Raw genomic sequence first — 56,851 nt, 5'->3', positions numbered from 1 at the left:
ACGGGGCCATCGGGTTCGGACAGGCTGTCGACGAACAGCACTCCGCCATATTGCGCCCCGGTTTCCGCCGCGATCTGCCTGGCCGGACGGTCCGACACGGTGCTTTCCGAAAACACCACCGGAATCCGATGTTCTCGGATGGCATCGACCACCCGGCGCACCTGCTGGGGCGTGCCTTGGGCATCGGCGTTGATCGGCCACAGATACATTTCCTGCAGGTGGAAATCCCGCGCCAGATAGGAAAACGCGCCTTCCGAGGTCACCAGCCAGCGCCGGGCCTCGGGCAGGGCGCGGGCCTGATCGCGCAGCGGCGAGACGGTTTGGGTGATCTGCTGGCGATAGGCATCGGCATTGGCGCGGTATTCGGCCTCTCCGGCCGGGTCCAGCCGGGTCAGCGCGGCGGCGATGTTGTCGACATAGATCATCGCCGAATCAAGTGCCATCCAGGCATGGGGGTTGGGCTTGCCCCGATAGCTGCCGCCCGAAATCGGCATCGGCTCAATCCCCTCGCTAAGCGTGGCCGAGGGAAGATCGCCCAGATTGCGCAGGAACTGTTCGAACCACAGCTCTAGATTCATGCCATTGCGCAGGATCAGGTCTGCATCGCGCGCGCCGACCAGATCGCTGGGGGTCGGTTCGTAATTGTGGATCTCGGCGCCCGGCTTGGTGATCGACACGATCTCGGCCCTGTCCCCGGCGACGTTGCGCGCCATGTCGGCCAGAATCGTGAAAGTGGTCGCGACCTTGGGGCGGCGGGTTTGGGCCAGTGCCGGTGCGGCCAGCCCTGACATCGTCACACTGGCCAATGCGGTGCCCAGAAAAGTCCTGCGGAACATTCTACCCCCATTTTTGTTCTTTATCTGCGAACGATTCTCAACTGTCAAGCCAGTTGTAATTCATTCTCAACTGGGTGAGAAAGGCGCATGGACGCAGAAACCCGAGCCCTTGGCTTTGAACATGCGCTGCGGCGCGCCGGTATTCGCATCACCCGCCAGCGGGCGGCGTTGTTGCGGGTGCTGGCCTCGGCCGAGGATCACCCCGACGCGACCCAGCTTTTCCAACGCGCGACCGAGGCCGGGGCGGGCGTGTCGCTGGCCACTGTCTATCGCACGCTGTCCGCGCTTGAAGCGCAGGGCGTGGTGCTGAAGGTCGAATTCGCCGGTGAACCCGCGCGGTTCGAGCCTGCGGATGGCAAGCATCACGACCATATGATCGATGTCGAGACCGGCGAGGTCACCGAATTCGTCAGCGATCGAATCGAGCGTTTGCAGGCCGAGATCGCCGCCGAACTGGGCTATGAAATCGTCCGCCACCGGCTGGAACTTTACGTGCGCCGCAAGACATGAGCCTGCGTGTTTTCGACAAGATCATTTCCGACCGCGGCTCGCGCTATGCCGTCTCGGGTGGGCCTGCGCGTAACCACGCCGAGGCCGAGGCGCTGCTGACCGAATTGAAGCGCAACAAAAGATTCGCCAAGGCCACGCACAACACCTGGGCCGCGATTCTGTCGGGCGAGGGCGTCAAGGATGACGACGGCGAAAGCGGCGCGGGCCAGATCATCCTGCAAATGCTGGAACGGGCCGAATTGACCGATCATGTCGTGGTGGTGACAAGGTGGTATGGCGGCAAGCATCTGGGCGGTGACCGTTTCCGTCACGTGGTCGATGCCGTCCGCCATTATCTGGCTCAGAGCTAGCCTTCGAAGGCGTGGGCCTGCAGCAGTTCCAGCGGCACGATGTCCAATGTGCGCGCATGGGTGGATTCCAGCACCACCTGCGGCGCGGCGAATTCCTGCGCCGCCTGCAGGAAGCGCGCGGCGCACAGGCACCAGCGATCGCCCGGCTTCAGCCCCGGAAAACGGAACTCGGGCCGCGCGGTGCTAAGATCGTTGCCCAGATATTTCGACACCGCCAGAAACTCGGCGGTGACAATTACGCAGACGGTGTGGCGGCCCGTATCCTCGGGACCGGTATTGCAGCAGCCGTCGCGATAGAACCCCGTCAGCGGATCGGCCGAGCAGGGGTCAAGCTTGCCGCCAAGGACGTTGATCTGACTGTCCATCGTCGCCTCCTTCGGGGTCAGCGGAAACGCTCGCTCAGCGCGCGCAACCGGTCGGTGAGGGTCTGAGGTTCAACGACTGCCGGGGCTTCGGGTTTCACTGCCACCGGTTTGGTAGTGGCTGGCTGTGTCACGGCGGCGGGCTGTGGTCGCGTGCCGCTGTTCCGGGGCGGGGCGACCCGCGCCGCCACGGCGTTCATGAAGCGTGCATCATCGCCCGCGGCCAGCGCCGCCGCCCCATCCGAAATCCCGCGCAATAGGTCGTCCAGTCCGGCTTCCTCGGCCTTGGCAAAGTCCGATAGCACATATCCCGCCACGCGGTCCTTGTGGCCCGGATGGCCGATACCGATGCGCAGCCTGCGATAATTGTCACCAATATGCTGATGGATCGAGCGCAACCCGTTATGCCCGGCATGGCCGCCACCCAGCTTCAGCCGCGCTTTGCCGGGGGGCAGGTCCAATTCGTCATGCAGGACGACCACATCCTCGGGGCCAAGCTTCAGATAGCGCATCGCCTCGCTGACCGATTGGCCGGACAGGTTCATGAAGGTCGTGGGCTTGAGCAGCGTCACCCGCATGTCGCCCAGCCGCCCCTCGGCGGTCTCGCCTTGAAAACGCGCCCGCCAAGGCCCAAATCCGTGGTCCGAAGCGATGCGGTCCAGCGCCATGAAGCCGACATTGTGGCGGTTCGCGTCATATTTCGGGCCCGGATTGCCCAGGCCGACGATCAGTTTCATCAGTTTCTCCGTCGATTGCGGGCAGAATACCGGGATGGGCAGGCGGGGGCAATTTCTAACGCTCTCTTGTCCTCGGTCGCGGGCGTTACTAAGACTCTCTCAATGTTTCGCGGTTAAGACAGGCCGGATGGGGGAAACCCAAGGGCGAATCGCGGAAACGGCAGGCTAGGCAGGGACAAAAGCAAGGAACGACATGCAAGATCCGGCAGAATTCTACATGAACACGCTCGTCCCCATGGTTGTCGAACAGACCAGCCGGGGCGAACGGGCCTATGACATCTTCTCGCGTCTGCTGAAGGAACGGATCATTTTCATGTCCGGGCCGGTGCATGACGGCATGGCCACGTTGATTTCGGCGCAGCTGCTGTTCCTTGAGGCGGAAAATCCGAACAAGGACATCAGCATGTATATCAACAGCCCCGGCGGTGTCGTCACCGCGGGCCTGTCGATCTATGACACGATGCAATACATCAAGCCGCGCGTCTCGACGCTGGTGGTGGGGCAGGCGGCCTCGATGGGCTCGCTGCTGCTATGCGCGGGTCAGCCGGGCCAGCGTTTCTCGCTGCCGAACAGTCGCGTGATGGTCCACCAGCCCTCGGGCGGGTTCCAGGGTCAGGCGACCGACATCCTGATCCACGCGCGCGAGACCGAAAAGCTCAAGCGCCGGCTGAACGAGATCTATGTCCAGCATACCGGCCGCACGCTGGAAGAGGTCGAACAGGCGCTGGAGCGTGACCGCTTCATGTCGCCAGAAGAGGCCAAGGAATGGGGTCTCATCGACGAGATCCTGACCGCGCGCGGCAAGGCCGATCCGACGGCCTGATCGCGGTCCCCGCATGACGGGACCGCACTTTTTGGGGATTGTGACGCGCCATAGCGGCTCGTAACATATCGCTGACGCAACACGCGGCCCGAGGCCCGTGAGACAAACAGGCGGACGTCCGGCGATAGGGCTGGTCGTCCGGGCATAACGAGGATCGAACTGATGGCCAATCCGACCGGCGGCGACAGCAAAAACACGCTCTACTGCAGCTTCTGCGGCAAGAGCCAGCATGAGGTGCGCAAGCTGATCGCCGGGCCGACCGTCTTCATCTGCGATGAATGCGTCGAACTTTGCATGGACATCATCCGGGAAGAGACCAAGACCTCGGCCCTGAAATCCGGCGATGGCGTGCCCAGCCCGCGCGAGATCTGCAATGTCCTCGACGATTACGTGATCGGGCAGGAACATGCCAAGCGCGTGCTCTCGGTCGCGGTGCACAACCACTACAAGCGTCTGAACCACAGCTCGAAGACTGATATCGAACTGGCGAAGTCGAACATCCTGCTGATCGGTCCGACCGGTTGCGGCAAGACGCTGCTCGCGCAGACGCTGGCGCGCATCCTTGATGTGCCCTTCACCATGGCCGACGCGACCACGCTGACCGAAGCCGGCTATGTCGGCGAGGATGTCGAGAACATCATTCTGAAGCTGCTTCAGGCGTCGGAATACAACGTCGAGCGCGCGCAGCGCGGCATCGTCTATATCGACGAGGTCGACAAGATCACCCGCAAGTCCGACAACCCCTCGATCACACGCGACGTTTCGGGCGAGGGCGTGCAGCAGGCCCTGCTGAAGATCATGGAAGGCACTGTCGCCAGCGTTCCGCCGCAAGGTGGCCGCAAGCATCCGCAGCAGGAATTCCTGCAAGTTGACACGACCAACATCCTGTTCATCTGTGGCGGCGCCTTTGCCGGTCTTGACCGGATCATCGCGCAGCGCAACAAGGGTACGGCGATGGGCTTTGGTGCCGCGGTCAAGGAAAATGACGACAAGGGCGTGGGCGAGCTGTTCAAGCAGCTCGAACCCGAAGATCTGCTGAAATTCGGCCTGATCCCGGAATTCGTCGGTCGTCTGCCGGTCATCGCCACGCTGGGCGATCTGGACGAGGACGCGCTGATCACCATCCTGACCCAGCCCAAGAACGCGCTGGTCAAGCAGTATCAGCGCCTGTTCGACCTTGAGGACGTGAAGCTGACCTTCACCGAGGACGCGCTGACCGCCATCGCCAAACGCGCCATCAAGCGCAAGACTGGCGCACGTGGCCTGCGCTCGATCATGGAGGACATCCTGCTTGACACGATGTTCGACCTGCCGGGGCTGGACAGCGTCGAAGAGGTCGTCGTCAATGACGAGGCTGTGGATAATCCCAATGCCAAGCCGTTGCTGATCCACACCGATACGAAGAAGGAAACCGCGACCGCTGGCTGACGCCCGCTGCTGCGCATGAACGAAAGGCCGGGGTCGCGATCGACCTCGGCCTTTTTTCATTTTCGCGGGTGGCAGGAATGCACATAAACTTGTCGCGGTCCTGTCGTGTCCGGCAAGGGATTTGTCCGCAATCACTGGACCTCGGGCGCGGTTTGCGCCATATCTCGGCCAACTCCGAATGACGAGGTTCGCTTCCATGTCCTTTTTGCTGCGCGTTCTGACCTGGTGGAACAGCCAGACCATCAACACCCAAGTCTGGACCAAACTTTATGGCGAGAAGGTGGGTGAGGACGATCAAGGCAACGTCTATTACCAGTCGGGCGGCGGCAAGCGGCGCTGGGTCATCTATAATGGCGAGGCCGAAGCAAGCCGCGTTTCTCCGGAATGGCATGGCTGGCTGCACCACACCTTCAAGCAGCCGCCGACCACCGAGCCGTTGGCCCACAAGGCCTGGGAAAAGCCGCACCAGCCGAACCAGACCGGCTCGGCCGAGGCGTATCACCCCGCCGGATCGCTGTATCGCGCCGAGCCCGCTGCGCGTCGCGATTACGACGCTTGGCAGCCTGAGTAAGCGATGCAGAGCAACGCCGAACGGGCCGAGCTTTGGGTCGGGGCGGCGATCCTGCTGATCGCCGGCGGCTTCCTGTTCTGGTCCACCGCAGGCAACGCGCATCGCGGGATCGGCGGCGAAAACTATGAATTGCGCGCGGCATTTCCGAATGTCGACGGGATCGAGGTCGGCACCGATGTCCGCGTCGCGGGCGTCAAGGTCGGACGCGTCAGCGCGGTCGAGTTGAACCCCGCGACCTATCTGGCCGAGGCCCGGTTGCGCATTCCCGGCGACATCAAGCTTCCGACCGATAGTGCTGCGCTGATTCAGACCGATGGCCTCCTGGGCGGTTCGTATATCGAACTGCAGCCCGGCGGTGCGGCGGATAATCTGGCTCCGGGGGATGAGATCGAGGACGTGCAGGGCGCAGTCAGCCTGCTGTCGCTGATGATGAAATTCGTCGATGCCCAGTCATCGGAGGACGGCAAATGATCGGACGGCTGCTTGCCCCTGCGCTGTGTCTTGCGATGCTGACCGCTGTGCCGGCGCTGGCTCAGGATGAGGAAGAGCCGCAGGACGCCCCGGTCATCGACTTTGAAATGGACCCGGCCTTCAGTGACGACCCGAATGACGTGGTTGTGGCCGAGCCCTCTGCGGCGGAACGTCAGGCGGCGGTTGCCGCCGCCCGCGGCCCCGAGACGTCGCGCGCCAAGGGTGCCAATCTGCGCGGGCTGGACAAGGTGACGGGCCAGCTTCTGGATTTCACCATGGCTGCCGGGGAAAAGGCCGAATTCGGTCGCTTGCAAGTGACGCTTGCCGAGTGCCGCTATCCTGCCAAGGACCCGGAATCTGACGCCTATGCCGAACTGACGGTCTTTGACACGCGCGCCAATCATACGGTCTTTGCGGGCTGGATGATCGCCTCGTCCCCCGCGCTTTCGGCAATGGATGACCCGCGCTATGACGTGTGGGTCATGTCCTGCAACAGGGGCTGAATGCCCGGCAGGGCATGGGCGGCGAAATCGGCGGGCCTGCGGATCGCCATGGCCAGCTTGCGCCGGTACTCCTGCCGCGAAATGACCTGACCGCCCATCGAGGCCAGATGCGACGTGCCATATTGCGTATCCCACAGCGTGAAGCCGCTGCGGCGCAGGTGATGTGACATCCAGATCAGCGCCGCCTTGGAGGCGTTGGTGCGACGCGAGAACATGCTTTCCCCGAAAAAAGCCGCCCCCAGCGAAATGCCGTAGGTGCCACCGACCAACGTATCGCCTTCGTAGATTTCCAGCGAATGCGCGTGTCCCATACGGTGCAGCTGCATGTACAGATCGACCAAGGGCGCGTTGATCCAGGTCTCGGGCCGGTCAGCGCAGCCTGCGATCACACCGAGAAAGTCGCGATTGACGCTGGCATGCCAGCCGCTGTGCCGCAGGCAACGCCGCATTGAGCGCGAGACATGGACGCCCCCTACCGGCAGGATGCCGCGCTCGGGCGGATCGAACCAGTACAGATGGGCGTCGGTCGCGGATTCGGCCATCGGAAAGACGCCCTGCGCATAAGCCAGAAGCAGTCTTTCCGCGGTCAGTTCGGTCATGTCCGCTTAGCTGTCCTGATTGGCCATCTGGGCAAGCCATTTTTCCAGCCAGTGGATCGAATAATCGCCCCTCTGGATGTCCGGGTTCTGCAGCAGGGCCCGGAACAGCGGCACGGTGGTGTCGACCCCGTCCACGATCAGTTCGCCAAGAGCGCGGTCCAGACGGGCCAGCGCCTCGTGCCGGTCGCGGCCATGCACGATCAGCTTGCCGATCAGGCTGTCGTAATAGGGCGGGATCTTGTAGCCGTCATAGATCGCCGAATCCATGCGAACGCCCAGGCCACCCGGCGCGTGATACTGGGTGATCTTGCCCGGAGAGGGCGTGAAATTCGGCAGCTTTTCAGCGTTGATCCGCACTTCAATGGAGTGGCCGCGGATCTTCAGATCCTCTTGGCGGAACTCCATTTCCTCGCCAGCGGCGACAAGGATCTGCTGGCGGACAAGATCCACGTCGAAGATCGCTTCGGTCACCGGATGCTCGACCTGCAGGCGGGTGTTCATCTCGATGAAGTAGAACTCGCCATCCTCGAACAGGAATTCGATGGTGCCGGCGCCGCGATAGCCCAGCTGCGACATCGCGTCGGCGCAGATCTTGCCAATGCGGGCGCGCTGTTCGGGGGTGATGGCGGGGCCGGGGGCCTCCTCCAGCACCTTCTGGTGGCGGCGTTGCAGCGAGCAGTCGCGCTCGCCCAGATGGACTGCGCGGCCACGGCCATCGCCAAAGACCTGGATCTCGATATGGCGCGGGCGCTGCAGGTATTTCTCGATATAGACTTCGTCATTGCCGAAGGCCGCCTTGGATTCCGAGCGCGCGGTGCGGAAAGCGGTTTCCAGCGCGGCTTCGTCCAGCGCGACCTTCATGCCACGACCGCCGCCGCCGGCGGTGGCCTTGATGATGACCGGATAGCCGATTTCAGCCGCGACGCGCAGTGCCGAGGCCACGTCGGGCACGCCGCCGTCAGAACCCGGAACCACCGGAATACCCAGCGATTTCGCGGTATCCTTGGCGGTGATCTTGTCGCCCATGATCCGGATATGCTCGGCCGAGGGGCCGATGAAGGCGATGTCATGGTCTTCGACCATCTGCACAAAGCCAGCGTTTTCCGAAAGGAAGCCATAGCCCGGATGGATCGCCTGCGCGCCAGTGATCTCGCAAGCGGCGATGATCGCGGACATGGACAGGTAGCTTTCCGATGAGGAAGGCGGGCCGATGCAGACCGATTCATCGGCCATGCGGACATGCATCGCGTCCGAATCGGCGGTCGAATGGACCGCGACCGAGGCGATGCCCATCTCGCGGCAGGCGCGGATCACGCGCAGGGCGATCTCGCCCCGGTTGGCGATCAGGATCTTGTCGAACATCAGGGCCTCACTCGACGACCATCAGGGGCGCGCCGAACTCGACCGGGCTGCCATCGTCGACAAGAATGCGCTTGACCGTGCCCGAGCGGGGCGAGGGGATGTGGTTCATGGTCTTCATGGCCTCGACGATCAGCAGGGTCTCGCCTTCCTTGACCTGCTTGCCGATGGCGACAAACGGCGCAGCACCCGGCTCGGCGGCCAGATAAGCGGTGCCGACCATGGGCGAGGTGACGATGCCGGGCAGGCTGGCCGGGTCTTCGCTTGCGGCCGGTGCGGCGGCGGGCGCGGCGGCCACGGCAGCAGGGGCAGCGGCAGCAAAGGCGGGGGCCGCGACTGCCTGGATGACCTGCTTGCCCTGTTTCGACAGGCTCACGGTCAGGCGGTCGTTTTCGCTGTATTCGCGCTTGACCGACAGTTCGGTCAGTTCGTTGCGGTTGAGCAGCTCGGCCAGCGCCTGGATGAATGCCACGTCGTCTTGGCTGGTGCGTTCGTCCTGACCTGCGGGTTTCTTGTCGTCGCTCATGCCGTCCTCTGGATATTTTCGTTTGGGATCGCACCTTCGGGCGCGATGGTTGCGCAGCTTATAGCCTGTGCCATGACCCGAGGGAAAGGGTTTCGCCTGTTCCCATCATCGGGAGCCACGTTCTTTCCACCGCCGATGGACCCAGAACCATTGATCCATATGGGCGCGGACCTGCGTCTCAAGATGGTCGTTCAGGGCTTGCATCATGGTTTCGGCGTCGGAATGGGGGATCGGATCGCCGACCTCGACGCGGAAGCTCAGCCCGTCGGGCTGGCGGATGCCTGCGATGGGCAGGATCAGCGCGTCATAGCGGATGGCCAGTTCCGCAGGCGTCAGCACGGTTTTCGTGGGCAGACCGAAATAGCGCAGAACCGCGCCATGGCCGTCGAACTGGTCATAGCCCAGCGACAACCAGCCGCCGCCCTTGAGGAAGCGCAGCATCGCCGCAAGGCCCGAGCGCCCGCGCGGGAACATCGGCTCGGCGATGGCCTGCATGGCGGGGATGTAGTGGCGGTTGAACGCCTCGTTGTTCATCGGGCGGTAAAGCGCGCCCACGGGCCAGCCGCGCCCGGTCAGGGCGGCGCGCATGGCGTCGTAATTGCCGAAATGCGCGACCGCCAGAATAACAGGGCGTCCTGCCGCCGCCGCCTGTTCCAACGCGGGCAGGCCGGGGCCGCAAAGCGGGTCGGCGGCGTGGATGCGGTCGGTGAATTCAGCTCCCGAATAGATCTCGGCCAGTGAGCGGCCCGCATTGTCGGGAACGGCGCGGGTGAGATGGCGAACCTCGGCGGGCGTCAGGTCGGGACGCGCCTTGGCCAGATTTTCACGGATGCGCTTGCGCCAACCCGCGACCGGGCCAAGGATATGGGCAAAGAACCAGCCCATCGCGGGAATCCGGCGCTTATAGGGAAGGGCGCGGGCCAATCCCATCACGGCCAGAAAGGCTCCGTTCGCGATCCGGTCGGTCAATGCGACCTGTTCTTCGTCCTTGTCACTCATTCCGTCGTCTTATCCTGCCCGCCGCATGGCGCGTGCCTCCCGCATCCACACATATAGGCCGGCTGCGACGATGATCAACGCACCGATGATGGTCCAGCGGTCAGGCAGGGTGCCCCAGAACAGCCAGCCCCAGAATCCGGCCCAGATCAGGCCGGTATAACCAAAGGGGGCGATGGCGGCGGCCTCGGCCATGGCAAAGGCGCGGATCAGCAGCGCCTGCGCCACCGTGCCGAAAATCCCCAGCAGTACAAAGGCCCAGATGTCCTCGCTGGCGATGGGCTGCCAAAAGAACGGCACGGCAAGCGAAGACAGGATCGTCCCGACGGTCGCCGACCACAGGATCGAGGTCGCTGTCGAATCCTCGCGCACAAGGCGGGTCAGGATCGCGCCGGCGGCATAGGTGAAGGCACCGATCAGCGGCAGGATGGCGGCTGGCTGGAATACGCCCGCGCCGGGCCTGATGATGATCAGCGCGCCGCAAAGCGCGACGGCAATGCCGATCAGCCGGCGGATGCCGATGCTTTCGCCAAGGAAAATCGCGGCGGCCAGCGTGATCAGGACGGGGTTGATGTCCATGATCGCCGTCGCCTCGGCCAGACCGATGAATTGCAGCGAGGTGAAGAACAGCCCGACCGAGCCCAGCTGGGTCAGCCCGCGGAACAGCTGCACCACCGGGCGCTTGCTGACCATCGTGCTGCGCAGGCGCGGCGCATAGATCAACCCGACGATCAGCAGGTTGCTGACGAAGCGCACCCAGACGATCTGGGCGGGATGGTAGCGCTCGGTCAGGTGCTTGGCCGAGGCGTCCATCAGCGTGAAGGTAAAAATTGCAAGCAGCAACAGCACGATGCCCTGCAATTGGGTCGAGCGTACAGGGCTGCCTGCGGGCGCAAGGATCTGCGGCAGGCCCTGCGGGGCAATGTCTGGCTGGCTCATCTGGGAACTCCCTCGGCGGGACTTATGCCTGTATGGCAGAGGAAGGTCCATGACCCAGAATGCAGACGGCCGCGCAAAGGCGCGGCCGTCAAGATCATGTGATCGCCGTATCAGCCCAGCAGTTTGCGGGCCAGCGCGACGGTGTCTTCGGCGGTGATGCCGAATTCCTTGTACAGCGTCGGCGCCGGGGCCGAGGCGCCAAAGCCGGTCATGCCGATGAAGCCCGAGGTTTCCTCGCGGCCACGCTCGCCCAGCAGCAGCCATTCCCACGGCTGGCGCACGGCGGCCTCGATCGCGACGCGGACGGTGCCTGCGGGCAGGACCGAGGCGCGGTAATCGGCATCCTGCGCGCGGAACAGTTCCATCGACGGAACCGAGACGACGCGGGTCGGAACGCCTTGCGCTTCCAGAGTCTCGCGCGCGGCGACGGCGATTTCGACCTCGGAACCGGTGGCCATCAGCACGACTTTCGCGTCGCTCGAGGCTTCGCGCAGGACATAGGCACCCTTGGCGGTCAGGTTCTCGCCCGCGGTTTCACGCAGTGTCGGCAGGTTCTGACGCGACAGCGCGAGGACCGAAGGCGAGGTGTCCTCGCTCAGCGCGATTTCCCAGGCTTCGGCGGTCTCGACCAGATCGCAGGGGCGGAAGGTCAGCGTGTTCGGCGTCGCGCGGCAGATTGCCAGATGCTCGACCGGCTGGTGGGTCGGGCCGTCTTCGCCCAGACCGATCGAGTCGTGGGTCATGACATAGACGACCGGCAGACCCATCAGCGCCGACAGACGCATCGCGCCACGGGCATAATCGGTGAAACACATGAACGTGCCGCCATAGGGGCGGAAGCCGCCATGCAGCCAGATGCCGTTCATCGCGGCAGCCATGCCGTGTTCGCGGATGCCGTAATGGATGTAGCGACCGGTGCGGTTTTCGGGCGAGAAAATGCCCAGATCCTTGGTCTTGGTGTTGTTCGAGCCGGTCAGGTCGGCCGAGCCGCCCAGCGTCTCGGGCAGAGCCGGGTTCACCACCTCAAGCACCATCTCACTGGCGCGGCGGGTCGCGATCTTGGGCTTGCTGGTGATCGCCTGATCTTTCAGCGCGGCGATGGTCGGAGCCAGCTTGTCGCTGCCCTCACCCGAGATGCGGCGGGCGAATTCGTCGCGGTTTTCAGCGGCGTCAACGCGCGTGGCCCACTCCATCCGGGCGGTCTTGCCGCGCGAGCCGATGGCGCGCCAGTCGGCAAGGATGTCCTCGGGGATGACGAAGGGGCCGTGTTCCCAGCCATAGGCGGCGCGGGTCGCGGCGATTTCCTCGGCACCCAGCGGCGAGCCATGCGCGCCCGAGCTGTCCTGTTTCTTCGGCGCACCGTAACCGATGATGGTCTTGCACGAAACCAGAACCGGGCGGTCATCTGCGCCGCTGGCCGCGTCGGTCAGCGCGCGGTCGATGTCGGCTGCATCATGGCCGTCGCAGGCCAGAACACGCCAGCCCGAGGCCTCGAAGCGCTTCAGCTGGTCGGTATTGTCCGACAGCGAGACGCGACCGTCGATGGTGATGTCATTGTTGTCCCACAGGACGATCAGGTTCTTCAGCTTCTGGTGGCCGGCCAGCGCGATCGCTTCCTGGCTGATGCCCTCCATCAGGCAGCCGTCGCCGGCAATGACCCAGGTCTTGTGGCTGCACAGGTCCGCGCCATATTGCGCGCGCATCGCTTCTTCGGCGATGGCGAAGCCGACGGCGGTGGCGATGCCCTGACCCAGCGGGCCGGTCGTCGTCTCGACGCCCTCGACATGGCCGTATTCCGGGTGGCCCGCGGTGATTGCGCCCCACTGGCGGAAGTTGCGGATCTGGTCCAGCGACATCTGCTCATACCCGGTCAGGTGCAGCAGCGAATAGATCAGCATCGAGCCGTGGCCCGCCGACAGCACGAAGCGGTCGCGGTCGAACCAGTTCGGGGCCGATGCGTCGAATTTCAGGTGGTTGCGGAACAGGACGGTGGCGACATCCGCCATGCCCATCGGCATGCCGGGATGGCCGGAATTCGCAGCCTCGACGGCGTCCATCGACAGGGCGCGGATGGCGGCGGCAAGGCGCCAGTGATCGGGATTTGCCTTGCGGCGGTCAGCGATGTCCATTGTGGAGTTCCGTGCTGGTGGATGCGGGCCACGTCCTGATATTCAGGCAAGGCCAAGGTTGCAACCCGCGTCGGCCAATATGACGTAAGGCCCGGCAGATCGTGGGATTGCCGGTCAGTTCGGGCCAGATCATTGCCCGCAATTGGTCGCGCAACCAGATATCCGCCGCAACATAATGGTTTCGAACGAATATTTCAGATGGATCGGGGCCATTTCAGGCTGCCATTCCATCCCGTTGCTCGGCAAAGCTGGCCTTTTTGGCCGGGAACCGCAAGCGGGTCCGACGAAAAATCTGTCGCCGCCCAAGATGTTTTTGGCAAAGCGTCACGACTTGGATCGGGGGCTGGGCACAATGCCCTTGAAACCGGCTGGGCTGCACATGGTCGGCGCATGCGCCAGAAAATCGTTGCCTTGGCGGGGTTTCGGCCCGTTACTTGATGCCATCGGGACAATCCGGTTTTGCACGGGGGACAACATGGCAAAGGCCGCGCCGAATACGGTGGATCCGGTAGACGAGATCCTGCCGCCGCTGCGTCTGACGACGCTTGGATTGCAACATGTGCTGGTGATGTATGCGGGGGCGGTGGCCGTGCCGCTGATCGTGGGGCGCGCGCTGAAGCTCTCGCCCGAGGATGTGGCCTTTCTGATCTCGGCGGACCTGTTCTGCTGCGGGATAGCGACGATCATCCAGTCGCTGGGCGCGACGCGCTGGTTCGGCATCCAGCTGCCGGTGATGATGGGGGTGACATTCGCCTCGGTCGGGCCGATGGTCGCGATGGCGGGGGCCTATCCGGGGCCGGATGGCGCGCGGATGATCTTTGGCGCGATCATCGGGGCAGGCATCATCGCCATGCTGATCGCGCCTTTTGTCGGGCGGATGCTCAAATTCTTTCCGCCGCTGGTGACCGGCACGATCATTCTGGTGATCGGCGTGACCCTGATGCGGATCGGGATCAACTGGATCTTTGGCAACCCGGTCGGGCCGACCGCGCCCAAGGTGGTCGATCCGGTGGTGTCGGGCTGGCTGAACCAGTTGAAGGACATGGCGGGAACGGGCACGGTCCCGGCGCTGCCAGAGGGCTTTGCCCCGGCAGCCAGCATGCAGAACCCGCTTTATGCGCGACCGCTGAATATCGGCATCTCGGCGGTGGTGCTGGTCGCGATCCTGATGATCGCGCGTTTCGGCAAGGGTTTCGTCGCCAATATTGCCGTTCTGCTGGGCATGCTGATCGGCGCGACGCTGACCATTGCTCTGGGCCAGATGAACTTTGGCAAGGTGGCCGAGGCGTCATGGTTCGGGCTTGTCACGCCCTTCCATTTCGGGATGCCCATCTTTGACCCGGTGCTGATCCTGACCATGGTTCTGGTGATGATCGTGGTGATGATCGAGTCGACCGGCATGTTCCTTGCGCTGGGAGAGATGACCGGGCGCGAGGTCACGCAGGACCGCCTGACCGCGGGTCTGCGCACCGATGGTCTGGGCACGTTGATCGGCGGTATCTTCAACACCTTCCCCTATACGTCCTTCAGCCAGAACGTCGGCCTGGTCGGCGTGACCGGCATCAAAAGCCGCTATATCTGCGTCGCGGGCGGCGTCATCCTGATCCTGTTCGGGCTGATCCCCAAGATGGGCGCGGCGGTGGAATCGCTGCCGACCTCGGTTCTGGGGGGCGCGGGACTGGTGATGTTCGGCATGGTCGCGGCGACTGGCATCCGTATCCTGTCGAACGTGGATTTCGCCAATAATCGCAACAACCTGTTCGTGGTCGCGGTGTCGCTGGGCTTCGGGATGATCCCGCTGATCGCGCCCGACTTCAAGCAATGGATGCCGCATGCAATCCACCCGCTGATCGAATCCGGCATCCTGCTGGCAACGATCTCGGCCGTGGTGCTGAACGCATTCTTCAACGGCACCCAAGGCGCATCCGTCGAGGATGCCAAGCGCGCCGCCAGCATGGCCGATCACTGATCGGCAGGCTCCAGCGGCTCGACCAAGGGGCGGATACGCAAACGGGTCAGGCGGTTTTCGCGCCGGCTGACCACCTCGAAGCGGTAGCCGTCAAAGGAAAACACCTGACCCGCCGTCGGGATCGACTGCGCCATATGGATGACGAGGCCCGCGACGGTATTGGCCTCATCATCGGGCAGGTTCCAATCCAGCGCGCGGTTCAGGTCGCGGATGGTCATCGCGCCATCGACCAGATAGTCGCCCGCCGCGTTCGGCTTGAGATCAGGCAGCATGTCGGTGTCATGCTCATCCGTGATCTCACCCACGATTTCCTCAAGAATGTCTTCCAGCGTGATCAGGCCGCGCAGGCTGCCATATTCGTCGACCACCAGCGCGAAATGGGTGCGGCGGGCCAGAAACTCGCGCATCTGCTCGTCCAGAGGCGTGGTTTCCGGTACGAAATAGGGCGGCATGGCGATGCCCAGAATATCGAAACCTTCCAGCGCCTCGCCGCCGGTCTCGCGCATGGCGCGGCTGACGCCACGCAGCAGGTCCTTGGCGTGGATGACGCCGATGACATTCTCGCGCTCACCGCGAAAGACGGGCAGGCGGGTATGCGGGCTTTTCAGCACGCGGTCGATGATGTCCGGCGCGGGCAGGTCGGCGTCGATCATCTCGATCCGAGAGCGGTGCAGCATGATCTCCTCGACCGAGCGGTCGCCCAGATCCAGCGCGCCCAGCAGCCGGTCGCGGGCCTCTTTCTGCATGGTGCCGCTGGAGTGCCCGATGGCCAGCGCGCCAGCGATTTCCTCTTGCACGGAAAAGACCAGATCGCTGGAATTCGCGCGAAAGCCGAAGATCGCAAGGATGCCGCTGACGATCATGCGCACGACCGTGACGATCGGGGCCAGGATCACCGTGGCCAGCCGGATCGGGCGGGCAACGCGGCTGGCCAGATCCTCGGGGGCGAGAATCGCATAGGTCTTGGGCAGTACTTCCGAGAAGATCAGCACCAGCACAGTCATCAGCAATGTCGCCAGCGCCACCCCGCCCGAGCCGAAGATCCGGGTGAACAATGCGGTCGCAAGGCTGGCGGCAAGGATATTGACGACATTGTTGCCCAGCAGGATCGAGCCGATCAGCCTTTCGCTGTCCTCAGTCACGGCCAAGGCGGCCTGCGCGCCAGCATCGCCACGATCCGCCCGCGCCCGCAGCTTGGCGCGGCTGGAGGCGGTCAGCGCGGTTTCCGAGCCTGAGAAAAATGCCGAGAGTGCCAGCAGCAGGACAATGGTGCCGACGGTGATCCAGAAGGCCATGTCGATGGCCGATGTCCCGCCGCCCGTTGCCGGTCCGGGGGCGGCGGCAAGGGCGGGCGTGATCATTCGCTATCCTCGGGCCGGCGTCGCGGCGTCGCCAGCGGATGGTGCTTCAGCACCAGATCTCGCATGCGGGCGTCCAGAACATGCGTATAGATCTCGGTCGTGCCCAGATCGGCATGGCCCAGCAGCATCTGGATGGCGCGCAGATCGGCGCCGCCCTCAAGCAGATGGGTGGCAAAGGCGTGGCGCATCACATGTGGCGACACGCGGGACGGATCGATCCCGGCGACGATGGCCAGTTGATCCAGCAGACCGTTCACCGCCTGCCGGGTCATGTGACCTTCGCGCGAGGGGGCGGGGAACAGCCAGCGCCCGCCGCGCCCGGCGACCAGCTTGCCCAAGGGAGTGTCCTCGGGCGCGTCATCGCGGATCGTCAGCCAAGCCGACAGCGCGCGGCGCGCGGGTTCGTTCAGCGGCACCATCCGCTCAACCCCGCCCTTGCCGCGGATCAGCAGGACGGCGGGATTGCCACGGCAGGCGGTGACGGGCAGGGCGACCAGCTCGCTCACGCGCATGCCGGTGGCGTAGATCAGCTCCATCAGGGCCAGATTGCGGGCGCGTTCGACCCCGTTGCGACCAATGCGGGGCAGGGCGTCCAGCAGGGCCTGCACCTCGGCCCGGTCCAGCGTCTTGGGCAGTCGCTGCGCGCGGCCCGGCCCGGCGATGCGGCCTGCCGGATCATCCTCTCGCCAGCCTTCCTCCAGTGAAAAACGCGTCAGTTGCCGGATGGCCGAGAGCCGTCTTGCGCGGGTCGACCGCGACAGGCCCTGCGCGTCGCAATGGCTCAGGTAATCCTCGATCCCCTCGCGGCTGACGTTCAGCAGGTTCAGGTTTCGCGTGCCCAGCCATTCGCTGAAATCCTTCAGGTCGCGACCATAAGCCAGCAGCGTGTTGCGGGCGGACCCCGCCTCGGCCGCCTGCGCATCCAGAAAGGCCGAGATCCTGCGCCAATCGCTGACTTTGTTCGCGTCAGACATGGCCGGTCAGGGATTTGTGGCCAGCGCGCCGGGCAATGAGCCAATGACCGGCGCAAGGATCAGTTCGATTGCAGCCTGACGGGCGATTTCACCCTGTCCCAATTCGCGCAGCACACGCAGGCCCTGCGTCGCACGTGTCAGGTCGCCATCCAGCCCCGCATCGGTATCGGTGATAGCCAGCAGCATCGCCTCACCCTGACGTTTTTCCGCGATCAGTTGTGCGGCGGCGGGCGGGATGGGGGTGGCACTGAAACCGGCCAGCAGCCGTTCAGCCCGGTCCGAGCCGGTCCCGGAAGGTGGGCGGGCATCGGCCAGACCGCTGGCGAAATCCAGCAGCCACAAGTCAAAAGCCGTCGCGTCCTCGGGTGGAGGTTGCACGACCTGCCATTGTCCGGCCTCGATCGCCAGCCACAGGCCGATCTGGCCCGCACGCCCGGTCAAGGGCAGGCTGGCCGCCCGCGCCCCCGCCATATCGGCTAGCGCCGTGCCAAGCCCCGCCGCGACCATCCGGTCAAAGGCCTTGGGCAGGATTTCTTGCACGCCGACCACATCGCGGCTGGTCAGCACCGCATCCAGCCGCTGGATCGCGTCGGCCCGGTCCCAGACTCCGCCTGATGCGGCGGGCCGTTGTTCCAGATAGATCGCCCGCAATTGCGAGGCCGGGATCGCCCCGGCACGCGCCAGACGTTCGGCGGCGTCCAACCGTGCCTTCCAGCCGCCATTCTCATCCAGATCGGCCAGCGAAAAGGCCAAAGGCAGGCTGGCCGAGGGCAGGGGCTGACCCACCGCCTCATGCAGGCGCAGGTCTAGCGGCGTCACCACATCGGGGGGTGTCAGCAGGTCGGCCTTGTCGGAGTAACCGTCGTCCAGATACTGCGCCAACAGCGCGGCCATGCGCTGATCGATCAGGCCGGACGTATCCGCGCCATGAAAGACCAGTGCCGCCGCAGCCCAGTCTCCACCCAGAGCAAGGCAGAAGATGCGAGCCGGAAAGCTGGGCGCGACGCCCGGCGTGCGGTCCATGATCTCGCAGGCCTGAGCCTCATCGCCGGATAGCAGCGCAATGTCGAACATCCGCCGGAAGCGCTCGGGATCGGCGGGACCGGCGGCGCGGATCAGCTCTTTGGCGGCACCGGTGGCGCCCATGTCCAGAAGCTTATCGACGCGGGCCAGAAAAAGCTCACCCTCGCCGCCCGGTTGGGTGGCGGGCGGGTCAAGCTGAGCTGCCAGAATCCGGCGTTGCAGGCGGCGAAGCGCGGGCAGGCGCGCATCGGTCGAGCGCACCAGCCGGGCGATGCTTTCGCCGTCGCCCGCGCCCCACAGGTCGTTGGGCAGACCCGCCGTACGGGCCGAGACCGAGCCTTTGCCATCCGCATTGCCTTCGCCCAGCCGGGTCACCCCGACCGGCTCGACCGCGCCGCTTTTGGCGATGTCCTTCTTGCGGGACTTCGCTTCCGGCGGGCGGGCGTCACCGGGACGCCAGGCCGAGATATTGTCCGGCTGCTTGATGCTGCCCGACAGCCAGTCGCTGGCCGAAAGCGGCGGCCGTGCGATGGCCGCACCCGGCATCAGCATCAGACCGGCCAGAAGGGCGGTCAGCGCCGGGACGGCGCGAAGGCGCTGATCAGTCCAGATCATCTTGCTCCGTTGCGGCAGGCGCTTCCGCAGGTGCGGGCTCGGCAGGCGCGGGCTCGGGTGTCGTTTGTCCGACCACCGGGGCGGGGGCCGGTTCGCTGCCCAGATCCAGCTGGACCGGAAGGCGCGTTTCGCGCGGGGCGGCGCTCATGTCGCCGAAATAGGCATAGCCGGTCAGTCCGCCAAGCAGCAGAATCACCAACACCACCACAACCCACAATAGCCTCATTGCCCGTCCTTTCCGCCTTTTCGCGTCTTTCGTGGCCGGTCTGTCGCCGGCGCGGTGGAATATATATGGCATTTCCCGAAAGATCACGCCATTGAGTGCGTCCATATCTTTTGCCCGGTCCATGCGGAATGTGGTCGCGGGAAAAAAGTTCGGGCAGTCGAGGGGTTGATGCGACGGAACATCGTGCTGATCGGGATGATGGGGGCGGGTAAGACCGCCATCGGAGCCGAGCTTTCGCGCCGGCTGAGCCGGCCGTTCTGGGATACCGATGCCGAGATCGAACGTGCCGCCGCCATGACCATCCCCGAGATTTTCTCGCGCGATGGCGAGGCGTTCTTCCGCGCCCGCGAATCGGAAGTCCTGTCGCGCGTGCTTGCCGGGGGGGACAGCATCGTCTCGACCGGGGGCGGCGCGTGGATGCGGCAGGCCAATCGTGACCGCGTGACCCAGAACGGGCTGTCGGTCTGGCTGGATTGCGATCTGGATACGCTGTGGCATCGCGTTCGCAGCCGTCCGACGCGGCCCTTGCTGCAAACCGCCGAGCCGCGCCAGACCCTTGAGCGGCTATTGGCCGAGCGCCGTCCCGTCTATGCGCTGGCCGATATCCGCATCCAGACCAATATGGGCGATACCGTCGAGGAGACCGCCGATCAGGTGATCGCCGCGATCGAGGCCCGCAATCCCGCGATACTGGAGGCGAAATGACCATCGAAACCGTTCATGTGGACCTGGGCGAGCGTGCCTATGATGTGCGGATCGGCCGTGGCCTGATCGCCCGTGCGGGCGAGGAAATCACCGCCTTTGCCGGTCGCCGCCGTGTCGCCATCCTGACCGATGAAAACGTCGCAGCCCTGCATCTGGACAGTCTGCGTGCATCGCTGGCGGCCTCGGGGCTTGCCGATGCTCCGGCGCTGGTTCTGCCCGCCGGAGAGGCCACGAAATGCTGGGCCCAATTGGGCCATGCCGTGGAATGGCTGATCGAACAGCGGATCGAACGCAAGGATCTGGTCATCGCGCTGGGTGGGGGCGTGATCGGCGATCTGGCCGGTTTTGCTGCCGCGATCCTGCGCCGGGGCGTGCGCTTCGTGCAGATCCCGACCTCGCTTCTGGCGCAGGTCGACAGCTCCGTCGGCGGCAAGACCGGGATCAACAGCCCGCAGGGCAAGAACCTGATCGGGTCCTTCCACCAGCCCGCGCTGGTGCTGGCCGATATCGACGTTCTGGGAACGCTGACCCCTCGCGATTTCCGCGCCGGCTACGGCGAGGTGGCGAAATACGGGCTGCTGGGGGACGAGAATTTCTTCGACTGGCTGGAAACCGCAGGACCGGAGCTTTCTGCGGACCCGGTGGCGCTGCAACGCGCCGTGCGCCATTCCGTCCAGATGAAGGCAGGTATCGTCCAGCGCGATGAGACCGAGCAGGGCGAACGTGCGCTGCTGAACCTTGGCCACACCTTTGGCCATGCGCTGGAATCGGCGACCGGTTATTCCGACCGGCTGCTGCACGGTGAGGGCGTGGCGATCGGCTGTACGCTGGCCTTTGACCTTTCCGCGCGGATGGGTCTGTGCAGCCAAGAGGCGCCCTCTCGCGTGGCTGCGCATTTCGCGGCAATGGGCCTGCCCTCTCGCATCAGCGACATTCCGGGCGATCTGCCCGATGATGAGACGCTGATCGCCCTGATGGGGCAGGACAAAAAGGTGCAGGACGGCAAGCTGCGCTTCATTCTGGCGCGTGGCATCGGACAGGCCTTTGTCACCGACGAGGTGAACCCCGACCTGCTGCGCGGGACCTTGGCGCAATCGCGCCGCTAGGTCATTCGTGCGAAGAAGGCGAGAGCAGGCCGCGATCCAGCTTGCCCTCGCCATATTGCGACAGGTCACGCAGGGCTTCCGACTGGATTTCCTCGGGCACGACGCGGGGTGGCACGATCTCGTCATGGCCCAGCTTCGCGTCACGGTCGCGGCGCAGGGCGGCGCGGCCCAGCATCAGCAGGCTGATCGGCGTGGTGATCAGCATGAAGACGCCGATGATCAGTTCGTGCACGACCGGGCGTTCCTCAAGCAGCGAAAACATCGCCATCGAGCCAAGCACGATCAGCAGCGTGCCATAGCTGTAGGACATCGTCGGCGCGTGCAGCCGCTGGTAGAAGCTTTTCAGCCGCACCAGCCCGATGCTGCCCAGCAGCGCCAAAGAGCTGCCGCAGACCACGAAGATCGCGATCAGAATCGCAGCGACGGGCGGAAGGTCACCAAGATGGCTCATTCGACGACCTCGCCGCGCATCAGGAACTTCGCCGCACAGACCGTGGTGATGAAGCCAAGGACGGCGATGACCAGCGCGCCCTCGAAGAAGAAGACATTGCCGTTGCCCATGCCGATCAGCAGGAACAGCAGCATCGCGTTGAGATACATGGTGTCGATGGCCAGCACGCGGTCCTGCGCGCGCGGGCCGCGAATGATGCGCCAGCAGGTCAGGCCGATCGCCACGACCATGGCGATCTGGGCATAGCTCAGGGCATATTCCAGGATCAGATTCGCGCTCATTCGAAGATCTCCAGAAGCAGGCGTTCGTAGCGGTCCCGGACAAGGCTTTGCCAGTCATCCTCGCTGCGCAGGTCAAAGACATGCAGCAGCACGCGCCCGGTCTGCTGTTCATATTCCAGCCATGCCGTGCCCGGCGTCGCGGTCATGATGATCGCCAGAAGCGCAAGCCCGTTCGGATCGCGCAGGGTCAGTTCGATCTCGACGAAGCCGGAATGGAAGCGCGGGTGGTTCGGACCCAGCAGCAGGACGCGGGCGACGGTGACGTTGGATTTCAGGATGTCCCAGGCGACGATGCCCATCAGCTGGGGGATGGCGGACCAGCGCCGGATGCGTGGCCGGGGCGGATGCAGCCGCTCGACCGTCCAGCCCGCGATCAGCGCGATCCCGGTGCCAAGGATCAGGTGGCCCAGCGAAAAACGGGTCAGGATCATCCACATGGCGACCAGCGCCACCGACAGCAGCGGATGGGGGATCAGCCGCGTCATTTCTGACCCTCCGGCGGTTCATAGGGCGCGTGGTTCTGCGGCGGAGTGGCGTCGACGCGCTTGGCATCCTCCAGCACCGTCTCGCGGTAGATGGCGGGGTTCAGCAGGGTTTGCGCGGTCACTCGGGTGTAGCTTAGCACCGCATCGGCGCGGATGGTCATCAGCAGGATCATCGCCAGCAGCATCAGGACCGGCACGACCTCCAGCGCGAGGATGCGGGGCGCGGGCACGGCCTCGGCCCAGAAGCGGCGCATGCCGAAGCGCAGCAGCGCAATCAGCGCGCCAAGCCCCGACAGGATCAGCATGGCCGCATAGATCCACAGCATCACCGGCAATTGCCCCGACAGACCGATATTGCCCTCAACCGCGCCGCGCAGGATGGCGAACTTGCCGATGAAGCCCGGCATGGGCGGCAGACCCGCCAGCATGGCCGCGATCAGCGAGAAACAGATCGCCATGGTCAGCCAGGATACCGTGCGGGTGCTGGCGGGGCTGGGCGTGTCCTCGACCGTATCAAGGCCCATCGGCGTCCATTCCCAGCGCTCGGCCAGCCGCTCGCCGGCGGGCTCGGTGGTCTGGGACTGGTCGTCGGTGCCGGTATCGTCGCGGGAAACCGGCTCGGCGATCAGGAAGAAGGCGGAAACCGCAGCGGTCGAGCCGATCAGGTAGTAAAGCGCGCCGCTGAGCACCTCGGCCCCGCCGCCCGCCTGCGCGAAGCCCACGGCGGTCAGCACCGTCCCCGAGGAAATGATCGCGATATAGCCGCCCTTGCGGGTCAGGTCCGGCGTTCCAAGAATGCCGATCATGCCGAATGCCATGGTCAACACGCCGCCGATCATCAGGATCGGCGCACCGAACCCGGCCGAGGCCCCGGCCTGCGGACCAAGGATCAGCAGCGACAGACGCAGGATCACATAGACCCCCACTTTGGTCATGATCGCCATGATCGCGGCGGCGGGCGGCGAGGCCGAGGCATAGGTCGGCGGCAGCCAGAAGCAGAGCGGCCAGATCGCGGCCTTGGTCAGGAAAGCGATACCCAGGAAAGCCGCCGCGGCATGGAAGAGCAGCCTTTGCGCATCGTCGAGACCCGCAAGCTGGGCCGCGATATGGGCCATGTTCAGCGTGCCGGTGGTGCCATAGACCAGCGCCACGCCGATCAGGAAGAACAGCGAAGCCGCAAGGTTCACGGCGATGTAATGCAGCCCGGCCTTGATCCGCTCCGGCCCCGAGCCATGCAGCATCAGCCCGTAGGACGCTGCGAGCATCACTTCGAAGAAGACGAACAGGTTGAACAGATCGCCGGTCAGGAAGGACCCGTTCACCCCGGCCAGCAGGAACTGGAACATGGAATGGAAATGCTGCCCCTTACCGTGCCAGCCAGCGGCGGCATAGATCAGCGCGGGCGCGGCCAGCAGCGAGGTCAGCATCACCATCATCGCCGCAAGCCGGTCCAGCACCAGCACGATGCCGACCGGAACCGGCCAGTTGCCCAGCAGATACATGCGCACCGCCGTTTCGCCCTGATCGGTCAGGGACTTGGCGTCCTGCATCAGCTCGACCGAGCTCAGGAACATCAGGCCGATGGCGACAAGGCCCATGATCAGCTTGGTCTGCCGGTTGCGGTCATTATAGAACAGCATGATCGCGCCCGCGATCAGCGGGATCAGGATCGGTGCAATGATCATGTGCTCGGGCACGGCGGCAGGCGTCATTGCTCACGCTCCTTGCCGTCGACATGGTCGGTGCCGGTGGTCCCGCGCGAGGCGATCATCACCACCAGAAACAGTGCCGTTGTGGCAAAGCTGATGACGATGGCAGTCAGCACCAGCGCCTGCGGCAGCGGATCGGCATAGGCGGCCGGATCGACAAAGCCGCCCTTGGGCATGATCGGGGCCGCACCCACATACAGGCGCCCCATCGAAAAGATGAACAGGTTGACGCCGTAAGCCAGCAGGCACAGGCCGATGATGACCTGAAACGAGCGGGGACGCATCAACAGCCAGACGCCGGAACCGGTCAGCACGCCGATGGCAAGGGCGAGTATCATTTCCATCAGCTTTGCTCCTCGGATTCGGTGGGACGGCTGCGGGGTGCGACGCGCAGCGACTGGTGGGCAATCGCAATCAGCATCAGCACGATGGCGCCCACGACCAACGAGAAGACCCCAACATCGAACAGCATCGCCGTCGAGGCCGGGACCTTACCGATCCATGGCAGTTCCAGATATTGGTAATGCGTGGTCAGGAAGGGCGCGCCAAAGATCCATGACCCGAGGCCAACCGATGCCGCGACGATCAGCCCCGTCGCCATCCAGCGCACCGGCAGGATGGTCAGCCGCGCCTCGACCCAGCGGACATTCGAGGCGACGTATTGCAACAGCAGCCCCAGCGCAAAGGTGACGCCCGCGGCAAAGCCGCCGCCCGGCAGGTCATGGCCGCGGAAGAACAGATAAGCCGCCAGCGCGATGATTGGGGCGAACAGCCACTGCATCAGCACGGCCGGGATGAACAGATAGGCCTCCAGCGCCTGTTCCTCAGCTTCGACCTGCGGGCGCGGACGCTCGACGCTTTCCAGCGCGGGGCGGAAGCGGCGCAGTAGGGCGTAGACGGTCAGCCCCACGATGGCGAGGACGGCGATTTCCCCGAAGGTGTCAAAGGCGCGGAAGTCGACAAGGATGACATTGACCACATTGGTGCCGCCACCCTCGACATAGGAATGGCGCAGGAACCAGTCCCCGACCGAGCTGCCCGGACGCGTCAGCAGGATGGCCAGCGCGATCGCGGTCATGCCAAGGCCGCAGGTCACGGCGATCATCAGGTCGCGGAAACGGCGGAAGCGCGAGGTGAAATTATTGTCGCCCGCGATTTCCTCATCGCGCTTGGGTAGCCAGCGCAGGCCCAGCAGCAACAATGCCGTGGTCGCGATCTCGACCAGCAACTGGGTCACGGCAAGGTCGGGTGCCGACAGCCAGACAAAGGTGGTGCAGGTGACCAGCCCGACGCCTCCGGTCAGGATCAGCGCGGCAAAGCGGTGATATTTGGCCTGCCATGCCGCGGCCAGCGCGCAGGCGCCGCCGATCAGCCAGAGCAGGGCAAAGACCAACTCACGCGAGCTGATTTCGGGCAGGGTGATGTTCCAGTCCAGCGGCCCCAGCGCGAAATAGGCGGCGGCCATGCCCATCAGCACCATGACCCGCAATTGCCCCTGCAACCCGGTGGCGCTGATCCGGCGCAGCATCCGGCGCGGCAGCGTGACGGTGGCGAATTGCAGACCGGTCTCGAAGAAGCGGGCGAATTCCAGCGCGCGGGTGATCCGCAGCCCTTCCTCGCCCCGGTCGATCCAGCGCCGGGGCAGCAGGTAGATGATGACGCCCAGACCGGTGGCGATCAGGCTCATGATCAAAGCCGGGTTCACGCCGTGCCACAGTTTCAGGCTGAAATGCGGCAGGTCCGGGCCAAGGATGGCCATGCCCGCGCTGGTCAGCCAGTTGCCCAGCGTCGCCTGCGGCGCGATGCCGACGGCAAGACAGGCAGCGACCAGTACAAAGACCGGCAGGCGCATCAGGGCCGGGGGCTCGTGCGGTTCATGCGGCAGGTCGGTGGCCTTGGGGCCAAAGAACACCGTGACGATGAAGCGCAGCGAATAGGCGGCGCTGAACGACGCGGCCAGAACCGCGATATAGGGTGCCCAGTTGTCCAGCGGGCTGCCATTGTTCCAGACATAGGTCGCCTCGAAGAACATTTCCTTCGACAGGAACCCGTTCAGCAGCGGCACCCCCGCCATCGCCGCCGAGGCGATGATGGCCAGCGTCGCGGTGACCGGCATGGCATGGGCCAGACCGGACAGGCGACGCATGTCGCGGGTGCCGGTTTCGTGGTCGATGATGCCTGCCGCCATGAACAGCGAGGCCTTGAAGACCGCGTGGTTCACGATGTGGAAAACCGCAGCGATGATGGCCAGAGGCGTCCCGATTCCGGCCAGCGCGGTGATCAGTCCCAGATGGCTAATCGTCGAATAGGCCAGCAACCCTTTCAGGTCATGCTTGAACAGCGCGACAAAGGCGCCAAGCAGCATGGTGATCATCCCCGCTCCGGTGACGATCTGGAACCATGCATCGGTCCCCCCCAGCGCGGGCTGGAAGCGCAGCAGCAGGAATACCCCTGCCTTCACCATCGTCGCGGAATGCAGGTAGGACGATACTGGCGTCGGTGCGGCCATCGCGTTCGGCAGCCAGAAATGGAACGGGAACTGCGCGGATTTGGTGAACGCGCCCAGCAGGAACAGGATCAGCACGACCGGATAAAGCCGGTGGCCGGTGATCTGCGGCCCTGCGGCCAGAACGTCTTCCAACTGGTAGCTGCCGACGATCTGCCCGATCAGGATCATCGCCACCATCAGGCACAGCCCGCCGGTCGCCGTGACGATCAGCGCCATGCGTGCGCCGTCGCGGGCGTCCTGACGATGATACCAATAGCCGATCAGCAGGAAGGACACGATGCTGGTCAGTTCCCAGAACACCACCAGCATGATGATATTGCCCGAGAGCAGCAGCCCCGACATCGCGCCCGCAAAGGCCAGCAGGCAGGAATAAAGCCGTGGCACCGGATCGTCGGCGGCCATGTAATAGCGCGCATAGACCAGAACCAGCATGCCGATACCCGCGACCAGCACCATGAACAGCCATGAAAAACCGTCCATGCGGAAGCTCAGGTCCAGCCCGACGCTGCTGGCCCATTCAAGCTTGCTGGTGATGGTGCCGCCTTCGTCCACTGCCGGGTAAAGCACCGCCAGCACGCCCAGCACGACGGCCATGGTCAGCCCGGCCAGCCATGTTTCCGCGTTTCGAGAGCCTACAGGAAGTGTCGCCGCCAAGGCGGCTGAAACGAATGGTGTCAGAACAAGCAAAAGCAATAGGTTCTGTTCGACCATCGGATCCTTCTCGGCTCTGGGATTTGTGCGCTCATCATAGAGAGGCAACCGGGGGAAGCACAACCGACCATGCAGGCAAAAAATGCATGATCGACCCCGGGGTCACTTATTTTTTATCGGATTCGCAAAGGGATTCGCGCCGAACTTAAAAATTGCAAATATTTCGGCCTAAGGGCGCAGCCGTGTCACGTCCTGCATCTGTCCGTCCGTCACCATGATCTCGGACGGCAGCGGATGCGAGATGAAGTAGACCGGGCTGGCCGTAGGTCCGTAGGCCCCCGCCGCATGCAGCGCGATCAGGTCGCCTTCCTCCAGCCGGGGCAGCATCACCCCGCTGCCCAGCTTGTCGATCGAGGTGCAAAGCGGGCCTGTGATGTCGTGCTTTTCCTCGGGTGGGGCGGTGCCATCCTCGACCCGGTGCAGGACGTAGTTGCGCCGGATCACCATACCGAAATTCCCCGAGGCCGCCAGATTGGCGTTCATGCCGCCATCGCAGATCGCGATACGGGTGCCGCGCGATTGCTTGACCGAGACGACTCGGGTCAGGAAATAGCCCGCAGGCCCGACCAGATAGCGGCCAAGCTCCAGCACCAGCCGCGTCCCAGCAAAGCGGGGAAGCGCGCGGAAGGCGTCCAGATCGGGTGCGATGGACTGCGCGATCGCGTCCAGATCAAGCTCGACCTCGCCAGGATGGTGCGGGATGCCCAGGCCCGAGCCGAAGATCAGCTTTTCCGGGGTCAGATCCAGCGCTTCTGACAGGTGGGTGAAAACCTCAAGAAAGATGCGCCAGTTTTCGCAGATGGCGTCGGGCTTCAGACTTTGTGTGCCGGAATAGATATGCAGCCCGATGATGCGCAGATTGGGCAGCGCGGCGATCTGCGGCAGAATCTGTTCGGCATCCTCGATGTCGATGCCAAACGGGCTGGGCCGTCCGGCCATGTGGTCACCAAAGCCCTTGGGCACATGGTCCGGCGCAATGCGGATCAGGACCGGCTGAACCATCCCCAACTCGGCGGCGATGGCATTGGCCAGCCGCGCCTCGCGCAGGCTTTCGATGACCAGCTCACCCAAGCCTGCTGCAATGACGGGACGCAGTTCGGGTTCGCGCTTGGCCGGGCCGGTAAAGCTGATCCGGTCCGGTTGCCATCCGGCTGTCTGTGCCAGCTCGAACTCGCCACCCGAGGAAATGTCCAGATAATCGACCTTGCCTTGCATCCAGCCCAGCAGCGCCGGGTTCGGGTTGCTTTTGACGGCGAAGCTGACCGAGAACCAGCGGCCAAGCGCCGTCCGCAGCGCGCCCAACCGTGCTGCGATCACATCGGTGACATAGACATATGAGGGAGTGCCGAAGCGCGCCGCCGCCTGCGCTAAAATCCGGTCCCTGCCGCAGCTATCCCCGTCACGCAAGCGAGGCCACAAAGGCTGCGATGCGGTTCGCCGTGTCGAAATTCTCAAGCGTGACATCCCCGGGCTGGATGATCGTGCCTGTCGTCTCTTCGATATAGGTGATCAACCCCACCATCGACACCGAGTCCAGAATGCCGCTTGAGAATAGCTCGGTATCGTTGTCGATGGCCTCTCCGATATTCTGTTCGTCGCGAAGGTAAGTGATCAGCTGGCTCTGGGTCAGGCTCATATGGTCGGGTCTCATTCTTCAGATTTCGACGGTGGCGGCTTTGGCGGAGGCGATGACGGTCGGACGGTCCAGCTTACCGCTGGCGGTGCGGGGCATGGCGCCGGGCCATGAATGGATACGCTGGGGCCGCATATAGTTCGGCATGGCGCGCGTGCAATGCTGCAGCAACGCTTCCTCGGCACCATTGGGCAGATAGCTGACCACGGCATGCACCGCCTGACCCAGCGAGGGATGTTCGATCCCGAAGGCCACGACATCGCCCACCAGCCCGCTGCTGGACAAGGCATCCTCGACCTCGGTCGGGGACAGTCGGAAGCCCATGGTCTTGATCATCTCATCCATGCGACTGACGAACCACATATCGCCGTCCTCGTCCAGTCGCACCAGATCGCCGGAATAGACGACGGGCTCATCCCCGATCAGATGGCGAAGCTCGGGGCAGGGACGGATCTTTTGCGCGGTGAATTCGGGGCGTTCCCAATAGCCCATGCTGACCAGGGGACCGGCATGGACCAATTCGCCCTGTTCACCCGGCCCGGCGATGCCCACCCCATGCCTGATCGCAAAGACCCGCGCGTTGGGGATCTGCTGGCCGATCGAGCCCATCTTCTGTGTGAAGCGCGATGGCGGCAGATAGGTCGAACGAAACGCCTCGGTCAGGCCATACATCAGGTAGATGTCCACGTCCGGGAATACCGTGGGCAGCAGCTCAAGGATATTCGGCGGGATTTTCCCACCGGTATTGGTAATCCGGCGCAATGAGGGCAGCTCGACCGGGTTGTCATCAAGGAAGCGGACGATCTCATTCCACAGGGGCGGCACGCCGGCGATGCCGGTCACGCTTTCATCGCGCGCCATGCGGATGATCTCGGCGGGCAGGGTGACGGGCTGATGCACAACCGTGCCGCCCTTCAGCAGCATGGTGGTCAGCTGGTTCAGCCCGGCATCAAAGCTGTAGGGCAGCACCGAAAGCAACCGGTCCCGCGGGGTCAGGCCCAGATATTCCGCGACGGAAACCGCACCCGCGCGGATATTGCGATGACTGAGCATCACCCCCTTGGGCTGCCCGGTCGAGCCCGAAGTATAGATGATCATCGCAAGCTGGCCGGGGTCCGGATCATACGCCGCCACGCCACTGTCATCGGGCAGGGCGCCCCATGCATCTGCACCTTGCGGGGCCTCGGCCCCTTGAACCAGGAATGACATCCCGTCGGGCAGTTCATCCGCGCTGTTCAATGAGGCGCGGGTCAGGATCGCGGCCCGCGCCCGGCAGTCGCGGGCGACATAGGCCAGTTGATGGCCGGTCCAGCGGTTGTTGACGTTGACCACCACCGCGCCGATCTTCCAGGCGCCGAACATGGCCGCAACCTCGTCGATGGCCTTGCGCAGATGGACGATCACCCGGTCGCCGGGCTGGATGTCGCGATGGGTCAGCCAATCCGCCACGCGTCCGGCCTCGGCCACCAACGCGGCATATGAAACACGGCGATCCCGGTCGATGGCGGCAATCTTGTCGGCGCTGCCGGGCAGGTTGTCGGCCAACAGGCGCCAAATGCTGACGTCGAACAGGGCCGAGTCGTCTGGATCAGCCATTGCCGCCCGCCTGTTTCATCCGCGCCAGATTGGGCAGGCTGGGATAGATCTTGGCCGGCGATCCGACCACGACCGAATCCGAGGGCACATCGGTCGAGACTGCCGTATTCGGCCCGATCCGAACCCGATCCCCGATCTTGATCGGCCCCAGCACGGTCGAGTTCACGCCGATAAACACATCGTCCCCGATGACCGGAGCCTGTCCGCGCATATTCGTGCCGATGGTGACGTTATGCATCACCCCGCAGCGGTCCCCGATCACCACGTCGGGATGGATCGAAAGCGATCCTTCCGCATGGATGATATGGAAATCCTTGCCCAGTTGGACATTCGGCGGAATCCAGACCTTGGTTATGTTCAGGATGAAGACCCTGAAAAAACCATAGACCTTGTTGGCCAGCCAGCGGGCCACCGGATTGCGCCGATGAATGGCCCAACGGCCCCAGCGGTGAATTGCCAAGGAAACAAAGGCCGGCTCGGTCAGGGACCGGCCGTGACGAATATAGTCCCCTCGAATTTCTTCAAACAATGTCATCATGATCACTCAAGAGTGAGCCGAAAAAGGGCAGGCGACTCCATGATTGCCGGGGCTTGATGCAATCTCAACCTGTCCATTCAGACCATTCTACATTTTCAACGAATATAGTTGCCATTGTGCAGGGTTATTTTCGGCATTTCCGCTGCTATTGGACCAATGGTGAAATGGCTGTGGTCAGCCAGCTTGCAATCAGATCGTGATCCCCGGCCGAGGGATGCCAGAAACAGGCGCTGCGATCCAGCTTGGGCAGGGTGATCAGCACGGCCTGCTGACCGTCGGCCTTCAGCGCGGCCTCGGCCTGCTGATAGGGCACCAGAAGCGGCTTGCCATACTCGCCAAAGGCCAGCAGCACCTGAATCGCGCCCGGATTTTCGCGCACACGATCCCGCAGGAAGGCAATCAACGCCGCCGCGAAATCCCGGCTGAGCGCCTCGTGATCCGCCCAAGGCTCGGACTCGGTAAAGCTGGACCCGAAATCATTCGAGCCCAGCGCCGTCACCACGATGTCAGCGGGGCGGTCGGCCAGCCTGCCCGCCGCAGGGTCACTGGGCAGGGCCAGAGGATAGCGCGTCGTCATGGTCGATTGCGGCGTCACGCCCTCGTAATTGCGCACCAGTCCGATTCCCGACCGCGCGACCATGCGAAAATCCGCATCCAGCGCCTCAGCAACCTTGGGCCCAAAGCTGCGACTGGTATCGGTGGCGGAAAACACCTCATCCTCGGTGCAGTCGCGACGCAGGGCGGTATTGGCGAAACCGACCGTATCCGAATCGCCGATGAACTCGATCAGGCGGGGACGTGCGCGGGGCGCAGGCAGCGCCTCGCTGTCGCCATCGATCAGTATCCCGCCAAAGCTTGTAGGCATCGAGGATTCGCTGATCTTCTCGACCCGGATATGGTGTGCGCCCGCTGTCAGCCCGCGAATGCGCAGATCGTTCACGCCCGGTCGCGACAATTCGATCATGCCCGAGCGCCCATTGTCGATCAGCACCCGCCAGCGGTTGACGTTATCCTCGAAGCGAACGGAAACCGCTGTCCCGATGAACTGCGCCTCGGCGTGAAAACCCGGCCATTCCTGCAAAAGCGCGCCCTTGGCCCCGTTCGAGGCCCGCCCTGTGACCAGCAAGGGCAGGGGCTTCAATCCTTCCTGCAGGGGAACCAGATCGGCGTAAAACATCACCCGGTCCTCTCCGCGCACCGAGACGAGTTGGGGCACGGGCACATGTGGGCGCGCAGGTTCCGGCCATGCCCAAAGCAGCAGTGCCGCGACTGCCGGAACGACAATGGACAGAACTGCAAGCTCTCTGACAAGCACGATGGGGACCGTTCTCCGCCCTCCTGAAACCTGCGAATGATCCGCCCGGCAGGCCTTTGCGTCCAGATCTCCAATTCGACAGGTTAATGAGACAAAAAACCCGCTGCCGGTTGCGCGGCAGCGGGTTTCTTCGTTTCTTAAATACCCAAATCCGGCGCCTGCAAGATGCGCAGGCGCGGGGATCAGAACGCCGCGTCGAAGACCGGCTGGTAGATTTCCTTCAGGCGCAGAATGGCTTCCTGAGGCGACATCTCTACCGACTCGCCCGTGCGGCGCGAGGTCAGTTCGACCTTGTTGTTGGCGATGCCGCGCGGACCGACGGTGATGCGCCAGGGCAGGCCGATCAGGTCCATGGTCGCGAATTTCGCGCCCGCGCGCTCGTCGCGGTCGTCGTAAAGCGCGTCCAGCCCCTGCGTCTTCAGCTCGGCATAAAGGGCCTCGCAGGCACTGTTGGTGGCCACGTCACCCTGTTTCAGGTTGACGATGCCGACATGGAAGGGGGTCACGCCCTCGGGCCAGATGATGCCCTTGTCGTCATGGCTGGCCTCGATGATCGCACCCAGCAGACGCGAGACGCCGATGCCGTGGCTGCCCATCTCGACCGGGACGCGGTTGCCATCCGGGCCGACGACGGTCGCGCCCATGGCTTCCGAATATTTGGTGCCGAAATAGAAGATCTGGCCGACTTCGATGCCGCGTGCGGTGCGGCGGCGTTCCTCGGGGACCTCGGCAAAGATCGCCTCGTCATGGGTCTCGTCGGTGCGGGCGTAGCGGCTGGTGAATTCCTCCAGCACGGCCTGGCAGGCCTCGACGCTGTCATAGTCTATCTCGCGGCCGCCGAACTTCAGATCGGTGATCTCGCTGTCATAGAAGACCTCGGATTCGCCGGTCTCGGCCAGAACAAGGAATTCATGGGTGTAATCGCCACCGATCGGGCCGCCATCGGCGCGCATCGGAATGGCTTGCAGGCCCATGCGCTCATAGGTGCGCAGGTAGCTGACCAGATGGCGGTTATAGGCATGCAGGGCCGCGTCGCGATCCAGATCGAAGTTGTAGCCGTCCTTCATCAGGAACTCGCGGCCACGCATCACGCCGAAACGCGGGCGCATCTCGTCGCGGAACTTCCACTGGATGTGGTACAGCGTCAGCGGCAGGTCCTTGTACGAGGACACATGGCTGCGGAACACGTCCGTGACCATTTCCTCGTTGGTGGGACCGTAAAGCAGGTCGCGCTTGTGGCGGTCCTTGATGCGCAGCATCTCGTCGCCGTAATCGTCATAGCGGCCGCTTTCGCGCCACAGGTCGGCCGATTGCAGCGTCGGCATCAGCATCGGGATGTGACCGGCGCGCTGCTGTTCCTCATGCACGATCGCTTGGATGCGGTTCAGCACCTTGAAGCCCAGCGGTAGCCACGAATAGATGCCAGCCGCCTGCTGCTTGATCATGCCGGCGCGCAGCATCAGCCGGTGGCTGACGATCTGGGCCTCCTTGGGATCTTCCTTCAGAACGGGCATGAAATAGCGCGACAGACGCATGGTTATATCCTCATGTTGGCGAGCGTGGAGTTACCGCAGCACGCCTGACGGGGCAACCTTCCTTGCAAGCTGCGTCAGGACGTTCCAAATAGTCGGTGACGCGGGGTTACGGAGTGATCGCCCATGAGGCTGCCGGCTCAGAAGCAGGTATGGTACTGGAGCGTGGCGCTTTTCGCGCTGCTGATGATCCTGTGGACCCTTGGAAATGCCATCCTGCCCTTCATCCTTGGCGCAGGCGTGGCCTATCTGCTGGACCCGGTCGCGGATCGGTTGGAACGCATGGGCCTGTCGCGGACGCTGTCCGTGGTGGTCATTACGTTGATCGTCGTCCTGACGGTGGTCGTGGCGTTTCTGGTCGTCGTGCCGGTGTTGGTGCGCCAGACCAACGCGCTAATCAACACCGCCCCGGAAATGGCCGAGCAGTTGCAGCGTTTCCTGATGAACCGCTTCCCGCAGGTCTTTACCGAGGGCAGCACGCTGAACACCGCCCTGACCGACGCCGCCAAGAACATCAGCGCCAAGGGCGGCCAGCTGGTCAGTACGGTGCTGGGCTCGGTCATGGGCGTGGTCAGCATGCTGGCGCTGATCGTCATCGTGCCGGTCGTGGCCTTCTACCTGCTGCTGGACTGGGACCATATGGTCGCCCGTTTGGACGAACTTCTGCCGCGTGAACATGCCCCGACCATCCGCCGGCTTGCGCATGAGATCGACACAGCCTTGTCGGGATTCGTGCGCGGGCAGGGCGTGGTGATCCTGATTCTTGGCACGTTCTATTCCGTCGGGCTGGGGCTGGTCGGCCTGCCATTCGGTATCGCGATCGGGGTGATGGCGGCGTCGCTGTCGTTCATTCCCTATGTCGGCGTGGTGATCGGCGGCGCAACGGCTATCGGGGTCGCGCTGTTCAGCTTCTGGGGCGAGCCGGTCTGGATCGCCGCCGTCGTGGTGATCTTTGCCGTCGGCCAGATGCTTGAGGGCAACTATCTGCAACCCAAGATCGTCGGCGGCAGCGTCGGTCTGCATCCGGTCTGGCTGATGCTGGCCTTGACGGTCTTTGGTTCTCTTTTCGGTTTCGTCGGGCTGCTGGTCGCGGTGCCGATGGCGGCGGGTCTGGGCGTGCTGGTGCGCTATGCCGTCAACCGCTACAAGCAAAGCGCGATCTATACCGGGCGCGAGGTTCCGGCCCCGCCACCGCCGCCGACCCTGATCGAGATCGTGCCGCGCGGCACGGTCGAACATGAACGGCGCCGGGCGGAGCTGTCCCATGACCGCCGCGTCGCCGAACTGCGCCGCCAAGAGGAACTGGCCGGACTGCTTGAGGAGCATCAGGACCGTGCGCGCAAGACCAAGTCCACCACTCGCCCCGAGGGCCCGCCTTCGCCCGCCGAACTTCACCGTGAGGCGCGCGAGCACGATCACGACAAGACCGGGAAAGGGTAGAAGGTCATTGGATCGCCAGTTGGCTCTGGACCTGACCATTCCCCCCGCGCTGTCGCGGGATGATTTCCTGACGACGGCGGCCAATCGCGATGCGCTGGCCATGCTGGACGACCCGAACCTGTGGCCGCAGGGCCGGTTGCTGCTGATCGGCGGTGCAGGGGCGGGCAAATCGCATCTGGCGCGGTTCTGGGCTGATGAAAATGGCGCAAGGGTGATCCGTGCTGCGACGATTTCTCCCGCCGGGGTGGATGCGCTTCTGGGCTGGGGCGGCGCGTTGGTCGTTGAAAATGCCCATGAGATCGCCGGGATCTCGGAAGCCGAGGACGCGCTGTTTCATCTGTGGAACCTTGCGGGCGCACGCCGGGCGCTGCTGCTGATCACCGCGCGGATGCCGCCTCGCGACTGGGGCATCCGGCTGCCCGATCTGCTGTCGCGGCTGGAATCGGCGGCGCAGGCGGTGCTGGGCCCGCCCGATGACGCGCTGCTGCCCGCAGTGCTGGTCAAGCTGTTCGCGGATCGCCAGATTCAGGTCGCGCCCGATGTCGTCGACTGGCTGGCCGTGCGGATGGAGCGCGATCTTGGCCTTGCCCGCCACCTTGTCGCCGCGATCGACCGCAAGTCGCTGGCCGACCGCCGCCCTGTCACCCGCCGCCTTGCGGCCGAGCTTCTGGACAAGCTTTCGCCCCCTGACCATACCCCTGCAATGCCTTCCGCAAGTTGAGACCCATGACCCAGGCCGATTTTCTGCGTAACCCGTTCCCCACCCCCCGCGAGCTTGTCGATGGCACGCCCGAGGGCCCGGCCCGGTTCTTCAACCGCGAGATCAGCTGGCTCAGCTTCAACTGGCGGGTTCTGGATGAGGCGCGAAATCCGCGTGTTCCCTTGCTGGAACGGCTACGCTTTCTGTCGATCTCGGCGACTAACCTTGATGAATTCTACACGGTCCGCGTTGCGGGCCTGCGCGAGTTGGTACGAGAGGGGAATGCGACCATCTCGGATGACGGGTTGACGGCGGCCGAGCAACTGGCGCTGGTCAATGCCGATGCGCGCCGCTTGATGGGGGCGCAGCAGGCAGTCTGGAACGGTCTGCGCCGCGAGATGGAACTGGCCGAGATCACCATCCTGTCGCGCACCCGCGTCACCCGCGCCGAGGAAGAATTCCTGCGCCGCTATTTCGTCGAACAGGTGTTTCCGATCCTGTCGCCTTTGGCCATCGACCCGGCGCACCCGTTCCCGTTCATCCCGAACCTTGGTTTCTCGCTGGCGGTCGAACTCGCGCGGGAAAGCGACGGGCGGCAGATGCAGGCGCTGCTGCCGATTCCCCAGCAGATCGCGCGTTTCGTGGCGCTGCCGGGCGGCAAGCGTTTCCTGCGGCTGGAAGACCTGTTGCTGATGCATCTGCCCAGTCTTTTCCCCGGCTATCGCGACATCGGCCATTGCAACTTCCGCGTCTTGCGCGACAGCGACCTTGAGGTCGAGGAAGAGGCCGAGGATCTGGTCCGCGAGTTCGAAACCGCACTGAAGCGCCGCCGCCGCGGCTCGGTAATCCGGCTCAAGATCACGGCGGGCGCGCCCGACCGGATGCGGCGCCTGATCATGCAGGAACTGGATGTCGCCCCCGAGGAGGTGGTCGAGGTCGAGGGCCTGCTGGGCATGGCCGACCTGCGCGAACTGGTGCTGGACACGCGCCGCGAGCTGCAATGGCCGGCGTTCTCGCCCCGTGTGCCGGAACGCGTGCAGGACCATGACGGCAACATGTTCGCGGCGATGCGGCAAAAGGACATGCTGCTGCACCACCCCTATGAGACTTTCGACATGGTGGTGCGCTTCCTCAATCAGGCGGCGGTCGATCCGAACGTGGTGGCGATCAAGCAGACGCTTTACCGCACCTCGCGCGACAGCCCGATCGTTGACGCGCTTTGCGAGGCGGCCGAGGCCGGAAAGTCCGTCACCGCCTTGGTCGAGTTGAAGGCCCGTTTCGATGAGGCCGCGAACATCCGTCAGTCGCGGCGGCTGGAGCGGTCGGGCGCGCATGTCGTCTATGGCTTCATGCAGTATAAAACCCATGCCAAGATCAGCACGGTCGTCCGGCGCGAGGGCGATCAGTTGGTCACCTATACCCATTTCGGGACCGGCAACTATCACCCGATCACCGCGCGGATCTATACTGACCTGTCGCTGTTCACCTGCGATGCGGCGCTGGGGCGCGATGCGTCTAAGGTGTTCAATTTCCTGTCCGGTTATGTGCAGCCCGACGGGCTGGAAAACCTTGCCATTTCGCCCATCGACCTCAAGGACACCTTGCTGGAACTGATCGGGCGCGAAGCGGAATTCGCCCGCCGTGGCCGTCCCGCCGAGATCTGGGCCAAGATGAACAGCCTGATCGACAAGGAGGTGATCGAGGCGCTTTACGATGCAAGCCAGGCCGGCGTGCGCATCAACCTTGTTATTCGCGGAATTTGCGGATTGAGACCTGGTATCAAAGGCTTGTCAGATAATATTCGCGTGAAATCTATCGTCGGACGTTTCCTTGAGCATTCGCGCATCGTCTGTTTCGGCAATGGCCATGGCCTGCCTTCGAAAAAGGCGCGGGTGTTCATCAGTTCCGCCGACTGGATGGGCCGCAACCTGAACCGCCGGGTCGAGGCGCTGGTCGAGTGCATCAACGAGACGGTCAAGGCCCAGATCACCAGCCAGATCATGGCCGCGAACATGGCCGACGAGGCGCAAAGCTGGCTGCTGCAACCCGATGGGCGCTATCTGCGTTACCTGCCGGCCGGACGCGACGACCTGTTCAACTGTCACAAGTTCTTCATGGAAAATCCTTCTCTTTCGGGTCGCGGAACCAAGGGCGCCAAGGATGTCCCCGCGCTCACCCATTCGGAGGATTGACGGGAAATGGTTAATGGACCATCCATCCCCTGCCGCCTGCAACCGGCAGTGCCATCGAAAGGAACCCGATGAACGGCATCACGACCGCAAGCGGAGAAACCATCGAGCCCTTCGGCCGCTCACTTTTCGACCGGCTGTCAGAACGGGCGTTAAGCCGGGTGGGCGTGGTCGATGTCGGCTCGAACTCGATCCGCATGGTGGTGTTCGACGGGGCCGCGCGGTCTCCGGCCTATTTCTACAACGAAAAGGTTATGGCGGGTCTGGGGCAAGGGCTGGCTGAAACCGGCAGGCTGAACCCCGAGGGCGCGCGTCGCGGCATGGCGGCACTGAAACGCTTTGCCGCCTTGGCCGATGGCATGGGGATCAAGCCCCTGACCTGCGTGGCCACCGCTGCCGTGCGCGAGGCCGAGGACGGCCCCGAGTTCCGCCGCGAGGTCGAGCGCCAGACCGGGCTGAAGCTGTGGGTCATCGAAGGCGAGGAAGAAGCCCGGCTGTCCGCCCAGGGCGTGCTGTTGGGTTGGCCCGATGCCAAGGGGCTGGTCTGCGACATCGGTGGCAACTCGATGGAGTTGGCCGAACTGTCCGACGGCAAGGTCGGCAAGCGGATCAGCACACCTTTGGGGCCGTTCCGGCTGCAACAGATCAAGGGCGGTCAGTCCGGTCTGCGCGACCATATCCGCAAGATCATTCAGGACGCGGCTGAGAAAATGGGCACGGGCCATGATCAGATCTATCTGGTCGGCGGCTCGTGGCGGGCGATCGCGCGGCTGGACATGGAGCGGGCGAAATACCCGATGACCGTGCTGCATGAATACCGCATGACCCCGCAGGGTGTGCTGGATACCGTAGATTGGATCGGCAAGCAGAACCTTAGCGATCTGCGCGGCAAGCTGGGGATTTCTTCTAGCCGGATGGAGTTGGTGCCGCTGGCCAGCCAGGTGCTGCGCGAGTTGGTGCAGATCTTTGCCCCGCAATCGCTGGCCGTTTCCTCCTATGGCATCCGCGAGGGGCTGCTTTACGAACAGATGCCGGAAAGCCTGCGCTCGCGCGATCCGCTGATCGAGGCGGCGCGCTTTGCCGAACGGCAGATGGCCCGCGTGCCGGGCTTCGGTAAGCGGCTGTACCAATTCCTTGATCCGATCTTCAAGGACGCCGATCCTGCGCTGGACCGGCTGATCCGGGCCGCTTGCCTGCTGCATGACACGACATGGCGGACGCATCCCGATTACCGCGCCGATGCCTGTTTCGACAATGTGACCCGCGCCAATATGGCGGCGCTGTCCCATTCCGAGCGGGTTTTCCTTGGCCTCGCGTTGCTGCACCGCTACCGCAACAGCCGGGCGAATGCCGCGATGGCGCCGCTGTTCGGCCTGCTCGACGACGCCCAGATCCGCAATGCCGAGGTGCTGGGCAAGGCCATGCGTTTCGGCGCGATGTTCTCGATCAAGGACCCGGCCGAAGCGGGCAAGCTGAAATACTCGGCCAAGAAAAAGGCCTTGGAGCTGCGCCTGACCGATACCGGACAGGCGCTGATGGGCGAGGTGGCCTTGGCGCGTTTCAATTCGCTGGCCGCGGCGCTGGGGGCGGAACCTCTGGTGGTTGAACCCGCCCTCTGACCGGGTTTGGGGGCGTCAGCGCCCCCAGGTCCGCTCCAGCACGCCGATCCAGTTGCGATACGCGATCTTTTCGACCAGCTCCTGACCATAGCCGTGATCCAGCATCGCCTGGATCAGGTTCTGCTGCTTCGAGGCATCGGACAGGTCCTCGGGCATCTGCGCGCCGTCGAAATCCGATCCCAGCGCCACGCCGTCTTCGCCAAGGAAGCTAAGCAAGTGGTCCAGATGGCGCAGAACGATGTCGAAGCCATGCATCGGATCGCGCAGGCCCTGCGGATGCAGGAAGCCAACCGCGTAGTTCAGCCCGACCAGCCCCTTGCTGTCCGCGATCACCTGCAACTGGCGGTCGGTCAGGTTGCGGGTGCTGGGCGCGACGGCATGGGCGCAGCTATGGCTGGCAACCAGCGGTGCGTCGGAAAGCGCCGCGATGTCGTCAAAACCCTTCTCGTTCAGATGCGACAGGTCCAGCATGATCCGCAGCGAGTTGCATTCGCGCACCAGTTGCTTGCCGGCATCGGTCAGGCCGGCGCCGGTATCGGGCGAGCCGGGGAAGGCAAAGGGCACGCCATGCGCATAGCGCGTCGGCCGCGACCAGACCGGCCCCAGCGAGCGCAGGCCCATCGCGTGCCACAGATGCAGCGCGTCCATGTCGGCGATCGGCTCGGCCCCTTCGATATGCAGGATCGCGGCGATCTTGCCCTCGGCCATGGCGGCGCGGATATCGGCGGCGCTGCGGCAGATCTTGAGCGTGCCCGTGCGCTCCATCGCCATCAGCTGCCCGGCCTGAGCCAGCGCGCGGGGCAGGGAATCGGCGTTCGAGACCTCATCGGGCAGGGGCAGGGCGAAGGGCGGGTTCGCCTTCATCACCGCTGCTGCTGCGTCGTCCTCGGAATCGGGCGAGGGGGTCCAGATGGCAAAGAACCCACCCGCGACACCGCCCGCCTGCATGCGCGGCAGGTCCAGATGGCCGGTGCCGTCGCCCTTGCTCCACAGGCGGTCGCGGCCCGCGCCGGCATCGACCATGCGTTGCAGAAAATCATTATGCCCGTCAAATACCGGAATCATATGGCTGTCTCCTAAGTCTGGGCCGCACCATGCGCCCGATGCAAAAGACCTTCAACCGGGGCCAATTCGGCGTAAGCTGGATGTGAGCGAGGTGAGGAGGCCCAGCCATGACGAAGATCGCCAAGGATTTCCCCGGACAGACGGTGATCTGCACCTTCGAGGTGACACCCGGAACAGCGCATGACGTGATCGATGCCCTGAACGCCGCCTATGACGAGGTGATCAGCCGCCAGCCGGGATATGTCTCGGGGGCGGTCCATCTGAACGATGCCCAGACCCGGATCGCGACCTATTCGCAATGGCGCGACCGGCGCGATTATCAGGCCATGCTGCGAAGCGCCGAGATGCGCGAGCGCAACCGCAGCATCAATGCCATGTGCCGCCATTTTGAGCCCGTCATGTACGAGGTTATCGAAACCTGGCAGGTTCGCGGCAGCAGCGATGCTGCAACTGCGAATTAGTCGTGCATTGCAGCGATACTGCCCCTAGTCTGGGCCAAACCGGCTGGGACGAGGGGGCGGATCATGACGGGGCGCATCATCACCGTTGCACAGCAAAAGGGCGGATCGGGTAAAACCACGATCGCGGTGAACCTTGCTGTCTCGCTGCGCGGGCGGGGGCATAGCGTCGCCCTGCTGGATACCGATCCGCAGGGCAGCATGGGCCGCTGGTTCCTTGAGCGGCTGGACCGGGTGGGCGAAGACGAGTTGCTGGAATTCAGCACCTCCTCGGCCTGGGGGGCCAGCTACGAATCGGAAAAGCTGAAGAAGCGCTTCGATTTCGTCATTATCGACACGCCGCCCAAGATCGACAGCGACCTGCGCCCGGCGCTGCGCGTGGCCAATCTGGTCGTGGTCCCCGTCGCCGCGAGCCAAGTGGATCTGTGGGCGACCGAGGGCGTGCTGGACCTTGCCCGACGCGAGAAATGCGAGACATTGATCGTCCTGAACCGCACCCGCCCGAACACGCGACTGGCCGCCGACATTGCCAGCAAGGCCACCGAACTGGGGGCCGAGGTTGCCGCCGCGCAGGTTGCCAATCGCGTCGCCTATGCCGAGACGCTGGGCATTGGTCTTGGCGCGCCGGACGGCTCGCGCAATCCGACCGCGAAATCCGAAATCGAGGCCCTGACCGACGAAATCCTGACCTGGATGGCCTGATTTCACGCGATTTTCCGCCGCTTTCAGCAGCAGCCTTGAAGTGTCGGAAACTTTTTGTCCCGATGCCACGTTCCGCCACGGTCCCGTCAAAGAGGAAATGTCCATGCAGCCCGCAATTCGTGCCGTCATCGTCCTTCCGCTTTTGCTTGCGGCCTGCGTGCCAGAAAGTAAGGAAACCGAAGCCGCCCCGCCGCCGCGGCTCGAGGATGACAGCTGCGGCGCCAACAATTTCGTGCAGCTGATCGGTCAGACCGCGCCGGTGATCACGGTTCCGGCGAACACGCCTTTCCGCAAATTCACCACCGGCGACCCGCTGACCATGGATTACAACATGAAGCGGCTGAATTTCGAACATGACAAGACCGGCAAGCTGGTCCGTGTCAGCTGCGGCTAGCGCGAGCGTTTTGAGCGCTTGTTGCCGCCGCGCTGGCCCGCACGGCCCGCCGTCGAACGGCCCGAGGCCTTGACCGCTTCCTCGGCCGCCTCCTCGATGGCGGATTGACGGGCAAGAGGGTCGTCCGCAACGGCCAGCTCGACGGCTTCAAGCCGCTTCACCTCGTCGCGCAGCCGCGCGGCTTCCTCGAATTCCAGATTCTCGGCGGCTTTGCGCATCTGCGCGCGCAGCCCGTCCAGATGCGCGGCAAGGTTCGGGCCGACCATCGGCGTGTCGACCTTAGCGGTGACGCGGGACTGGTCGGTGTCGCCTTGCCACAGACCAGCCAGAACATCCTCGACATTCTTGCGCACGGTCTGGGGGGTGATGCCATGTTCCTCGTTATAGGCTACCTGCTTGACGCGGCGGCGCTCCGTTTCGGCCATGGCGCGCTCCATGCTGCCGGTGATGCGGTCGGCATACATGATGACGCGTCCCTCGGCATTGCGCGCCGCGCGTCCGATGGTCTGGATCAGCGAGGTTTCCGAACGCAGGAAGCCCTCCTTGTCGGCGTCCAGAATGGCAACTAAACCACATTCAGGAATATCAAGGCCTTCGCGCAATAAGTTGATGCCAACCAGCACGTCGAAAGCCCCCAAACGCAGGTCGCGTAGGATCTCGATCCGCTCGATGGTGTCGATGTCGCTGTGCATGTAGCGGATGCGGATACCTTGTTCATGCAGATATTCGGTCAGATCCTCGGCCATGCGCTTGGTCAGCGTGGTGACCAAGGTGCGGTAACCGGCGGCGGCAACCTTGCGCACCTCATCGAGCAGATCGTCCACCTGCATCTCGACCGGGCGGATCTCGATCGGGGGGTCGATCAACCCCGTCGGGCGGATGACCTGTTCGGTGAAGACGCCGCCGGTCTGGTCCATCTCCCATTGGGCGGGGGTGGCGCTGACAAAGACCGATTGCGGGCGCATCGCGTCCCATTCCTCGAATTTCAGCGGGCGGTTGTCCATGCATGAGGGCAGGCGGAAGCCATGTTCCGCAAGCGTGAATTTGCGCCGGAAGTCGCCCCGATACATGCCGCCGATCTGTGGCACGGACACGTGGGATTCATCCGCAAAAACAATGGCGTTATCGGGGATAAACTCGAAAAGCGTGGGCGGCGGCTCGCCCGGTGCGCGCCCGGTCAGATAGCGGGAATAGTTCTCGATCCCGTTGCAGACGCCGGTCGCTTCCAGCATCTCAAGGTCGAAATTTGTACGCTGCTCCAGCCGCTGGGCTTCCAGCAGCTTGCCCTCATCGGTCAGTTGTTTCAGCCGGGCCTGAAGCTCGGCCTTGATGCCCTTGGTGGCCTGCTGCATCGTCGGACGCGGCGTCACATAGTGGCTGTTCGCATAGATGCGGATCTGCTTGAAGTTGTCGGTCTTCTGCCCGGTCAGCGGGTCGAATTCGGTGATCGCCTCAAGCTCATTGCCGAAGAAATCGAAACGCCAAGCCCGGTCCTCAAGGTGGGCGGGCCAGACCTCGACCAGATCGCCGCGCACCCGGAAGCCCCCGCGCTGGAAGGCGGCGTCAAGGCGGCGATATTGCTGGGCGACCAGCTCGGCCAGAAACTCGCGCTGATCGTAAAGCTGGCCGACGATCATATCCTGCGTCATCGCCGAATAGGTCTCGACCGAGCCGATGCCATAGATGCAGGAAACCGAGGCCACGATGATCACGTCATCGCGCTCCAGAAGCGCCCGCGTCGCCGAGTGGCGCATCCGGTCGATGGCCTCGTTGATCTGGGATTCTTTCTCGATATAGGTATCGCTGCGCGCGACATAGGCCTCGGGCTGGTAGTAGTCGTAATAGCTGACGAAATACTCGACCGCGTTGTCGGGGAAGAAGCCCTTGAACTCGCCGTAAAGCTGGGCCGCCAAGGTCTTGTTCGGGGCGAGGATGATGGCCGGGCGCTGCGTCGCCTCGATCACCTTGGCCATGGTATAGGTCTTGCCGGTGCCGGTTGCACCCAGCAGCACCTGATCGCGCTCACCCGCCGTCACGCCCTGCGACAGTTCGGCAATCGCCGTGGGCTGGTCGCCAGCTGGCTGGAATTCCGACTTCATGACGAAGCGCTTGCCGCCCTCCAGCTTAGGGCGCGAGACCTCGGGGAAGCGCGTCACCGGAGCGTTGGTGTTGTTGTGGCCCATCGTTTCACCCTTTGTTCCGGTGGGAATCTGGCATGCTTTGTCCCAGATGCAAGACTTCTTGGCATTAATCCCAAGGATGGGCCGCAGATCTTGATCCCGGCTGTCTCTTGTTGGATAAGACGCGCAAGCAAGAACTGAGGTTTCCGCCAATGCGCGTCCGCATCTACAAGCCTGCACGTAACGCCATGCAGTCGGGCACGGCCCGCACCAAGAACTGGGTTCTGGACTTCCCGGCCGCGGATTCGCGCGAGATCGACCCGCTGATGGGCTGGACCAGCAGCGACGACACCCAAAGCCAGGTCCGCCTGCGCTTCGAGACCCGCGAGCAGGCCGAAGATTACGCCCGCGAGAAGGGCCTGGATTTCGAGGTGATCGAGCCGCAGGCCCGCGCCCATAACGTCCGTCCCCGCGGCTACGGCGAAAACTTCGCCACCGACCGCCGCGCCCCCTGGACGCACTGATCTGTCATTCGGACCACAGTTGCTTCCAAATCCGGTGCGCAGCAAAGGTTCCGTAAATTTCTGATATCCCGTGACCGCCCCGTTGGGCGGTCATGTTGTTTTCCGGAGAGTGCCAAGATGGCCATAGAATTCCTTGTCACCCATTCCGGCGGCTTCCATGCCGATGAGCTTCTGTCCTCGGTCATTCTGACCCGGCTGTATCCGCTGGCCCGCCTGATCCGCAGCCGCGATGCCGAATGGATCACTCCGGCTGCGGATCGGGTGATTTATGACGTTGGTCGCGATTACGACGCGGCGCAGCAGATCTTTGACCACCACCAGAAAGACGCGCCGTTGCGCGAGGACGGCCTGCCCTACTCCTCGTTTGGTCTGATCTGGCAGCATTTCGGGCGCGACTATCTGCGCGCGATGGAAGTGCCGAACGTCGATATCGACGCGATTCACGCCTCATTCGAGCGTGACTTCGTGCTGCCTGTGGACCTGATGGATAATGGCGCGCTCAGCCCCTCGGCGGCAGGTCCGCTGCTGGCCGACCTGACCCTGCCGATGCTGCTGGAAAGCCTGAAGCCGGTTTTCGATGACCGCACGCCTGATGCCGATGACCGCGCCTTTGACCGGGCGCTGATCGTTGCCCGCGCCTTTGTCGAGGCATCGATCGCCCGCAAGGCTGCCAAACGCCGCGCCGAAAGCATGGTTCAGGCCGCCATCGCCGCTGCAGGCGAGGGCCGTATCCTTGAGCTTCCCATGGGCATGCCCTTCCGATCGGCCGTGGTCAAAGCCGGGGCCGACCAACTGCTTTTCGTGATTCATCCGCGCGAGAGCGACTGGACCCTGACCGGCATCCGCCGCGACGAAGACGGCTTCGCGCTGCGCGCCGACCTGCCTGAAGCCTGGGCTGGCCTGACCGACGAGGCGTTGGAGGCCGCATCCGGTGTTAAGGGTGCCAAATTCTGTCACAACGGGCGGTTCATTGCCGTGGCCGAAAGCCGCGATGCGATCCTTCGGATGGCTGAGCTGGCGGTGCAGGCTGCTGAAACCCGTCCAGCGGGGTAATGTTGCTGCTGACCGACCTGTGAGGGCCGGGAGCACAAAACCAGCCTTCAATGGAAATCACGGCTTGGGAACAAGCGTTTGGCTTGTTCCCGTGGGTGCCGCGCATGAGATCGGTGCCGCGCCGGGCGAGGGGTGTCATCCGCCTGTGGCGTGGTGATGCCGACCATGTGGTCCAGCGGGTGGCCCAGATCTGCAAGGCGATGGGACAGATCCTCGAACCGCTCTGCAATCAGGTGGGTGACAGCACCCTGACGCTCGACCCGGCCAGAAACGCGAAGCAGACGCGCGCCCATCACGGCCCGACGGTAGCGCTCAAAGACCCGATTCCAGACGACGACATTGGACACGCCGGTTTCATCCTCAAGCGTCAGAAAAACCACTCCGGAAGCGGTGCCCGGACGTTGACGGGTGATGACCAGACCGCAGACCGATATCCGGCCCACCGCCGAGGTCAGCTCTGCATGCGGTGTCAGGCCGGGAATCGAGGCGCGCAGCAGTTCCATCGGGTGGGCACGCAGCGTCAGCCGGGTCGCGACGTAATCCTCGACCACCTCTTCGCCCAGATGCATGACCGGCAACGTAACCTGTGGTTCGTTCAGTCCTTCCCCATCGATCGGGTCGTCAAACAGCGGTAGCGGCGCGGGCGCGCGAATGGCCTGCACCGCCCATAGCGCATCGCGTCGGGGCAGGCCCATGACGGCAAAGGCGTCGGCTTCGGCCAGATGCTTCAGCGCCGCGGGTACAAGGCCGGTGCGCAGCCACAGGCTTTCCGGGTCGGGATAGCCATTGCCGCGCATGGCCGAGATCCGGACCGCATCAGCCTCGCGAAAGCCCTTGATCTGCCGCAAACCCAGCCGCAGCGCCAGTTGCCCGTCCGCGCGGCGTTCCAGCGTATTGTCCCAATTGCTGTGATTGACGCAGATGGGGCGGACCTCGATATCATGCTCGCGGGCGTCGCGCACGATCTGGGCGGGTGCGTAAAACCCCATGGGCTGGCTGTTGAGCAAGGCACAGGCGAAAATTGCCGGATGATGGCATTTCAGCCATGACGACACGTAGGTCAGCAGGGCAAAGGCAGCTGCGTGGCTTTCTGGGAAACCGTAATCGGCAAAGCCCCTGACCTGCGCAAAGCAGCGCGTTGCGAAGTCAGGATCGTACCCGTTCTTGATCATGCCATCGATGAACTGCCGTTCGAACTTGTGAACCGTGCCCAAATTGCGAAACGAGGCCAAAGAACGCCGCAACCGGTCGGCATCCTCGGGGGAAAACCCTGCGGCGACCACGGCGATCCGCATGGCCTGTTCCTGAAACAGCGGAACGCCAAGCGTCTTGTGCAGCACCTCCTCCATTTCGGGCGAGGGGTAGCTGACCGGTTCGTTTCCCTGACGCCGCCTGATATAGGGTTGGACCATGCCCCCTTGGATCGGACCTGGACGCACGATGGCGACCTCGATCACTAGGTCGTAGAATGTCCTGGGCTGCATTCGCGGCAGGAAATTCATCTGTGCCCGGCTTTCGACCTGAAAGACGCCGATGGCATCGGCGCGGCACAGCATGTCATAGGTCGGGCCGTCCTCCGGCGGAACGGTGGCCAGACTGTGCGATATCCCCTCGTGATCGCGCAGCAGGTCGAACGCTTTGCGGATGCAGGTCAGCATTCCCAAGCTGAGCACATCGACCTTGAGGATGTTCAGCGCGTCGATATCGTCCTTGTCCCATTCGATGCAGGTGCGGTCCTCCATCGCGGCATTCTCGATCGGGCAGAGTTCGTCCAACCGCCCACGGGTGATGACGAAGCCGCCGACATGCTGGCTTAGGTGCCGCGGAAACCCGATCATGTCGCGGATCAGGGAAATCGTCTGGGCCAGTCGGCGATCATCGGGATTCAGACCCAGCGCGCGGATCTGGTCAGGATCGGCACCTTTGTTCGAGATGCCCCAGACCAGCCCCGAAAGGTTGGCCGTCACATCCTGAGACAAGCCCATGACCTTGCCGACCTCACGGATCGCGGCGCGCGAGCGGAAATGGATCACGGTGGCACAAAGCCCCGCCCGGTCCCGCGTGTATTTGCCGTAGATCCACTGGATCACTTCTTCGCGGCGTTCATGTTCGAAATCCACGTCGATATCGGGCGGCTCACCCCGATGGCGCGAGATGAAGCGTTCGAAAACCATCTGGATCGTGTCGGGGCTGACATCGGTGATGCCAAGCGCCCAGCAGATGATCGAGTTCGCCGCCGAGCCACGTCCCTGACACAGAATGCCTTGCGATCGCGCATAGGTCACGATGTCATGGACCGTCAGGAAGTAGGGGGCGTATTTCACCTCTCCCACCAGCGTCAGTTCCTTTTCAGCCAGTTTGCGGAACCGTTCGGGTACGTTTCCCTGACAGCGGCGCAGCAGGCCTTCCTGAACCAGCCGTTCAAGCCTTGGCTGCGGCGCCTCACCATTCGCCGTTTCATCAGGATAATCATAACCTAGCTGGATCAGATCAAAGCTGCATCGCGTGGCGATTTCCAGCGTGCGGTGGATGGCGGCAGGGTATCGGTGGTATAGCCGGGCCATCTCGACCGGGGTTTTCAGGCGGCGTTCGGCGTTCAGCAGGGCGCGGGTCCCGATCTGGTCGATGGTGATGTGGTGGCGCATGCAGGTCAGCACATCGGCCAGCGGCCGACGGGACGCCCGGTGCATCAGCACATCGCCCACGGCCACCATTGGCGTCGATGCCGCAAGCGCCATCCGCGCGCAGGCATCGAACCATGCCTGATCCGAGCCATCATAGCGCGGCGCGGCCCCCAGAAAGACATTTCGGGGATAGCAACGGCCAAGACGCTGCAACGGTATCAGGGCCTGCGCCAGATCGGTGGGCGGCACGGCGATCAGGATCATGCCCTGACAGCCCTGCTCAAGATCGGCCAGCAGCAGGTGGCATTCCGCCTTTCCAGCCCGGCGCTTGCCCAGGGTCAGCAACCGCGACAGACGCGCATAGGCCGGGCGATCCATCGGCAGGGCCAGCCACTCGACCGGGCAGTCCTGCAAGACCAGTCGTGCGCCGACGATCAGCTTGGGCAGCCTTGGTTCGGTGGGGGCTGGCAGATCCAGCGCCTGCCCGATTTCCTGCCGTGAGCTGGGATCATGGCAAGTGCTCGAACGGACGCGCAGGCTTTCCCCGGTCTCCTTGGCCAGATCGCGCAGAGTGCTCCAAGCCCGGACGACACCGGCAAGCGAGTTGCGATCGGTAATGGCAATCGCCTTCAGACCCAGTTCGGCCGCGCGCAAGACCAGTTCCTCGGGATGCGAGGCACCGGTCAGGAAGGTAAAGTTCGTGGTGACACAAAGCTCGGCATATTGCGGCGAAGTTGCGTTGGGGGGCGTGGGATAGGACGGGGTCGGGGTCATGGAAATTCCCCCTGCACGAACCAGGCGGGGCGCTGTGGGGTGTAAAACATCCACAATCGCCTTCCCTGATGCGTTTCGACACGCCAGTAATCGCGGATGCCGGATCGCCAGCCGTCATCCTCTACCCACCATTCCGGCGCGATCCGCTCGGGTCCGATGGCGCGGCCGGTACTAAGGCTCATTCGCCGCCAGCGAAACCGTTCGGGCGGGGTCGAGCCACGGGCGGTGACAGGTTCTGGCGGGAACAGCCGCAAGGGGCGCTGGCGTTGGGTCGAGCAGCCCTTACGAGGCTGCGAATCCGTCACCGGAACCAGTTGGAAACTGCGCTCGGGGATGTGGCTGTCCAGAGGCTGGAAGCGCCGGATGTTATCCAGCCCGATCCGCGTGCCAATGCGGGTTATCAGATTATCCAGTTGTTCGGGCGTGGCGATATCCTGCCCGATCTGCTGCAAGGGCAGGGGTTCGACCACCGTCGCCGCAAGTCGTAGCTGGTCGATGCCAAAGCCTGAGTCGACATCCTCGATCCCGCGGACAAACAGCGGCAAGATCCGGGCAGGATCGCGCATCGCTGCGGCCAAACGCAGCGGAACCGTCTGGCTGTGCTGATCCACCCGCCGCAAGGTCAGGCACAGGACCCGTGCCCCTGCCTCATGCGCCTTCAGCTTGGCGCATAAGGCCTGCAGCAACCGCTCCAGCCCCGCCATGACATCTGCGGTCAATCCGATCGGTTCGGGTAGGGTCAGGCGCACGGCATAATGCGGTGGCTCGGTCAGCGGGGTAATCGATTCGGACTGTCGGCCAAGGGCCTGATCAAGACGGGTCAGCAATCCGGGACCAAAGCGCCGGCCCAGCGGTGCACGGGCGGCTGCGGCAAGTGCGCCGATGCTGTTCAGACCAAAACGCTGCAAGGCGATGATGGTGTCTGGCTCGATCTGCAATGCAGCAACCGGCAAGCTGCTCAAGGCCGTCTCGCTTGCAGCGGGGGCTGCAATGCCCTCGCCATAGTGGGACAGCGCCCAAGCCGCACCGCGCCCATCGGCTAGGCCCAGCCGCACCTCGATCCCGGCACGGTCCAGACGCGCGCGCATATCGGCCAACAGCGCCTCTTCTCCGCCGAACAGATGCGCGGCACCCGAGATATCCAGCGTCAGCCCATCCGTATCCTCGATCCCGACCCAAGGGCAGTAACGCAATGCCCAACGCCGCAGGCCTGTCAGAAAACGCCGGTCACCCACCGGATCGGCCTGCCTTGTTCGCAGACCCGAGCAATAGACGCGAGCTTCGGAAATCGTCATGCCACGATGCAGGCCCTGCGTTTCGGCCTGTCGGTTCAGATCATGAATGCGATCGGTATTGCCGTGGCGCAGGCTCAGCGCAAAGGGGGCGTCAATCGGGCACAGTCGCAGCGCCCGGTCCGTCGGCAACCGGGGAAACCACATCGAGACGATGCGTCGCTGCATTCCATCGAACATGCCACGCTCCCAAAGTTCCCTTTTTGTTCTTTATAATTTCCCACCGCATCAAAGTCGAGTCGCCCCCATCTTCGGGGTCGAAAACCGGGCTGCATCGCCAACGCGTCTCAGCCGCGTTGCTGCCCATACCTTCGGGGATCAGGCAAAGGCCGGTCGCGTTCCCAGCCTTGGCAGCAAGCTGCAATCGCCGCCCTTCACGCAGGTTCAACGGGCGAGTTATCTCCATCACGACAAGAACGATGGCGCCGTCCTTCAAAGCTTCTTCTGCGACGGCAAGGGTATCGGTCTGGTTCCGGGTATCCGCAATCATGAGCCGATCGGGGTCGATAAACTCTGCCAGCCCGGTCGGAAGCAGCCTTTCCGTCTGTCGATCTTCGCAGATCCACAGCAACCGCCCTTTGGTCCCGGAACAGGCAATCGCAGCAAAGACAGCCGCGCTAGGTCCGCAAGCCTCATGCACGCGTGTCGAACGTAGGGGAAGGGATGGAATGACATGCATCGAGATGAGAGGGTCCGTTGCTTTGGTTCGGCTGATCGAAGTTTCGTCTGACCTGGCAGTCGGTCAAGCCGTTTTGGAGGCAGGTTCCTTGCGGTTGGAGCCGAGGCTTTTGCACATTTTCCACCAAAAGCCCGATGCGTCGATCAGGATCTAGACATAGGTAGCGATGCCGGTGTTGTACCTAAAGGCCAAGCGCCGCGAGATCGCGGGTCGTTTCGCGCAGTGCGGATGACGTTGCCGCCTAATTGCTACTGCACGCAGGTTGCGCTGCATCCGCCTCTGGCTCCAACATTTGCCCCTACCCAGCAGCATATATGTAACGGATACCCATGGAGTCGGTATATTTTTGAAAGACGACCAGATTAAGCCCGTTTACTTGAAGATATCGGCTTTGCTAGCGTCGGCGCAGAGATCCCCGGACCAAGGACATGCCCGATGCCCCTTGCCACCTCTCGTCGCTTTCCTGCCCTGATTTTTGTACTTGCCATTGCCGCCACCCATCCGGTGCTCTCGCCAGCCCGCGCACAGGAAGCCGCATCCGCGCAGACGGTCCTTGTCCAGACCACCGCCATGCGCGAGATCCATCCCGAATTCACCCATCCCGCGGTGATCGAGGCCGAGCAGAAGGCCACGATCCGGCCCTTCACCACCTCGCAGGTGGTCGCCAGCTATGTCCTGCCGGGCGCGGTGGTGAAAAAAGGCGACCTGCTCTTTGAGATGGACGACCGCGAGGCCCGTTTTGCCTTGGCTGAGGCCAAGGCCGCACTGGCCGTGGCCCGCGCCCAGCAGGGCGAGCGGCAGTTGGAATTCGAACGCAAGCAGACTCTGGTTCGCCGACAGTCGGCGGCGAAATCGGAACTGGATCTGGCCACCGCGCAACTGGATGCCGCCAAGGCCCAGGTCGCTTCAGCGCAGGCCGCAGTCGAGCGTGCCGACAAGGTCGTGGCCGACACCAGGATCTATGCCCCGTTCGAGGGGCGGATCAGCGCGGCCTATGCCAGCGTGGGCGATATCGTGATGCCCAATAACCCGACCCAACCACTGCCTCTGGCGGAAATGGTTGCGCTTGATCCGATTTATGCGTTGGGTTTTATCAGCCAGCAGAATTACGATATCTTCATCCAGCGCCGCGATGACATGCGTGCCGCGCAGGTCGAAATCCCCAAGCTGGTGCTGACCCTGGTCCTGCCCAGCGGGCAGGAATATCCTCATACCGGCAAATTCGTCAGTTGGGATTTTCAGGCGGCGGCCACTCGGGGCTCGATCGCGGCCCGCGCCGAATTCGCCAACCCTGACGGGGTGCTACTGCCCGGCATGAATGTCACCATCCGGGGCAATGCCGCGCAAGCCGTCAACGCCGTGACCGTGCCGCAGCGCGCCGTGGGGCAGGACCAGCAGGGCCATTACGTGATGACCGTGGATGCCGAGGGCAAGGTTCTGCGCAAGAACATTCAGGTCGGCATCCGTGACGGCGCTGACTGGACCGTCATCGACGGGCTGGAGGAAGGCGCGACCGTCATCGTCGAGGGGCTGCAAAAAGTCCGCGAGGGCGTCAGCGTCAAGACCGAACCGTTCAAGAAATGACCTGGCCGCACGGGGATTGAACCGATATGGGACCGCAGTTTTTCATCCGCCGGCCACGATTTGCCTTTGTCATCTCGATTGTCATCACCCTGATGGGGCTGCTGACCTTGGTCGTCATGCCGATCGACCAATATCCCGACATTGCGGCCCCCAAGGTCGTGGTGCGCGCGAACTTCCCCGGCGCCAGTGCCGATACGGTGCGCGATTCCATCGCCTCACCCATCGAATCGCAGGTCAACGGGACCGAGGGCATGGTCTACATGTCCTCGAAATCAGCCAGCGACGGCAGCTATACCCTGACCATCACCTTTGAGATCGGCACGGATGCCGATCTGGCGCAGGTCGATGTGCAGAACCGCGTCAAGCTGGCCGAGGCGCAACTGCCCGAGGAAGTCCGCCGTCGCGGCGTCAGCGTGCGCAAGCGCAACCCCGACATGCTGATGGTCGTCAACCTGCTGTCCCCGGACGACCGCTTCGACCGCGTGTTCCTGTGAACTATGCCAGTCTGAACATCGAGGCCGAGCTGGGTCGCCTGCCCGGCGTGTCAGAGGCCAGCATCATCGGTGCGTTGGATTACGGCATGCGGGCATGGCTCGATCCGGTGAAGCTGGCCAATCAGGGCATCACCGTCAATGAGGTCGTCGCCGCCATCCGGGATCAGAACATTCAGGCCGCGGTCGGGCAGCTTGGCGCCGCGCCCAGCCCTGCCACGACCGAGTTCCAGTATGTCCTGACCGCGCAGGGCCGCCTGAAGAATGAGGAGGAATTCGGCAATATCGTGCTGCGCGCCGATGCTGGGGGTTCGGTCCTGCGGCTGTCCGATGTGGCCCGCATCGAGCTGGGGGCCGAGGTCTACAAAGGCTACGGCGAGTTCAACAACGCGCCGGGCGTTTTGATGGCGATCTACAAGCTGTCCGACGCCAACTCGCTTGATGTCGCCAAGGCGGTCCGCGCCAAGATGGACGAACTATCCGCCGATTTCCCAGAAGGCATCGAATATGCCGTCGGCCATGACACGACGCTTTTCATCGCCGCCTCGCTTGAGGAAACCGCGATCACGCTGATCTTCACCGTGCTGCTGGTGATCGTCGTGACCTATATCTTCCTTGGCAGCGTGCGGGCGACGCTGATCCCGGCGATTGCCGTTCCGGTCTCGATCATCGGCACACTGGCGGTGCTTTACGCGCTTGGCCTGACCATCAATACGGTGACGCTGTTCGCGCTGATCCTTGCCATCGGGGTGGTCGTGGACGATGCGATCATCGTGGTCGAGAACGTCGAGCGGCTGATGCATCACGACGGGCTATCCCCGCGCGAGGCGACGAAAAAGGCCATGCAAGAGGTCGCGGGGCCGATCGTCGCCACATCATTAGTGCTGGCGGCGGTCTTTGGCCCGGCCACGCTGCTGCCCGGCATCACCGGGCGGATGTTTGCGAACTTTGGCACAACGCTGGTGGTCTCGGTGCTGATCTCGATGATCAACGCGATGACGCTTAGCCCGGCGCTGGCCGCGACCCTGATGAAATCCGGCGGAGAGCCGAATTTCGTCATCCGCGCCTTCAACCGCTTCTTCGACAAGGTGACGAATGCCTATGTCGCCATCGTCGGCTGGCTGGCGCATCACCTGCTGATCAGCGTCGCGCTGATCGTGGGCATGTTCGCTGCGCTGTTTTTCCTGTTCACCCACACCCCCACCAGCTTCATTCCCGATGAGGACAAGGGCTTTTTCATTGTCGACGTGCAATTGCCGCAGGCCGCCGCGCTGGGTCGGACCGAGCTGGTGATGGACAAGATCGGCGATGCGCTGAAGGCCGACGAGTCGGTCGAGAACGTCCTGTCCGTCAACGGCTATTCGATCCTGAACACCGCGTTGCAATCGAATACCGGCATGATCATCGCCAAGCTGAAACCGTGGGAGGAACGCAAATCTGCCGAGCAGTCACAGGCCGCCTTGCAGCGTAAATATCAGGCCCAGTTCGCCCAGATCCCCGAGGCGGTAGTGACGGTCTTTGGCGCTCCGGCCATTCCCGGCCTCGGGACGGTCGCCGGCTTCTCCTACGTCCTTGAGGATACCCAAGGCCGCACGCCGGACGAACTGGCGCAGGCCTTGCAAACTCTGATCGCCGCCGCCAACGCTCGCCCCGAGATCGCCCGCGCCTTCAGCACCTTCAACGCGGGCGCGCCGCAACTTGAAATCGTCGTCGACCGCCTCCGCGCCAAGACGCTGGGCGTGGCGATCAGCGACATCTTCATGACGCTGCAGACCGAGTTGGGCGGGGCCTATGTCAACGACTTCAACCTGTTTGGCGAAACCTACCGCGTCATGGTTCAGGCCGATGCCGAGTTCCGCCAGAACGAAAGCGACCTGAACGACCTTTACGTGCGCAATCATGGCGGGGAACTTGTGCCGCTGAGCACGCTGGTGACGGTCAAGCCCAGCCGAGGCGCGGATGTGCTTTACCGCTACAACACCTACAATTCCGCGACGATCACCGGCATTGCCAACGGTCCCGGCGGGTTCAGCTCTGGCAATGCCATGGACGCGATGGAGCAGGTCGAGGCGGCCAATGCTTTGCCCGGCTTCCGCTCGGAATGGACCGATTCCAGCTTTGAGGAACGCAAATCCGGCAATGCCGTACCGATTGCGCTGGGGCTGTCGCTGGTCTTTACCTTCCTGTTCCTGGCCGCGCTTTACGAATCCTTCATGACACCTTTCGCGATCATCCTGTCGGTGCCAATTGCGCTGGTGGGGGCGCTGCTGGGCACGGGCCTTGCCGGGCAACCGCTCAGCCTTTACGGCCAGATCGGCTTGCTGCTTCTGATCGGGCTTGCCGCCAAGACTGCCATCCTGATCGTCGAATTCGGCAAGTCACTGCGTGAAGTCGAGGGCATGGACCTGTATGAGGCCACGATCACCGCCGCCCGGCTGCGCTTCCGTCCAGTAATGATGACCAGCCTTGCCTTTATCGCCGGGGTGTTCCCGCTGGTCATCGCGACCGGCGCGGGTGCCGCCAGCCGGGTGTCGCTGGGGCTGGCGGTGTTTGGCGGCACGATCATGTCGGCGGTGGCTGGGACGATCTTCGTGCCGATCTTCTTCATGCTGATCCAGACCCTGCGCGAAAAAGTCCACGGAGGACGGACCAAGGCCCCGGAATAGCGCCGCTCCGGCGGAGACGTCAGGCAGCGCAGAGGCGCGGAAAACAGGAATTCGGGATAGTCCTAAGCCTACATGATCTTTTGGTCGGTCAATGGACGCCAGTTGGCCAACGCCTTGCCGCGATATCCCGCGGAGTTCGAGCTCTGTGCGGGAAGAGGAAAAATAACGACAAAAAGCCACGAGACACCCGTAGATGTTGATTTCCACCCAGAAATGACCCGAGGTTTGGAGTGCCCCCTCGGGCTGGACCACGGGGACACTACCCGCTCGCAGCCTAAGCAGTGGGTCGATGCTAAAACATGCCAACCTGAAGCCAGATATCGCCACAGATCCACGAGCCTCGACGCCAGAAATCCAAGCGAAGTCCTGCCCCCATCTCGCGGCTCAGAACACCCATGGCTGCGCGTCGATTGCCGGCTGCGTCAGCGATAGTGGGGCCGGCTGATGACCTCGATCGGACTGTTTCAGGTGTCGGATATCACCGACGCCGGTGGCTTCGACAAAGGGGCTCGCGGGGTCTTGTCGGTGGCCAGCCCGCGCTGTTCCTTGCGGCCCGACAGGCGGTCGGCGATTGCAGTGATCGTCGGATCATAGGCTGG

The 56,851-nt window shown here is 63.7% G+C and carries 52 protein-coding genes (1 of these 52 cut by a window edge); 22 read left to right on the top strand and 30 right to left on the bottom strand.

What is annotated here, in order from left to right; all coding sequences use genetic code 11:
• On the bottom strand, positions 1-836 hold the 5' portion of the coding sequence (locus GL300_RS11790) for a metal ABC transporter substrate-binding protein (protein WP_155039837.1). 67 nt of this gene lie to the left of the window's left edge; the window shows 836 of its 903 coding nt (coding positions 1-836); its start codon is at positions 834-836; its stop codon lies beyond the left edge, outside the window.
• An 87-nt stretch (positions 837-923) separates the two neighbouring features.
• On the opposite strand from GL300_RS11790, the gene GL300_RS11785 reads away from it, so the two are divergent.
• Both GL300_RS11785 and GL300_RS11780 read left to right on the top strand, forming a co-directional pair.
• The gene (locus GL300_RS11785; RefSeq protein ID WP_155039836.1) at positions 924-1,346 is read left to right on the top strand and encodes a Fur family transcriptional regulator; all 423 of its coding nucleotides are present in this window, start codon (positions 924-926) and stop codon (positions 1,344-1,346) included.
• Positions 1,343-1,696 carry a YigZ family protein gene (locus GL300_RS11780; protein WP_155039835.1) on the top strand — a complete coding sequence of 118 codons (354 nt, stop codon included), beginning with the start codon at positions 1,343-1,345 and terminating at the stop codon, positions 1,694-1,696. Before GL300_RS11785 ends, GL300_RS11780 begins: the two co-directional genes overlap by 4 nt.
• Here GL300_RS11780 and GL300_RS11775 read toward each other — a convergent pair.
• The gene (locus tag GL300_RS11775; RefSeq protein WP_155039834.1) at positions 1,693-2,061 is read right to left on the bottom strand and encodes a DUF2237 family protein; all 369 of its coding nucleotides are present in this window, start codon (positions 2,059-2,061) and stop codon (positions 1,693-1,695) included. The two genes, GL300_RS11780 and GL300_RS11775, sit on opposite strands and share 4 nt — an antisense overlap.
• A 17-nt stretch (positions 2,062-2,078) precedes the next feature.
• Positions 2,079-2,795 carry an aminoacyl-tRNA hydrolase gene (gene pth, locus GL300_RS11770; RefSeq protein ID WP_155039833.1) on the bottom strand — a complete coding sequence of 239 codons (717 nt, stop codon included), beginning with the start codon at positions 2,793-2,795 and terminating at the stop codon, positions 2,079-2,081.
• 193 nt (positions 2,796-2,988) lie between these two features.
• Between pth and GL300_RS11765 the strand changes: the two genes are divergently transcribed.
• The 5 genes from GL300_RS11765 (at position 2,989) to GL300_RS11745 (ending at position 6,591) form a co-directional block, all read left to right on the top strand.
• Positions 2,989-3,618, top strand: a complete 630-nt coding sequence (locus tag GL300_RS11765) for an ATP-dependent Clp protease proteolytic subunit (RefSeq protein ID WP_155039832.1) — start codon at positions 2,989-2,991, stop codon at positions 3,616-3,618.
• A gap of 162 nt (positions 3,619-3,780) precedes the next feature.
• On the top strand, positions 3,781-5,046 hold the full coding sequence (gene clpX, locus GL300_RS11760; protein ID WP_155039831.1) for an ATP-dependent Clp protease ATP-binding subunit ClpX: 1,266 nt from the start codon (positions 3,781-3,783) through the stop codon (positions 5,044-5,046).
• Between the two features lie 196 nt (positions 5,047-5,242).
• Entirely contained in the window at positions 5,243-5,617 is a 375-nt protein-coding gene (locus tag GL300_RS11755; protein WP_155039830.1) for an NADH:ubiquinone oxidoreductase subunit NDUFA12, read from the top strand.
• A 3-nt stretch (positions 5,618-5,620) separates the two neighbouring features.
• Positions 5,621-6,088 (top strand): outer membrane lipid asymmetry maintenance protein MlaD, encoded by a 468-nt coding sequence (gene mlaD, locus GL300_RS11750; RefSeq protein ID WP_155039829.1) that lies wholly within the window; start codon positions 5,621-5,623, stop codon positions 6,086-6,088.
• The gene (locus GL300_RS11745; RefSeq protein ID WP_155039828.1) at positions 6,085-6,591 is read left to right on the top strand and encodes a DUF2155 domain-containing protein; all 507 of its coding nucleotides are present in this window, start codon (positions 6,085-6,087) and stop codon (positions 6,589-6,591) included. The genes mlaD and GL300_RS11745 overlap by 4 nt, the downstream gene beginning before the upstream one ends.
• On the opposite strand, the gene aat is transcribed toward GL300_RS11745, so the two are convergent.
• The 6 genes from aat to tkt form a co-directional block, all read right to left on the bottom strand.
• Positions 6,555-7,190: a leucyl/phenylalanyl-tRNA--protein transferase gene (gene aat / locus GL300_RS11740; RefSeq protein ID WP_155039827.1), complete on the bottom strand. Its 636-nt coding sequence runs from the start codon at positions 7,188-7,190 to the stop codon at positions 6,555-6,557. The two genes, GL300_RS11745 and aat, sit on opposite strands and share 37 nt — an antisense overlap.
• 6 nt (positions 7,191-7,196) lie before the next feature.
• Positions 7,197-8,552 (bottom strand): acetyl-CoA carboxylase biotin carboxylase subunit, encoded by a 1,356-nt coding sequence (gene accC, locus GL300_RS11735; RefSeq protein ID WP_155039826.1) that lies wholly within the window; start codon positions 8,550-8,552, stop codon positions 7,197-7,199.
• Between the two features lie 7 nt (positions 8,553-8,559).
• A complete protein-coding gene (gene accB, locus GL300_RS11730; RefSeq protein WP_155039825.1) occupies positions 8,560-9,075 on the bottom strand; it encodes an acetyl-CoA carboxylase biotin carboxyl carrier protein in 516 nt (171 codons plus the stop codon).
• A gap of 105 nt (positions 9,076-9,180) precedes the next feature.
• Complete coding sequence (locus GL300_RS11725; protein WP_155039824.1) at positions 9,181-10,074, bottom strand: lysophospholipid acyltransferase family protein; 894 nt, start codon at positions 10,072-10,074, stop codon at positions 9,181-9,183.
• A 9-nt stretch (positions 10,075-10,083) separates the two neighbouring features.
• The gene (locus GL300_RS11720; protein WP_155039823.1) at positions 10,084-11,010 is read right to left on the bottom strand and encodes a DMT family transporter; all 927 of its coding nucleotides are present in this window, start codon (positions 11,008-11,010) and stop codon (positions 10,084-10,086) included.
• A 110-nt stretch (positions 11,011-11,120) separates the two neighbouring features.
• A complete protein-coding gene (tkt, locus tag GL300_RS11715; protein WP_155039822.1) occupies positions 11,121-13,139 on the bottom strand; it encodes a transketolase in 2,019 nt (672 codons plus the stop codon).
• Between the two features lie 475 nt (positions 13,140-13,614).
• On the opposite strand from tkt, the gene GL300_RS11710 reads away from it, so the two are divergent.
• Positions 13,615-15,108, top strand: coding sequence for a nucleobase:cation symporter-2 family protein (locus tag GL300_RS11710; RefSeq protein WP_155039821.1), 1,494 nt, complete (start codon positions 13,615-13,617; stop codon positions 15,106-15,108).
• On the opposite strand, the gene GL300_RS11705 is transcribed toward GL300_RS11710, so the two are convergent.
• Genes GL300_RS11705 through GL300_RS11690 form a run of 4 tightly spaced genes read right to left on the bottom strand, consistent with a single transcriptional unit; the run spans position 15,102 to position 19,307 of the window.
• Positions 15,102-16,469 carry an HlyC/CorC family transporter gene (locus GL300_RS11705; protein WP_155039820.1) on the bottom strand — a complete coding sequence of 456 codons (1,368 nt, stop codon included), beginning with the start codon at positions 16,467-16,469 and terminating at the stop codon, positions 15,102-15,104. The two genes, GL300_RS11710 and GL300_RS11705, sit on opposite strands and share 7 nt — an antisense overlap.
• Positions 16,466-17,443 (bottom strand): site-specific tyrosine recombinase XerD, encoded by a 978-nt coding sequence (locus tag GL300_RS11700; protein ID WP_155039819.1) that lies wholly within the window; start codon positions 17,441-17,443, stop codon positions 16,466-16,468. The genes GL300_RS11705 and GL300_RS11700 overlap by 4 nt, the downstream gene beginning before the upstream one ends.
• 6 nt (positions 17,444-17,449) lie before the next feature.
• Complete coding sequence (locus GL300_RS11695) at positions 17,450-19,081, bottom strand: hypothetical protein (protein ID WP_155039818.1); 1,632 nt, start codon at positions 19,079-19,081, stop codon at positions 17,450-17,452.
• Positions 19,068-19,307 carry a hypothetical protein gene (locus GL300_RS11690; RefSeq protein ID WP_155039817.1) on the bottom strand — a complete coding sequence of 80 codons (240 nt, stop codon included), beginning with the start codon at positions 19,305-19,307 and terminating at the stop codon, positions 19,068-19,070. The genes GL300_RS11695 and GL300_RS11690 overlap by 14 nt, the downstream gene beginning before the upstream one ends.
• 105 nt (positions 19,308-19,412) lie before the next feature.
• On the opposite strand from GL300_RS11690, the gene GL300_RS11685 reads away from it, so the two are divergent.
• Both GL300_RS11685 and aroB read left to right on the top strand, forming a co-directional pair.
• Complete coding sequence (locus GL300_RS11685; RefSeq protein WP_343043024.1) at positions 19,413-20,012, top strand: shikimate kinase; 600 nt, start codon at positions 19,413-19,415, stop codon at positions 20,010-20,012.
• The gene (gene aroB, locus GL300_RS11680; RefSeq protein ID WP_155039815.1) at positions 20,009-21,118 is read left to right on the top strand and encodes a 3-dehydroquinate synthase; all 1,110 of its coding nucleotides are present in this window, start codon (positions 20,009-20,011) and stop codon (positions 21,116-21,118) included. The genes GL300_RS11685 and aroB overlap by 4 nt, the downstream gene beginning before the upstream one ends.
• A 1-nt stretch (position 21,119) precedes the next feature.
• Here the strand turns inward: aroB and mnhG are convergent, their stop codons facing one another.
• The 12 genes from mnhG to proS all read right to left on the bottom strand — a co-directional run bounded on the left by mnhG (position 21,120) and on the right by proS (position 33,881).
• Positions 21,120-21,569 (bottom strand): monovalent cation/H(+) antiporter subunit G, encoded by a 450-nt coding sequence (mnhG, locus tag GL300_RS11675; protein ID WP_155039814.1) that lies wholly within the window; start codon positions 21,567-21,569, stop codon positions 21,120-21,122.
• Positions 21,566-21,850: a K+/H+ antiporter subunit F gene (locus GL300_RS11670; RefSeq protein ID WP_155039813.1), complete on the bottom strand. Its 285-nt coding sequence runs from the start codon at positions 21,848-21,850 to the stop codon at positions 21,566-21,568. Before GL300_RS11670 ends, mnhG begins: the two co-directional genes overlap by 4 nt.
• Positions 21,847-22,335 (bottom strand): Na+/H+ antiporter subunit E, encoded by a 489-nt coding sequence (locus GL300_RS11665; RefSeq protein WP_155039812.1) that lies wholly within the window; start codon positions 22,333-22,335, stop codon positions 21,847-21,849. The genes GL300_RS11670 and GL300_RS11665 overlap by 4 nt, the downstream gene beginning before the upstream one ends.
• The gene (locus GL300_RS11660) at positions 22,332-24,047 is read right to left on the bottom strand and encodes a monovalent cation/H+ antiporter subunit D (RefSeq protein WP_155039811.1); all 1,716 of its coding nucleotides are present in this window, start codon (positions 24,045-24,047) and stop codon (positions 22,332-22,334) included. The genes GL300_RS11665 and GL300_RS11660 overlap by 4 nt, the downstream gene beginning before the upstream one ends.
• Positions 24,044-24,388 (bottom strand): Na+/H+ antiporter subunit C, encoded by a 345-nt coding sequence (locus GL300_RS11655; protein ID WP_155039810.1) that lies wholly within the window; start codon positions 24,386-24,388, stop codon positions 24,044-24,046. The genes GL300_RS11660 and GL300_RS11655 overlap by 4 nt, the downstream gene beginning before the upstream one ends.
• Positions 24,388-27,264: a monovalent cation/H+ antiporter subunit A gene (locus GL300_RS11650; RefSeq protein WP_155039809.1), complete on the bottom strand. Its 2,877-nt coding sequence runs from the start codon at positions 27,262-27,264 to the stop codon at positions 24,388-24,390. Before GL300_RS11650 ends, GL300_RS11655 begins: the two co-directional genes overlap by 1 nt.
• A 168-nt stretch (positions 27,265-27,432) precedes the next feature.
• On the bottom strand, positions 27,433-28,671 hold the full coding sequence (locus tag GL300_RS11645; RefSeq protein WP_246195156.1) for a type III PLP-dependent enzyme: 1,239 nt from the start codon (positions 28,669-28,671) through the stop codon (positions 27,433-27,435).
• Positions 28,664-28,900: an acyl carrier protein gene (locus GL300_RS11640; protein WP_155039807.1), complete on the bottom strand. Its 237-nt coding sequence runs from the start codon at positions 28,898-28,900 to the stop codon at positions 28,664-28,666. Before GL300_RS11640 ends, GL300_RS11645 begins: the two co-directional genes overlap by 8 nt.
• An 18-nt stretch (positions 28,901-28,918) precedes the next feature.
• The gene (locus GL300_RS11635; protein ID WP_155039806.1) at positions 28,919-30,493 is read right to left on the bottom strand and encodes an AMP-binding protein; all 1,575 of its coding nucleotides are present in this window, start codon (positions 30,491-30,493) and stop codon (positions 28,919-28,921) included.
• A complete protein-coding gene (locus tag GL300_RS11630; protein WP_343043012.1) occupies positions 30,486-30,905 on the bottom strand; it encodes a serine acetyltransferase in 420 nt (139 codons plus the stop codon). Before GL300_RS11630 ends, GL300_RS11635 begins: the two co-directional genes overlap by 8 nt.
• A 271-nt stretch (positions 30,906-31,176) precedes the next feature.
• Positions 31,177-32,346: an SGNH/GDSL hydrolase family protein gene (locus GL300_RS11625; protein WP_343043011.1), complete on the bottom strand. Its 1,170-nt coding sequence runs from the start codon at positions 32,344-32,346 to the stop codon at positions 31,177-31,179.
• Positions 32,347-32,528: 182 nt separating this feature from the next.
• Complete coding sequence (gene proS, locus GL300_RS11620) at positions 32,529-33,881, bottom strand: proline--tRNA ligase (protein WP_155039804.1); 1,353 nt, start codon at positions 33,879-33,881, stop codon at positions 32,529-32,531.
• Between the two features lie 123 nt (positions 33,882-34,004).
• Between proS and GL300_RS11615 the strand changes: the two genes are divergently transcribed.
• The 4 genes from GL300_RS11615 (at position 34,005) to ppx (ending at position 39,826) form a co-directional block, all read left to right on the top strand.
• A complete protein-coding gene (locus GL300_RS11615; protein WP_155039803.1) occupies positions 34,005-35,318 on the top strand; it encodes an AI-2E family transporter in 1,314 nt (437 codons plus the stop codon).
• Between the two features lie 7 nt (positions 35,319-35,325).
• The gene (locus GL300_RS11610) at positions 35,326-36,039 is read left to right on the top strand and encodes a P-loop NTPase family protein (RefSeq protein ID WP_155039802.1); all 714 of its coding nucleotides are present in this window, start codon (positions 35,326-35,328) and stop codon (positions 36,037-36,039) included.
• Positions 36,040-36,044: 5 nt separating this feature from the next.
• The gene (locus GL300_RS11605) at positions 36,045-38,210 is read left to right on the top strand and encodes an RNA degradosome polyphosphate kinase (RefSeq protein ID WP_155039801.1); all 2,166 of its coding nucleotides are present in this window, start codon (positions 36,045-36,047) and stop codon (positions 38,208-38,210) included.
• A 68-nt stretch (positions 38,211-38,278) separates the two neighbouring features.
• Positions 38,279-39,826: an exopolyphosphatase gene (gene ppx / locus GL300_RS11600; protein ID WP_155039800.1), complete on the top strand. Its 1,548-nt coding sequence runs from the start codon at positions 38,279-38,281 to the stop codon at positions 39,824-39,826.
• Positions 39,827-39,841: 15 nt separating this feature from the next.
• Here ppx and GL300_RS11595 read toward each other — a convergent pair whose 3' ends face one another.
• Positions 39,842-40,891, bottom strand: coding sequence for a dipeptidase (locus GL300_RS11595; protein WP_155039799.1), 1,050 nt, complete (start codon positions 40,889-40,891; stop codon positions 39,842-39,844).
• A 107-nt stretch (positions 40,892-40,998) separates the two neighbouring features.
• Between GL300_RS11595 and GL300_RS11590 the strand changes: the two genes are divergently transcribed.
• The 3 genes from GL300_RS11590 to GL300_RS11580 all read left to right on the top strand — a co-directional run bounded on the left by GL300_RS11590 (position 40,999) and on the right by GL300_RS11580 (position 42,445).
• Positions 40,999-41,352 (top strand): antibiotic biosynthesis monooxygenase family protein, encoded by a 354-nt coding sequence (locus GL300_RS11590; protein ID WP_155039798.1) that lies wholly within the window; start codon positions 40,999-41,001, stop codon positions 41,350-41,352.
• Between the two features lie 63 nt (positions 41,353-41,415).
• Positions 41,416-42,051: a ParA family partition ATPase gene (gene parA / locus GL300_RS11585; RefSeq protein WP_155039797.1), complete on the top strand. Its 636-nt coding sequence runs from the start codon at positions 41,416-41,418 to the stop codon at positions 42,049-42,051.
• A gap of 103 nt (positions 42,052-42,154) precedes the next feature.
• Entirely contained in the window at positions 42,155-42,445 is a 291-nt protein-coding gene (locus tag GL300_RS11580) for an I78 family peptidase inhibitor (protein ID WP_170297661.1), read from the top strand.
• Here the strand turns inward: GL300_RS11580 and uvrB are convergent.
• Complete coding sequence (gene uvrB, locus GL300_RS11575) at positions 42,442-44,628, bottom strand: excinuclease ABC subunit UvrB (RefSeq protein WP_155039795.1); 2,187 nt, start codon at positions 44,626-44,628, stop codon at positions 42,442-42,444. The genes GL300_RS11580 and uvrB overlap by 4 nt on opposite strands.
• A 149-nt stretch (positions 44,629-44,777) precedes the next feature.
• Between uvrB and GL300_RS11570 the strand changes: the two genes are divergently transcribed.
• Positions 44,778-45,089 carry an ETC complex I subunit gene (locus GL300_RS11570; protein WP_155039794.1) on the top strand — a complete coding sequence of 104 codons (312 nt, stop codon included), beginning with the start codon at positions 44,778-44,780 and terminating at the stop codon, positions 45,087-45,089.
• 117 nt (positions 45,090-45,206) lie between these two features.
• A complete protein-coding gene (locus GL300_RS11565) occupies positions 45,207-46,142 on the top strand; it encodes an MYG1 family protein (protein ID WP_155039793.1) in 936 nt (311 codons plus the stop codon).
• 47 nt (positions 46,143-46,189) lie between these two features.
• Here GL300_RS11565 and GL300_RS11560 read toward each other — a convergent pair whose 3' ends face one another.
• From GL300_RS11560 to GL300_RS11550, 3 genes are read right to left on the bottom strand one after another with little or no spacing between them, the layout of a single operon-like run.
• A complete protein-coding gene (locus tag GL300_RS11560) occupies positions 46,190-49,540 on the bottom strand; it encodes an error-prone DNA polymerase (RefSeq protein ID WP_155039792.1) in 3,351 nt (1,116 codons plus the stop codon).
• Complete coding sequence (locus tag GL300_RS11555; RefSeq protein ID WP_155039791.1) at positions 49,537-51,012, bottom strand: Y-family DNA polymerase; 1,476 nt, start codon at positions 51,010-51,012, stop codon at positions 49,537-49,539. Before GL300_RS11555 ends, GL300_RS11560 begins: the two co-directional genes overlap by 4 nt.
• Positions 50,927-51,322, bottom strand: coding sequence for an ImuA family protein (locus GL300_RS11550; protein ID WP_343043008.1), 396 nt, complete (start codon positions 51,320-51,322; stop codon positions 50,927-50,929). Before GL300_RS11550 ends, GL300_RS11555 begins: the two co-directional genes overlap by 86 nt.
• A 624-nt stretch (positions 51,323-51,946) precedes the next feature.
• Between GL300_RS11550 and GL300_RS11545 the strand changes: the two genes are divergently transcribed.
• Genes GL300_RS11545 through GL300_RS11540 form a run of 3 tightly spaced genes read left to right on the top strand, consistent with a single transcriptional unit; the run spans position 51,947 to position 56,252 of the window.
• Entirely contained in the window at positions 51,947-53,095 is a 1,149-nt protein-coding gene (locus GL300_RS11545) for an efflux RND transporter periplasmic adaptor subunit (protein ID WP_155039789.1), read from the top strand.
• A 26-nt stretch (positions 53,096-53,121) separates the two neighbouring features.
• Positions 53,122-53,589, top strand: a complete 468-nt coding sequence (locus tag GL300_RS27080; RefSeq protein ID WP_281353122.1) for an efflux RND transporter permease subunit — start codon at positions 53,122-53,124, stop codon at positions 53,587-53,589.
• Positions 53,586-56,252 carry an efflux RND transporter permease subunit gene (locus tag GL300_RS11540; RefSeq protein WP_343043007.1) on the top strand — a complete coding sequence of 889 codons (2,667 nt, stop codon included), beginning with the start codon at positions 53,586-53,588 and terminating at the stop codon, positions 56,250-56,252. The genes GL300_RS27080 and GL300_RS11540 overlap by 4 nt, the downstream gene beginning before the upstream one ends.
• The last annotated feature ends 599 nt before the right edge of the window (positions 56,253-56,851 follow it).

This window comes from Paracoccus litorisediminis (assembly GCF_009711205.1).
Taxonomy (GTDB): domain Bacteria; phylum Pseudomonadota; class Alphaproteobacteria; order Rhodobacterales; family Rhodobacteraceae; genus Paracoccus; species Paracoccus litorisediminis.
The sequence above is the reverse complement of the archived record's forward strand: the minus strand, read 5'-3'. Positions and strand labels throughout refer to the sequence as shown.

Coding starts and splice junctions, on each gene's coding strand:
- GL300_RS11725 (WP_155039824.1), bottom strand. CDS start 10,074: ATGAGTGACAAGGACGAAGAACAGGTCGCATTGACCGACCGGATCGCG.
- GL300_RS11570 (WP_155039794.1), top strand. CDS start 44,778: ATGCGCGTCCGCATCTACAAGCCTGCACGTAACGCCATGCAGTCGGGC.
- GL300_RS11650 (WP_155039809.1), bottom strand. CDS start 27,264: ATGGTCGAACAGAACCTATTGCTTTTGCTTGTTCTGACACCATTCGTT.
- parA (WP_155039797.1), top strand. CDS start 41,416: ATGACGGGGCGCATCATCACCGTTGCACAGCAAAAGGGCGGATCGGGT.
- GL300_RS11690 (WP_155039817.1), bottom strand. CDS start 19,307: ATGAGGCTATTGTGGGTTGTGGTGGTGTTGGTGATTCTGCTGCTTGGC.
- mnhG (WP_155039814.1), bottom strand. CDS start 21,569: ATGAGCCATCTTGGTGACCTTCCGCCCGTCGCTGCGATTCTGATCGCG.
- GL300_RS11700 (WP_155039819.1), bottom strand. CDS start 17,443: ATGTCTGACGCGAACAAAGTCAGCGATTGGCGCAGGATCTCGGCCTTT.
- GL300_RS11555 (WP_155039791.1), bottom strand. CDS start 51,012: ATGTTCGATGGAATGCAGCGACGCATCGTCTCGATGTGGTTTCCCCGG.
- GL300_RS11780 (WP_155039835.1), top strand. CDS start 1,343: ATGAGCCTGCGTGTTTTCGACAAGATCATTTCCGACCGCGGCTCGCGC.
- GL300_RS11590 (WP_155039798.1), top strand. CDS start 40,999: ATGACGAAGATCGCCAAGGATTTCCCCGGACAGACGGTGATCTGCACC.
- GL300_RS11705 (WP_155039820.1), bottom strand. CDS start 16,469: ATGATCACGCCCGCCCTTGCCGCCGCCCCCGGACCGGCAACGGGCGGC.
- GL300_RS11710 (WP_155039821.1), top strand. CDS start 13,615: ATGGCAAAGGCCGCGCCGAATACGGTGGATCCGGTAGACGAGATCCTG.
- accC (WP_155039826.1), bottom strand. CDS start 8,552: ATGTTCGACAAGATCCTGATCGCCAACCGGGGCGAGATCGCCCTGCGC.
- aat (WP_155039827.1), bottom strand. CDS start 7,190: ATGACCGAACTGACCGCGGAAAGACTGCTTCTGGCTTATGCGCAGGGC.
- GL300_RS11755 (WP_155039830.1), top strand. CDS start 5,243: ATGTCCTTTTTGCTGCGCGTTCTGACCTGGTGGAACAGCCAGACCATC.
- GL300_RS11640 (WP_155039807.1), bottom strand. CDS start 28,900: ATGAGCCTGACCCAGAGCCAGCTGATCACTTACCTTCGCGACGAACAG.
- GL300_RS11615 (WP_155039803.1), top strand. CDS start 34,005: ATGAGGCTGCCGGCTCAGAAGCAGGTATGGTACTGGAGCGTGGCGCTT.
- GL300_RS11745 (WP_155039828.1), top strand. CDS start 6,085: ATGATCGGACGGCTGCTTGCCCCTGCGCTGTGTCTTGCGATGCTGACC.
- proS (WP_155039804.1), bottom strand. CDS start 33,881: ATGCGTCTGTCGCGCTATTTCATGCCCGTTCTGAAGGAAGATCCCAAG.
- uvrB (WP_155039795.1), bottom strand. CDS start 44,628: ATGGGCCACAACAACACCAACGCTCCGGTGACGCGCTTCCCCGAGGTC.
- GL300_RS11580 (WP_170297661.1), top strand. CDS start 42,155: ATGCAGCCCGCAATTCGTGCCGTCATCGTCCTTCCGCTTTTGCTTGCG.
- mlaD (WP_155039829.1), top strand. CDS start 5,621: ATGCAGAGCAACGCCGAACGGGCCGAGCTTTGGGTCGGGGCGGCGATC.
- GL300_RS11775 (WP_155039834.1), bottom strand. CDS start 2,061: ATGGACAGTCAGATCAACGTCCTTGGCGGCAAGCTTGACCCCTGCTCG.
- ppx (WP_155039800.1), top strand. CDS start 38,279: ATGAACGGCATCACGACCGCAAGCGGAGAAACCATCGAGCCCTTCGGC.
- GL300_RS11695 (WP_155039818.1), bottom strand. CDS start 19,081: ATGATCTGGACTGATCAGCGCCTTCGCGCCGTCCCGGCGCTGACCGCC.
- GL300_RS11665 (WP_155039812.1), bottom strand. CDS start 22,335: ATGACGCGGCTGATCCCCCATCCGCTGCTGTCGGTGGCGCTGGTCGCC.
- GL300_RS11720 (WP_155039823.1), bottom strand. CDS start 11,010: ATGAGCCAGCCAGACATTGCCCCGCAGGGCCTGCCGCAGATCCTTGCG.
- GL300_RS11765 (WP_155039832.1), top strand. CDS start 2,989: ATGCAAGATCCGGCAGAATTCTACATGAACACGCTCGTCCCCATGGTT.
- clpX (WP_155039831.1), top strand. CDS start 3,781: ATGGCCAATCCGACCGGCGGCGACAGCAAAAACACGCTCTACTGCAGC.
- aroB (WP_155039815.1), top strand. CDS start 20,009: ATGACCATCGAAACCGTTCATGTGGACCTGGGCGAGCGTGCCTATGAT.
- tkt (WP_155039822.1), bottom strand. CDS start 13,139: ATGGACATCGCTGACCGCCGCAAGGCAAATCCCGATCACTGGCGCCTT.
- GL300_RS11565 (WP_155039793.1), top strand. CDS start 45,207: ATGGCCATAGAATTCCTTGTCACCCATTCCGGCGGCTTCCATGCCGAT.
- GL300_RS11550 (WP_343043008.1), bottom strand. CDS start 51,322: ATGATTGCGGATACCCGGAACCAGACCGATACCCTTGCCGTCGCAGAA.
- accB (WP_155039825.1), bottom strand. CDS start 9,075: ATGAGCGACGACAAGAAACCCGCAGGTCAGGACGAACGCACCAGCCAA.
- GL300_RS11595 (WP_155039799.1), bottom strand. CDS start 40,891: ATGATTCCGGTATTTGACGGGCATAATGATTTTCTGCAACGCATGGTC.
- GL300_RS11785 (WP_155039836.1), top strand. CDS start 924: ATGGACGCAGAAACCCGAGCCCTTGGCTTTGAACATGCGCTGCGGCGC.
- GL300_RS11655 (WP_155039810.1), bottom strand. CDS start 24,388: ATGGAAATGATACTCGCCCTTGCCATCGGCGTGCTGACCGGTTCCGGC.
- pth (WP_155039833.1), bottom strand. CDS start 2,795: ATGAAACTGATCGTCGGCCTGGGCAATCCGGGCCCGAAATATGACGCG.
- GL300_RS11635 (WP_155039806.1), bottom strand. CDS start 30,493: ATGGCTGATCCAGACGACTCGGCCCTGTTCGACGTCAGCATTTGGCGC.
- GL300_RS11560 (WP_155039792.1), bottom strand. CDS start 49,540: ATGACCCCGACCCCGTCCTATCCCACGCCCCCCAACGCAACTTCGCCG.
- GL300_RS27080 (WP_281353122.1), top strand. CDS start 53,122: ATGGGACCGCAGTTTTTCATCCGCCGGCCACGATTTGCCTTTGTCATC.
- GL300_RS11545 (WP_155039789.1), top strand. CDS start 51,947: ATGCCCCTTGCCACCTCTCGTCGCTTTCCTGCCCTGATTTTTGTACTT.
- GL300_RS11670 (WP_155039813.1), bottom strand. CDS start 21,850: ATGAGCGCGAATCTGATCCTGGAATATGCCCTGAGCTATGCCCAGATC.
- GL300_RS11605 (WP_155039801.1), top strand. CDS start 36,045: ATGACCCAGGCCGATTTTCTGCGTAACCCGTTCCCCACCCCCCGCGAG.
- GL300_RS11660 (WP_155039811.1), bottom strand. CDS start 24,047: ATGACGCCTGCCGCCGTGCCCGAGCACATGATCATTGCACCGATCCTG.